Source organism: Flavobacterium sp. HSC-32F16, assembly GCF_024171645.1.
In the GTDB taxonomy this organism is placed as follows: Bacteria; Bacteroidota; Bacteroidia; order Flavobacteriales; family Flavobacteriaceae; genus Flavobacterium.
Window position 1 is genome coordinate 288,357 of sequence record NZ_JALKAC010000003.1, and the last position, 57,671, is coordinate 346,027.

The 57,671-nt window shown below is 34.1% G+C and carries 35 protein-coding genes (2 of these 35 cut by a window edge); 5 read left to right on the plus strand and 30 right to left on the minus strand.

Annotated elements, in window-relative coordinates; all coding sequences use genetic code 11:
* The 7 genes from L1276_RS12680 to L1276_RS12710 all read right to left on the minus strand — a co-directional run.
* Positions 1 to 726, minus strand: partial view of an ATP-binding protein gene (locus tag L1276_RS12680; protein ID WP_253788315.1) — the 5' portion only. Its footprint begins 150 nt before the window's first position; only the first 726 of its 876 coding nucleotides appear in the window; it begins with the start codon at positions 724 to 726; its stop codon lies off the left edge, out of view.
* 2 nt (positions 727 to 728) lie between these two features.
* On the minus strand, positions 729 to 1,214 hold the full coding sequence (locus tag L1276_RS12685) for a hypothetical protein (protein WP_253788317.1): 486 nt from the start codon (positions 1,212 to 1,214) through the stop codon (positions 729 to 731).
* Positions 1,215 to 1,228: 14 nt separating this feature from the next.
* Complete coding sequence (locus L1276_RS12690; protein WP_253788319.1) at positions 1,229 to 2,242, minus strand: CBASS oligonucleotide cyclase; 1,014 nt, start codon at positions 2,240 to 2,242, stop codon at positions 1,229 to 1,231.
* 79 nt (positions 2,243 to 2,321) lie between these two features.
* Positions 2,322 to 3,317: a YafY family protein gene (locus L1276_RS12695; RefSeq protein ID WP_253788321.1), complete on the minus strand. Its 996-nt coding sequence runs from the start codon at positions 3,315 to 3,317 to the stop codon at positions 2,322 to 2,324.
* Complete coding sequence (locus tag L1276_RS12700; protein WP_253788323.1) at positions 3,304 to 3,723, minus strand: hypothetical protein; 420 nt, start codon at positions 3,721 to 3,723, stop codon at positions 3,304 to 3,306. Before L1276_RS12700 ends, L1276_RS12695 begins: the two co-directional genes overlap by 14 nt.
* A gap of 430 nt (positions 3,724 to 4,153) precedes the next feature.
* A complete protein-coding gene (locus L1276_RS12705) occupies positions 4,154 to 4,459 on the minus strand; it encodes a hypothetical protein (protein ID WP_253788325.1) in 306 nt (101 codons plus the stop codon).
* 553 nt (positions 4,460 to 5,012) lie between these two features.
* Positions 5,013 to 5,840: a hypothetical protein gene (locus L1276_RS12710; RefSeq protein WP_253788326.1), complete on the minus strand. Its 828-nt coding sequence runs from the start codon at positions 5,838 to 5,840 to the stop codon at positions 5,013 to 5,015.
* A gap of 1,319 nt (positions 5,841 to 7,159) precedes the next feature.
* On the opposite strand from L1276_RS12710, the gene L1276_RS12715 reads away from it, so the two are divergent.
* The gene (locus tag L1276_RS12715; protein ID WP_253788328.1) at positions 7,160 to 7,996 is read left to right on the plus strand and encodes a T9SS sorting signal type C domain-containing protein; all 837 of its coding nucleotides are present in this window, start codon (positions 7,160 to 7,162) and stop codon (positions 7,994 to 7,996) included.
* 201 nt (positions 7,997 to 8,197) lie between these two features.
* Here L1276_RS12715 and L1276_RS12720 read toward each other — a convergent pair whose 3' ends face one another.
* From L1276_RS12720 to L1276_RS12815, 20 genes are all read right to left on the minus strand, one after another.
* On the minus strand, positions 8,198 to 10,132 hold the full coding sequence (locus L1276_RS12720; protein ID WP_253788330.1) for a family 43 glycosylhydrolase: 1,935 nt from the start codon (positions 10,130 to 10,132) through the stop codon (positions 8,198 to 8,200).
* On the minus strand, positions 10,133 to 11,506 hold the full coding sequence (locus L1276_RS12725; protein ID WP_253788331.1) for a glycoside hydrolase family 27 protein: 1,374 nt from the start codon (positions 11,504 to 11,506) through the stop codon (positions 10,133 to 10,135).
* A gap of 33 nt (positions 11,507 to 11,539) precedes the next feature.
* Positions 11,540 to 13,963, minus strand: coding sequence for a sugar-binding domain-containing protein (locus tag L1276_RS12730; RefSeq protein ID WP_253788332.1), 2,424 nt, complete (start codon positions 13,961 to 13,963; stop codon positions 11,540 to 11,542).
* 23 nt (positions 13,964 to 13,986) lie between these two features.
* Positions 13,987 to 16,458 (minus strand): glycoside hydrolase N-terminal domain-containing protein, encoded by a 2,472-nt coding sequence (locus L1276_RS12735; RefSeq protein ID WP_253788333.1) that lies wholly within the window; start codon positions 16,456 to 16,458, stop codon positions 13,987 to 13,989.
* Positions 16,459 to 16,545: 87 nt separating this feature from the next.
* Positions 16,546 to 18,522, minus strand: a complete 1,977-nt coding sequence (locus tag L1276_RS12740; protein WP_253788334.1) for an alpha-L-arabinofuranosidase C-terminal domain-containing protein — start codon at positions 18,520 to 18,522, stop codon at positions 16,546 to 16,548.
* A gap of 18 nt (positions 18,523 to 18,540) precedes the next feature.
* Entirely contained in the window at positions 18,541 to 19,980 is a 1,440-nt protein-coding gene (locus L1276_RS12745; protein WP_253788335.1) for a glycoside hydrolase family 28 protein, read from the minus strand.
* A gap of 232 nt (positions 19,981 to 20,212) precedes the next feature.
* The gene (locus L1276_RS12750) at positions 20,213 to 21,742 is read right to left on the minus strand and encodes a glycoside hydrolase family 28 protein (protein WP_253788336.1); all 1,530 of its coding nucleotides are present in this window, start codon (positions 21,740 to 21,742) and stop codon (positions 20,213 to 20,215) included.
* A gap of 203 nt (positions 21,743 to 21,945) precedes the next feature.
* Entirely contained in the window at positions 21,946 to 23,583 is a 1,638-nt protein-coding gene (locus L1276_RS12755) for a sodium/sugar symporter (RefSeq protein ID WP_253788337.1), read from the minus strand.
* Between the two features lie 57 nt (positions 23,584 to 23,640).
* Positions 23,641 to 24,783, minus strand: a complete 1,143-nt coding sequence (locus L1276_RS12760; RefSeq protein WP_253788339.1) for an acyltransferase family protein — start codon at positions 24,781 to 24,783, stop codon at positions 23,641 to 23,643.
* Positions 24,784 to 24,956: 173 nt separating this feature from the next.
* On the minus strand, positions 24,957 to 28,097 hold the full coding sequence (locus L1276_RS12765) for a glycoside hydrolase family 2 TIM barrel-domain containing protein (RefSeq protein WP_253788340.1): 3,141 nt from the start codon (positions 28,095 to 28,097) through the stop codon (positions 24,957 to 24,959).
* 43 nt (positions 28,098 to 28,140) lie between these two features.
* Positions 28,141 to 29,028, minus strand: a complete 888-nt coding sequence (locus L1276_RS12770; protein WP_253788343.1) for an inositol oxygenase — start codon at positions 29,026 to 29,028, stop codon at positions 28,141 to 28,143.
* Positions 29,029 to 29,439: 411 nt separating this feature from the next.
* Positions 29,440 to 33,474 carry a two-component regulator propeller domain-containing protein gene (locus L1276_RS12775; protein ID WP_253788345.1) on the minus strand — a complete coding sequence of 1,345 codons (4,035 nt, stop codon included), beginning with the start codon at positions 33,472 to 33,474 and terminating at the stop codon, positions 29,440 to 29,442.
* 52 nt (positions 33,475 to 33,526) lie between these two features.
* Entirely contained in the window at positions 33,527 to 35,356 is a 1,830-nt protein-coding gene (locus L1276_RS12780; RefSeq protein ID WP_253788346.1) for a metallophosphoesterase, read from the minus strand.
* Positions 35,357 to 35,370: 14 nt separating this feature from the next.
* Positions 35,371 to 36,222 carry a DUF4861 family protein gene (locus L1276_RS12785; RefSeq protein ID WP_253788348.1) on the minus strand — a complete coding sequence of 284 codons (852 nt, stop codon included), beginning with the start codon at positions 36,220 to 36,222 and terminating at the stop codon, positions 35,371 to 35,373.
* Between the two features lie 288 nt (positions 36,223 to 36,510).
* Positions 36,511 to 37,074: a hypothetical protein gene (locus L1276_RS12790; RefSeq protein WP_253788350.1), complete on the minus strand. Its 564-nt coding sequence runs from the start codon at positions 37,072 to 37,074 to the stop codon at positions 36,511 to 36,513.
* Positions 37,075 to 37,086: 12 nt separating this feature from the next.
* Complete coding sequence (locus L1276_RS12795) at positions 37,087 to 39,360, minus strand: GH92 family glycosyl hydrolase (RefSeq protein ID WP_253788352.1); 2,274 nt, start codon at positions 39,358 to 39,360, stop codon at positions 37,087 to 37,089.
* Positions 39,361 to 39,373: 13 nt separating this feature from the next.
* Complete coding sequence (locus L1276_RS12800; protein ID WP_253788353.1) at positions 39,374 to 41,680, minus strand: GH92 family glycosyl hydrolase; 2,307 nt, start codon at positions 41,678 to 41,680, stop codon at positions 39,374 to 39,376.
* 337 nt (positions 41,681 to 42,017) lie between these two features.
* Positions 42,018 to 43,631: a RagB/SusD family nutrient uptake outer membrane protein gene (locus L1276_RS12805; protein ID WP_253788355.1), complete on the minus strand. Its 1,614-nt coding sequence runs from the start codon at positions 43,629 to 43,631 to the stop codon at positions 42,018 to 42,020.
* 19 nt (positions 43,632 to 43,650) lie between these two features.
* Positions 43,651 to 46,662, minus strand: coding sequence for a TonB-dependent receptor (locus L1276_RS12810; protein WP_253788357.1), 3,012 nt, complete (start codon positions 46,660 to 46,662; stop codon positions 43,651 to 43,653).
* 277 nt (positions 46,663 to 46,939) lie between these two features.
* Positions 46,940 to 49,111 carry an alpha-N-acetylglucosaminidase gene (locus L1276_RS12815; RefSeq protein ID WP_253788359.1) on the minus strand — a complete coding sequence of 724 codons (2,172 nt, stop codon included), beginning with the start codon at positions 49,109 to 49,111 and terminating at the stop codon, positions 46,940 to 46,942.
* A 734-nt stretch (positions 49,112 to 49,845) separates the two neighbouring features.
* Here L1276_RS12815 and L1276_RS12820 point away from each other — a divergent pair.
* On the plus strand, positions 49,846 to 53,163 hold the full coding sequence (locus L1276_RS12820; RefSeq protein ID WP_253788361.1) for a carboxypeptidase-like regulatory domain-containing protein: 3,318 nt from the start codon (positions 49,846 to 49,848) through the stop codon (positions 53,161 to 53,163).
* A 178-nt stretch (positions 53,164 to 53,341) separates the two neighbouring features.
* On the opposite strand, the gene L1276_RS12825 is transcribed toward L1276_RS12820, so the two are convergent.
* The 3 genes from L1276_RS12825 to L1276_RS12835 all read right to left on the minus strand — a co-directional run bounded on the left by L1276_RS12825 (position 53,342) and on the right by L1276_RS12835 (position 56,534).
* Positions 53,342 to 55,144 (minus strand): glycoside hydrolase family 2 protein, encoded by a 1,803-nt coding sequence (locus L1276_RS12825; protein ID WP_253788363.1) that lies wholly within the window; start codon positions 55,142 to 55,144, stop codon positions 53,342 to 53,344.
* A 211-nt stretch (positions 55,145 to 55,355) separates the two neighbouring features.
* A complete protein-coding gene (locus L1276_RS12830) occupies positions 55,356 to 55,529 on the minus strand; it encodes a hypothetical protein (RefSeq protein ID WP_253788365.1) in 174 nt (57 codons plus the stop codon).
* Positions 55,530 to 55,850: 321 nt separating this feature from the next.
* The gene (locus L1276_RS12835; RefSeq protein ID WP_253788368.1) at positions 55,851 to 56,534 is read right to left on the minus strand and encodes a S24 family peptidase; all 684 of its coding nucleotides are present in this window, start codon (positions 56,532 to 56,534) and stop codon (positions 55,851 to 55,853) included.
* 305 nt (positions 56,535 to 56,839) lie between these two features.
* Here L1276_RS12835 and L1276_RS12840 point away from each other — a divergent pair, with 305 nt between their 5' ends.
* The 3 genes in view from L1276_RS12840 to L1276_RS12850 are tightly spaced (at most 29 nt apart) and all read left to right on the plus strand, a layout consistent with a single transcriptional unit that may run on beyond the window.
* The gene (locus L1276_RS12840) at positions 56,840 to 56,977 is read left to right on the plus strand and encodes a hypothetical protein (protein WP_253788371.1); all 138 of its coding nucleotides are present in this window, start codon (positions 56,840 to 56,842) and stop codon (positions 56,975 to 56,977) included.
* Positions 56,970 to 57,248, plus strand: a complete 279-nt coding sequence (locus L1276_RS12845) for a hypothetical protein (RefSeq protein ID WP_253788373.1) — start codon at positions 56,970 to 56,972, stop codon at positions 57,246 to 57,248. The genes L1276_RS12840 and L1276_RS12845 overlap by 8 nt, the downstream gene beginning before the upstream one ends.
* A 29-nt stretch (positions 57,249 to 57,277) precedes the next feature.
* Positions 57,278 to 57,671: the 5' portion of a DUF3164 family protein gene (locus tag L1276_RS12850; RefSeq protein WP_253788375.1), read on the plus strand. The gene runs 323 nt beyond the window's last position; the window shows 394 of its 717 coding nt (coding positions 1-394); the start codon lies at positions 57,278 to 57,280; the stop codon falls past the right edge of the window.

Here is a 57,671-nt window from a genome sequence, read left to right on the forward strand (position 1 = left end):
ACTACTGGCTTCAATAAGATCTGAATAATCTTTTTCAGATAGTTTTGAACCACTAAACATGCGCTGAAATACTAGCTTTCTTTCATTTTTATCTGGTCTATTAAACTCTATTATCTGTGATGCCCTTCTAATAACTGCAGGATCTAATACTTTCAATCTATTTGTAATCAAAATAACAGCTAAAGAAATATTTTCTCTACCGATTAGATCAATTTGCTTAATTAAAACATTAAGTCCAGCGCGATCTTCGTGATGCGCTTGATTTTGATCACGGTCAGTAGCCAGATCATCAGCCTCATCAATTATTAGAATTCCCATCTGGCCCGACTTAATTTTAGATTTGACCTGTTCAAAAGCATCCGTAATACGGTTTGAGATTTCTCCCACTCTACCTGCACCACGAATATTAGATGGGGTCTCAAAAACAACAACGCGTTTGTCAATTTGCTTTGCCAATGGCGTACCTATTGACTGAGCCAAGGCTGTTTTACCACATCCAACATCTCCTGATAAAATAATCAATGGTGTACCACCGACTAAATTTTGAAAAAAATCTAGACCTTCTGGATGATGTTTTTTCTGCCATTTTTCAACCTTCTCATTATTAAAAAATAGTTCCAATGTATTTAATAGAGTATTCTTTTGCTTATCAATAGCAATCAAATCTTTATAAGCAGCCTCGGCGATTTGATTTGGATGCTTGTTCTCCTGTATTTTAACTTCCATATTTATTTTGTTATAATAGACCGTTGTAGTCTTAAATTATTGCTTACATAGTTTCGGTCTTGTGTTTCGGTGCCTTGTAAAGCACTACCTGTTCCCCATCCTCGCTTTCGCAAATTATCATTTACTAGTGTCGCATTGGTTTTTGAAAAATCGAGATCAACATACAAGGTTGCACTACATCCATTAGGTATAGCGAAATAATTTATACCTCCTGAAGCTGTTCCTGTGGATAAATAGCCGTAATTGTCAACTGTATATTTATAACTCATAAATTTTGTTCCTGAGGCATTATTTATTTGAATTTCAAAGAATTTAACAACCTTTTGATTCAGAATATAAGTCAGATCTTCAATCCAGCTTTCCGCGTGGGCATAAGAAATAATCTGCCTATTTGCAAATCCTATAATATCCTCATATGTATTTTGCATTACTGCTTTGACATCTGATTCTGAATAGCTTTCAGTTCCGCTAAATGTATATGTACTCATATCTTTATTTTTAATTAATTGCAGTGAGAAGAAAAGATTTTACCAAATAATAATTGCATATGTGCCAGACTATCTGCGTCTCTACCTTGCAAATCTGCAACAATAGCTCTATTCATAATCTCAGATGCTTCCTGCAGCCAGTCGGCCAATTCATCAACTTGATAATTTGGCCAAGACTTTACAATATTATTATCATCCATAACAGGATCAAGCACGTTCCAAGGTTTGTAGATATCCGGTTTAGGATTCTTATAATAGTCAGTAAACGAAACTGTCTCTTTGTTTTTGACAATATAGGCAAGGTATGAGAACCAGTTAGCTAAAGTTTGTGGATATGTCGTGTCATCACCACAGTTATCAAATGCCTTAGCTCCTAAAAGATTTACTAAAAAACTTGGAAGACATAGATTTTCTTCTGTTTCGATTTCTTTTACCGTACGCCACCATTTAAAAAGTCTAATACAATCATTGAAGGTTACAATACCTTGTGTTTCTTTTGTTATTGCAGTGCGTTTTCGAATAAACTCACGGTGTTTTTCTATAGACGTAGTTATTATATCACCATTAGCCCTTATTAACACCTGATAATCAGTATTATCTGCTTCAAACATAGGTACAATATCGAAGGATAGTTTTTCCTTCTCAAAAACAATATTCACAGAACTTTTAGTTACCTCAATGATATCATCTGGATAACAAGTTTCTGCGTACTTTTTAAAACGATTTATTAGCGGACCAAATTCTGTTTCTTTGTCCTTTTTAACAACAAAAGGCAAATCAATATCCTGACCTTCAGTAGTTGTGTCGCCTCGCATATTACGTCTTAGACCTGTTCTAGTTGAAAAAGAACCTGAATACGGCATTTTCACAATTGTAAGCCCATCTTTTTCAGCTTCAGCTTTTATACATTTTCTTACTTCATCAGATTTTTTTTTGATATTATCACGTGTTTCAGAAGGTGGTGCAATCCAAGAAACAAAATTCTTTATTCTTAAATGCAACGTACTTTTTGTTTTATATGAACTCATAACTTATTAATTTTAAGCAAAGAAAAAGTTCCATCACGAAATGGAATTTCGCGATGGAACTTTTTTATTTTTTTACCTTTTATTTGTATCTATTTAATACTAACTGTAATTTTTTAGTAAATTCACTTACAATACAAGGAGGAGATAATATTTTAACGCTATCACCATATCCTAATATTTTTTCATAAAATTCCCATGAAGGTTTAACTTTTACCGAAATTTGAAATTCTTCAGCATTATCAAAAAGAATCTTCTGAGTTGGGTGTAAACTTAAAGTTTTAAGATAATTACCTTGTGTTGGGGTAAATGATAATATTACTTCAATTGGATCCTCATTAAGTACCGTAATTCCAAATGAATAACGAAAGTATTCTTCAAAATCTAAGTTATTAGGCGTAAACTTTTCATCAAGTTTGTCAATATCAAGAATTCTATCAAGTCCATAAGTTACAATACCCTTATCATTCATTCCTATAAGATACCAACGATGTCTATCCTCTTTCAATAAATAAGGATGAAGTTTAGTACTTTTAGGTTTAGCTGCTCCGAACTTTTGATAGTTAACTTCAACAGCAAAGCAATTGTCTATAGCTTCTACAATTAAAGGAATCCACTCGTTACCACTAGATGCTTGGTTATTATCTGTTAAAACAATTACTCTGTCATCATTTTTTTCTGATATACCTTTTCTAATATTTACTGCATCCAGAACTTTATCTATCGCGTTTGTAAAATCTTTAAAGATATGATAATCTTTATACTGGCTTATAGTCTTTGCATAAAACATTAAAACACTAATGTCTTCTTCACGCAATCCAAAAGCTCGAATGGTATAGTTTTGATCTGAATAATAATACGCTTTTCGAGAATTACAATATTCAATTGGAGCATTATAATTTAATACATTATCTTCCTTCATCGCTATAATGTCATCATTAATCATTCTTAAAGAGACATTGATTGATAAATCTCTTTCAATGATTCTTTTCAAATCTTTAGTCTTAACATAATCTTGTGATCTCATTTCTCTGTCTATGATTGCATAGCGCCCCAAAGGATGTTTACTTATAGCCATTTTCTACTTCTTTTTTTAAATGTTCATATAGCATAACCATTTCAAATGTATCAAGTTTACAATACTTTAATAATGCTGTACTTAACTCTGCATCGCTAATGTCCGTGTATTGTATTTTACCATAGGCAGTTAATGTTTCTCCACCATCTGCAAGTTCTTCGACTCCGCCGGAAACAACCTCATGAAGTTCTTCCGCTGTCAAATCTTCAAAAAGGTTAGGTAATTTTTTATGTGGATTATCATAATGCATTTGAACATACTCTTCAATTTGAAAACCTCCATCAGCTAATACTAGTAAAAATGGATCTTCTTGCTTTTTATTAGCATATTCCTTTTTTCCAGTATAGTATAATTTATTAGGGCACTCTAGTCCTAATTTAAATCTTGACTTAGCGAGAACTTTCATAAACTTCTAAATTAATTATTTGAAATTATGCTTACTAAAAATAAAATAGAGGAATTGTTTTAGATAAGTGAATGTATGGACTTACTTTATATAAAGTACAAGTAAAAATACGTGTTTTAAGATCTTTACTTCAAGTTGAGTCATATCAAAAGGTCTTTAAATTTGATTGATGTTTTTGGCATTTATTTGAGGACTACACAAATAATAAGCAGAAAAAAAATTAAGAAGGGCATCCTTAAATACTATAATAATCCAAGATAACCTGGTAGATAATTGAATGTTTCCCGCTACCACTTTAAAAAGTTTCAGATTTCTTTAAAGCTTTTTTATTTTTAATTATTTATGGATTTTCCTTCTGTTACCAGACCTTCTCATTAGCTAAGATGATGACCACTTTGACAAAACAAAATCAAAAAAGCAGCGCAGGTTTTTAATTTACATTATTCCAGTTTGTAATTATCCAATCTGCAATTTTGTTATGAGTTCTTATCTCCGAAGGGACTGAATAACGTATCATTCTTTCGATTTTATTGTATGTATAGGTATTCGCAGGTGTGTTTGTCCAATGTTTTTTACCAATATGATTTATAAAATAAAGAACCTCATAACCTTCAGTTCTATTTAATTGCGAATAATCAGTTCCTTTTGTGTAATAAGGATTGTCTTCATCCGCTTTTGCTGTCCATTTATAATGCTTGCCATCATCATAAAGCATTTGTGATTTTAAATAACTCATAGTTCGATTTAATTAAAATTATTAATAATAACTTTCCAACTAGAAAAGTACTAAAAGCAAATAACATTAATAAAAACAAAACTTTATTACGGAAAACCATAATATTAAATAAAAATATATAACACTATTAAGTATTGATACTCATATTAAAACCTCTTTCTTCTAGAGCAAGTGTCTTCTACATTCATTAGTCCCTGAAGTTTTGCTTTAATAGCGGGAAGTATTCAAATATAGAAACACATTATTGCAGATTACTATGGGATTTTTGCATGCGCATTTTAAATGTGCTATTTTGGAATTAAGATAAATTAAGTTGTTTATTTTCTATCAAGGTTTAGAAAAAATTGAAAAAGCCTTAGAATATATATTCTAAGGCTTTTTTTTGTATTTGGAAATTCCTGTCTAATTTTAGTTTTGAAAAGAACGTTCTGATACTACACGCAGTTTCTGAATAAATTAAGCTTAATTTTAGGATTTGCTAAATCTTTCAAATAAAAAACTTACTTATTAAGGCTAAAACCAAAATTATTTTAGCATGTTTTAGCTGTAGCCCTTATGGAGCATCGTAATTCTTAATGAAGTTTATTGATTTATGAACATCTTCGAGTAAGACTTTGAAATTTGAAAATAAAGATACTTCAATACAAGAATGGTCATCAACTTCATACTCATATCCGTAGCCTCCAACGTTTTTTGTTAACGTGTTTTCTGATATTTTATAATCTATCTCATACATTCCTTCAGGGTTATGAAATCTTAGTATAATTGAATTTATAATTTTATTTGTATCTTGAAAAACAAGAGTATCGAAATGTTTTTCAAAAAAAATTCTTGTAATAATCTCTTTAAATGCTACTACATCAAATTTAAATGTCAATGAAGGTGTTTCCATATAGTCGCAGTTCAACCATTTCGCATGTCTACTTCCAAAATTTTCAATTCCAAAATAATCAATACCCAAAGAAATAAATGTATCTCTGCTAGAGTTAAGTGCTGTCCAATCATATCCTAATTCTGAATCTGGATTAATAATCTTATAAATTGTAAAAGAACTTGCATCTTCGTTTAAAATTTCTGAATATGGTGAATCAGAAATATTTCTATCTTCAAAGTATTTATATAATTTTTCACGATAAACTTTTAATTCAGTAGGTTTTATTCCCTTTGATTGACTAGGTCTAGAGTCATATTCATCATGATGTTCAAAACATAGAAAAACTAAGTTATCAAATGCTGCGTTTTCATTATTCCGATCCACGTGAGCTATTTGACCTTTACGTACCTTATTGTTGTTTTCAAGAGCAAAGCATAAGGCACACCTTCTCCTAGATTTAACTAAGATTTCTGCTTCGTTTTTTGGATTTATGACCTTTCTTGGCATTTTTTTAAGCTACAGTTAAAGTTGTGGGACTATGGCGATTTTGGGACTAAATTAAGACCATTCTTCGGATTTGCCAAATCTTTCCAAATACAAGACAATTTTACCATTAAGCCAATTGACCAAATCCGTTGTAGTGTCTGTCGGCGGTAGTTTTTTTTATTTATTAACTCTAATTTCATTAAAAAAAGTTTTCCATTTCTATTTCAATAATTAATATTGGAAAATACTTTCAAAAATTCGTATTTTATTTTTGAATTCTAATGTATCAGCAAAAAAGGAGTCATTTTTTTTAGTCCTTAATAGAAATCAATGCAATAATTAGTTTCTGGACAACTCGATCCATGGCTTTAAATTTGTTTGAAATTTTTACAAAAACATATCATATCTAATTTTGAACAATCCGAATTTTATATCGAAAAACATTATTTTTATCTGTATATATTTTTCCTAAAACTAACATGTTTACTGTATTTCTATTTTGGAAGAAGTTTTAAAAGTAAACCTCCAGAATCAATGACAAAACATACATTTTTTCGCACGCTTTAAGAATCACATTCCCATTTTCTTGAAATTCCCCGCTTATTTCTCGATTTTTTTTCCTACATTTACAGAGGTTAATAAACCCAAGAATTTCAAGAGTGCCCTATTAGTGCCCTTCTTTTTTTGACATAACATGACACCCAGTGTTTGCTGGGGCTTACGATACAGGTGGCGGAGCCTCTTTCTCCGATATATAAAGTTCCAGAAAAAACTTTAAAAGTCAAAGCTGCCCCAATTTCTATAAATATTTTGGCAGCTTGAAACATTTTGTTTTACAAAACTCAACTGTATGAATTTTACCACTTTGTATTTTATATAAAACAAATTTAATTCTCTTAGCATAAAGACTCTTTAGGACTTTATTCTAATTCCTGCCTCTTGTTGGGCATTTCATTTCCCAAGCTGTGATAAAAAAGGCAATTAGATATTACTAAAACTATATTTTATTCTTTTTACTTATATTGTATTCCGTTCCAGACTCTTTAAAAAATAGCTTAAATCTTATATTTACATTATTAATGATCGGCTAAAGACTAAAAAAATCGATGTACAACATTTTTTTTAAATGTTTAATTTATAAATCATTTTGTTTTTTCTTTTTCAGATCAAATACTAATTGAAAACAGAAAGATTATCTCAATTAGGAATAAAAAACTACACATAAATTTATCTGTAATTTTAGTTTTAGGGTATTTATTCTATTGTATTTTCTTATTGATAATTTTTAAAAAACTAAGGTATCAGCGCATAGCTTTTATTAATATTTATATTATCGTATCATGAAAAAACTTTTCTTGTCATCTGTACTGCTTTTTCCTATACACTCGATTCTTTTTTCTACCCCTGTCTCTGTTCGATGCTTTGCTAATCTGGAAGCTCTATCCATTCAAAACTTTGGAGCTGACTTCCCTGCAAAATCGGTAAGTGTATTTGAAACCGAGAGACACAGGGTATGGATCAACTTAACAAATACACAGGGTCTTTTTAAACAAATTTTGATCGCCTATGCAACAGGAGCAACCAATGGATGGGATCAAAATTATGATGCTCCAACAATGGATGTCAATCCTTTTGCAGATTTTTACAGTATTAATGAAGATAAAAAGCTGGTTATTCAAGGACGCGCAGTTCCCTTTGACCCATCAGATATTGTGCCTTTGGGCTACAAATCCAACATTACAGGAGAGATGAATATATCCATAGATCATGTAGACGGCGAATTAGCCAATAGGAATATTTATTTATATGACAAAAAAAAAGGGATTGTTCATAATTTAAAAAGCGCAGGCTATACATTTTCTACTTTAACAGGTGTCTTTACAGATAGGTTTGTTATAAGTTACAGTGCAGATCAGAACTTAAGAGTAGATGATTTTGAAAATTCCCCACAGGATTTTATTATTACTTCGAAAAATAAAACTATAAAACTAAAATCTAATCAGACCGCTTTAAAACAGGTGTCTGTTTTTGATATTACGGGAAAACTGCTTTACTTGGTCCAGAAAATCGGAAAAACAGAATTAGAAATTTCCGGCATTGAGTCAGGATCTCAAGTTTTATTAGTTAAAACTATACTGAATGACGGGAGTACGATCAATAAGAAGGTAGTTTTCTAGTGTAATTAAAAGTTAAAAAAATGGCTGAGCGGATATTATAAAAATACCGTTTGCTTTTTTATATCATTAAAATATATGAAGAATATTATCCATACACTCTTATATCCTTTAATACTGGATAATGATACCTTTAACATTTCTAATATACTAGCTCGTTATTTTATTGATGTTAATTCTTTACAAAATAATAAAACAAAAATCTTACCTTAAGCTTTCAATTCCAGTATGAGTAGGAACTACTTCCTTTATTGATCCTTCTGGATTAAACTCTAATTTATCAATACAAACCTCTCGATGAAAACCACCTGCACGTCCCATTTTTATTCCTGTTGGGAATGAAAATCGGTGATAAACGATATACCATTCGTCTTTGCCGGGAATTTGTAAAACCGAATTATGTCCCGTTGCATAGATCCCAAGTTTTGGAATTGCCTGAATCACAACATTATTCTGAGGTATTTCAAGAGGTCCGGTTGGAGAATCTGAAATTCCGTATCTTACTTTATAATTCGGACTTCTGGTATCATCTTCGCTCCAAAAGAAATAATACTTTCCGTTTCTGTAAATCACATACGTTCCCTCACGAAAAGTTTTATCTACCGTAATTATTTTCATGGTTCCTTCTTTAAGCGAAATCATATCTGGATTTAATTCGGCGGCAGCCATATACATATTTCCCCAATACAAATAACTTTTACCCGTTTTTGGATCTGTAAATACATCTGGATCAATTTCTTGTCCCTCAGTTATACCTTCGGGTCTTGTTCCGACAATCGCTTTTCCGCTATCTTTAAATGGTCCTGTCGGAGAATCTGAAACGGCTGCTCCAATTTTCTGTGCTGCCGTAAAATAATAGAAATACTTATATTTTCCTTTTATCTTTTTCTCAATAATACAAGGCGCCCAAGCATTTCTATTTCCCCAAGAAACTTCTTTTTTAAGATCCAGAATAACACCTTCCTCTTTCCAGTCAACCAAATTATCAGATGAAAAAGTTTTAAAATAATAGCCCGACCAATCATTAAATCCGTCGGTTGTTGGATAGATATAATATTTTTTTGTTTTGTTAGAATACAGAATTTCAGGATCAGCATAATAACCTTCCAGAACTGGATTATTATTTATTTTAGAAAGCTGCGGCGGCATTCCCCATTTAGCCGTAATTCTTTTGAGTTCAGAACGCGTTATGGGTAGAATAGTTCCGTGACGCGGTTTAAAATCCATTGAAATATCTTGATCAATAACCGTGAAATTTTCTAAATCTTTCGTTTTTGTAAATTGATATTTTCCTTTCGAATATACATCATACATTAAAATATATTCATCTGAATTGTTAAGTTTAAAAATACTTGAGCCCTCAACTTTTTCTTTGGTCTGCTGCAGATAATTATCATTTTCTTTCCAGTTTCCAGAAGTCAAATCGTTTGTTACAGCCGTTTTTATTCCAGCAGTTTCTGATTCTGTTTTATAAAAAAGATGATAAACACCGTCTTTCTCAATGATATCTCCATCAATGCAAGCTCCTTTAGATTTTGGAACAAATAATAGTTTTGGAACACTTTCTAAAGCGGTGAAATCTTCATTCGCGTAGGCGTAATAAATTTTATCAGGATCTGTACCGTGCTGCATGCTAAAGTAAATCATGTATTTACCCGCTTTTGTATCGTAAATCGTCTGCGGTGCCCAAACTCTTTTTAAGTTTTTATTTCCAGAAAAAGCAGTCTGCATATTTACTACAGCACTTTTCCAGTTTACCAAATCGGTACTTTTAAGCAAAACCATCGCACGATTGCTGTCCCAGCCTTTTGAAGAAGTCATATCGGTCAAAACCATATAAAATGTTTTTCCGTCTTCTCCCCTCAATATATGCGGATCGCGAACACCTCCCGTAGAACTGATCGTTTTACTATCTAAAATTGGTTTGTTGTTATTCAGGCTGTAATAATGATATCCGTCTGCACTTACAGCATAATTTACTGCTTCTTCTTCGACTTTATTTCCAGTGAAATAAACGAACAAATAAGCCGTCAAATCTTTCTCTGCAACAGCTGGCGGACCATTTTTAACATTATTCTGAGCTTGAGAAAAATTAGAAGCAGCAAATAATGAGAACAGACTAAAAAATATACTTTTCATTTATTTTTTACTTTTTAATTGATATAGAACTGAACTATGCGGTTTAAGATCAGCTCCAATTTCTTTTCCTGTTATTTTTGATTTTTCGCCTGTCCAGACATTTAAAACCTCAACTGAATTTGAAATTTCCAAATCCGAAAGATTTACTGAAACTTTTTCAGAGGCAGTATCAGAAACATTAAATAAAGCCAGATAAACACTACCGTCTTTAGCATTTTTTGAAGTCACAGCAATTTTTCCATCTTTCTGAAAAAGTTGTTTGACATCTGTACTTTCGTTATGCATTTTTACAACTTCTTTATTTGTTAATAATGATAATGTGAAAGCGTCATTACTTGGCAAATCTCCACCGAAAAACAAGGGTGATTTGAAAATATTGAAAAATGTAATCAAAGTATATTGTTCGTCTTTTGTTAAACGCGTCATTCGGTCATTTCCACGTTCTCCCCTTATAGAAATACGTCCAAGCGGAATCATATCGCAATCTGGCCAAGTTCCCGGGGCAATGTGCGGATACCACTTTTGAGCCACATCCATTAAATGGGTGATATGCGGCCAGGTATCCCAAACATCATCTACCATACGCCACATATTGGCATGTGTGGTTACGTGCGGTGCTGCAGCAATTGGCGTTTCTCCTGGTGAAGTGCTTAATACGATTTTACGTCCGCACTTATCTATCGCATTTCTGATTAAGTTAATTTCGCCTTCATGATAGGGTCTGGACAAATCATCAATTTTAATAAAATCTACGCCCCATTGTGCGTACAATTCAAATATAGAATCGTAATACTCTTGTGCTCCAGATTTGTCTGCCAAAATGGTATAATTATCTTTTAACCATTCACATTGCAAAGCTGTTGTGTAAATTTGGTCTGCTGTAATTCCGTTTGTGCCTTTAATCGGCAATTTATCTTCTACAGCTTTTTTAGGAATTCCTCGCATAATATGGATTCCGAATTTTAGTCCTTTTTTATGAATATAATCGGCTAGTGGTTTAAAACCTTGTCCGTCTTTTGCTGAAGGAAATCGATTTACAGCTGGCAGATATCTTCCGTATTGATCCATTACATAACGAGGATCTTTCTGATTGTAACCTCCTGCTTTATCATTTTCAACAAACCATCTGATATCTACTACAATATATTCCCAGCCAAATTTCTTTAATTTTTCTGCCATATAATCGGCATTGGCTTTTACTTCATGTTCTTCGACAGTTGGTCCATAACAATCCCAGCTGTTCCATCCCATTGGAGGCGTCTGAGCCCATTGTTTAAATGCTTCTTTTTGGAAGGTTTTTGTTTGGGAATTCGAAGAAATCGAAACCAAAATAATGCTTAATATAATGAGTAATCTATTTTTGGAATTCATCATAATTTTATTTTTTTAATACAAAAACTGCATTTCTTACTTCACATTTATAATAACCTCAACAGGTTTTAACCATTGGCTAGTAAATTTTACTTTAATGGGTTCTGATGAATTTCCGTTGGATTGAATATAAGCTGCAATATGTCCATGAAAAACTCTTTGCACATTATCGGTGTAATCTGTCATGTCGCTGTTATTTCCTGCTTCAAGACCTAACAAAGTTCCTGGACCACTTATCGTACAAGTCACTTCATTATCAGAAAGCATTACTGGAAGCCCGTTTTGGTCTTTTACCTGAACCATAATTTTTGCAACGCCTTTGTCTTTACTAATTGTGGTGTTTTTGTTGTCAATCGTTAATTCAACTGGTTGCTGCGTGGTATTAATGGCATGACGGCTTACTTCTTTATCACTGGCATCTAAACCGATTACTTCTAATTTTCCTGATGAAAATGGAATGTCCCAATAAATAATTCCTGTTTTTTCATCATATAATTTCGTTTCGCCAACCACTTTTCCGTTCAATTCCAAACGTGCTTTTGATGCATTGGTATAACAAACGACACGTATTTTTTGTCCTTCTTCGTAATTCCAGATTGCCCAGGCATCTTTAGAAATATCCTTTTCATTTGTTAACGGATAAGTTCCTAAATATGCCATTGGCTTATCGGACCATAAAGACTGACGAAAATATCCTCTGGGTTTTATCACGCCGGCAAAATCAACTAATCCAGAATAAAATCCTCTAGAAGGCCATCTTCCCGATTCTCCCAAATAATCAATTCCTGTCCAGAGAAACTGACCGAAAATATGTTTGTTATTTTTTACTTCCAGCCAAGGCTTCATGTCATGTGTATTTTCACTTCCGTAAATCACTCGATTCGGATATTTTTCATGATCCGTTTGATATTTGCTTTCAGTATAATTGTATCCCGTAATATCTAAGGCACCAGGATACTCCGTTTCATTAGACATTGCCACCCCTGCCAAACCAGCAGTTGTCGGGCGAGATTTATCGTATTTTTTAACGGCCGCAACCAAACGTTTTGCAATAGCTCCAAGGCGCATTGCATCTGGCGCATCTTTTTTGTAACCGCCGTAAGCTGCCTGCCCAAAACCATCTTTCCCTTTATCTAAAACAGGATGAGAATACGGATCGTTTGGATAATCGACTTCATTTCCAATACTCCAAGCAAAAACGGAAAGATGATTTCTATCGCGTCTAACAAAGTCTTCCAAGTCTTTTTCTGCCCAATTCGCAAAAATATCGAATGAACCTTCGTAACCCGGCGTTCCGTAATTCCAGCCTTCCAGCCATTTACGTTTTGGGAATTCCCATTCGTCATAAGCTTCATTTAAAACCAGTAAACCTAATTCGTCACAAAGTTCATAGAATTCAGGCGCTTGTGGATTATGGCTTGTACGAACGGCATTTACTCCAATTTCTTTCAATGTTTCCAATCTGGTTTTCCAAACTTCTCTTGGAACTGCAGAACCCAAAACTCCAGCATCGTGATGCAGACAAACGCCTTTCATTTTCATCCATTTTCCGTTAAGGGCAAAACCATTATTGGGATCGAAAGTGAAAGTTCTAAAACCTGTTTGCGTTATTGTTTTATCAATTTCTTTTCCGTTCTGTAAAACGGTTGTTTTAAGCTGATACAAATTCGGATTTTCTAAATCCCATAATTGTGGATTTTTAACATTGATTTTTGCCGAAATTTTTCCATTTTGATTGGCAGGAATTTCTACTTTAGAAGATGCTTTGGCAATCGATTTTCCATCTTTTGAAATTAATTCATTTAAAACCGTCAAAGTAGTTTTTGCTGCAGAACCATTTTCTACCTCAACTTCAACATTTAAAATACCATTTCCTTTTTGTACTTCTGGATAAGCGTAAACGCCCCATTGTGCAATATGAACCGGATTTGCATACACAACCCAGACATCTCTGTAAATTCCAGAACCGCTGTACCATCTTGAATCGGCACTTTGACTGTGATCTACACGAACTGAAATCGTATTTTCTTTGCCATATTTTATAAAATCAGTAGCATCGTAAGCAAAAGAAATATATCCATTTGGACGTTTTCCTAATGAATGTCCGTTTATAAAAACTTCACTTCGATTGTAAACTCCTTCAAAATACAAATACACCTTTTCACCCGATTTGCTTTGCGGAATCGTAATTGATTTTCTATACCAAGCAATTCCACCCGGCAGATACCCCGTTGCACTTGCCAGAGTTGGACTCAATTGTCCTTTAACGCTCCAATCGTGCGGCACATTTACTGGTTTCCATTTGCTGTCGTCAAATGAAGCATTTTTGGCATCAGAAATATCTTGAAGATTAAATTTCCAGTTGTCATTTATTTTATTTGAATCTCCAAATGAAATTTGGCTAAATGCCGAAAAACATGAAAAGAGAAATACGGGCAATACTATTCTATTTGTAAACACTATCTTTCGTTTTATTTAATTTTTTATTTCAAAGGTGTAACCCTGTATGACATTCCTTTTTTAGTCTCGAAAACGGCAACATAACCTATAGACGATTTCTCGCTTTTGATATTCAGTTTTTCGATTATAAAAGGCTCTGAAGATCTTACAGCGCATTTTCCTCCAATATTAGATACAATTTTTGTCTGACTCATTTTTCCATTATTCCACTTTATGTCAACTGTAAAATTACCTTTTGCAGTAATTCCTTTTATTTCGCCATCTTTCCAAGCATCTGGCAATGCAGGAAGCAGATGAATTTCCTTGTTCTGGCTTTGCATCAACATTTCGATCACGCCAGCGGTTCCTGCAAAATTTCCATCGATCTGAAAAGGCGGATGTGCGTCAAAAAGATTCGGATAACAACCTCCTTGTCGTTTGTATTTAGGATCATTGTCTTTCGTCAGTCTCAATTGATTTTTAAATAATTGATAAGCATGATTGCCGTCCAAAAGTCTTGCCCACATGTTTACTTTCCACGCCAAGCTCCAGCCTGTTCCGTCGTCGCCTCGCAATTCTAATGTTTTCTTTGCTGCTGCAGCTAATTCTGGCGTTTTCAGTGGCGAAATTAAATTAGCAGGATGCAAAGCATACAAATGCGAAGTATGCCTGTGATGTGGATCTTCTTCTTCAAAATCTTTATACCATTCTAACAATTGTCCTTTGCTTCCAATTTGAAAAGGAAGTAATTGAGCTGAAGCTTTGTTTACTTTTTCGCTGAATTCTAAATCGGTATTCAAGACTTTAGAAGCTTTTACCGTATTTTCGAATAAATCTTTTATGATCCCAATATCCATTGTAGAAGCTGTCGTTACAGTTCCTTTCTTTTTCCCATCATAATAAAATATATTTTCCGGCGAAGTCGAAGGCATTGTCACTAAATGATTATTCTTGTCTTTCTGCAGCCAATCCAAACTAAATTCGGCCGCTCCTTTTATAATTGGATATACTCTTTTAAGATAGGCTAAATCCCCAGTATATTCATAATGTTCCCACAAATGTCTGCTTAACCAATTGGCCCCCATGTACCAGTTTGCCCACATTGGATCTCCTTTTCCGAAATCGCCCACCGGATTTGTCATTGCCCAGATATCTGAGTTATGATGTAAAACCCAGCCATTGGCATGATAATAACTTTTGGCGGTTTCTGCTCCCGTAACAGAAGCATTTTTAATGTATTCGTCAAGCGGAAAAAACAGTTCAGACAAACTTGCTGATTCTACCGGCCAGTAATTCATCTGTAAATTAATATTTGTGGTGTAATTACTGCTCCAAGGCGCACGAAGTTTGTTGTTCCAGATTCCCTGCAAATTAGCTGGCGCATTGTGTGTACGGGAAGAAGAAATCAGTAAATAACGTCCAAACTGAAAAAATAAAGCTTCTAATCCGGCATCTTGTTCACCTTTTGCATATTGCTCCAGTCTTATATCTGTTGCCAGATTGGATTTATTATTTTCTTTTTCATTTAATTTTAAAGAAACTCTATTAAAGAACTTTTGAAAATCAGCTACATGCTCTTTTAATAAACTATCGTATTTCTTCGCAACCGCTTTTTTAATCGGACTTTCAGCAAATTTGTGTTCGTCTTTTCCTTGGCTGCCAGGACATTTATCAAATCCGTTGAAACTTGTCGCTGCCGAAACGAAAAGCAAAATCTCACTGGCATTTTTAATCACTAATTTATTTCCTTCAGAAGTGATTTCTCCGTCTTTTATAATTGGTTTAACAATCAATTCAAAACGCATTCCTCTACAACCTGATAGATCTTCATAAACAACGGGCTCTTTGTTGTAATCAATGTAATTTGGATCTGAGTGAGAAGGCGCTTTTCCTCTTAAAACCAACGATTTATCTTTTATAGATTTCTCATTTTTCAAAAGACTTGAAGCATCAAGTGTCACAGAAAGTCTTTTTAATTGATCTGCCGAAAGTTTAATTACGATACATTGTGCAGGTGCCGAAGCAAATATTTCTCTTTTATAATTTACGCCGTCAACTTTAAAATTGGTTACGGCTAATCCTGTTTGAATATCAAGACTTCTATTGTACGATTCTATTTTCTGTCCGCCAAAATCTTGGTTTAAAATAAGATCTCCCAACGGCATAAAACTTTCGCTGTAAGGTCCCTGCATATTTTTAGTTAGAACATTGGCTTTTTCAAAATCTTCCTTTATAAGCGCTTCTCTAATTAAAGCCAGATTTTTAAAGGCATCTGGATTTACATTTTTCGCCACAGGTCCGCCGCTCCATAAAGTAGCTTCATTCAACTGAATTAATTCTGAATCAACTCTGCCAAAAACCATTGCTCCAAGTGTACCATTTCCAACAGGAAGTGCTTCTGTCCATTCAACAGCAGGCTGATTGTAATGCAATTTTAAATCCTGTTGTGCAAAAACAGAAAATCCTGTCAAGGTTAACAATAAAAAGAGGCTTTTTTGAAGAGAATGATACGGCATGTATTTTATTTTTAAATGATAATAATGAACAAAGTAGTCAATTATATTTTTAGAAACCTGAAAGGTTTATTCGTACGAGTATGATTTTTAAATCGTTTTCAATTTCAAAACAGTAACAGAATAAGCAGGAAGAATCAATTGCTGGCTTCCTTTTGTTACTTTATATTCACTTTGTTTTGGAGTGATTTTTTTAGGATCTGCAAACGTATTTTCATCTTGTAAATTTGCACTTGCTAAGCTGGTAATACTTCCTTTTGAACCTAATTTAGCTCCTTTTAAATCAATACTTACTTCTTGGTTTGTTGCGGCAGTATTAACCAGTTTCACAATTATTTCTTTAGAATTTACATCTTTTACAGCCGAAGCGTATAAATTGTTCTGTCCAATTAAAGCTTTGCCGTCCTGTGTAATACTTAACAAATCTGTTCCTTTATTGGTCGAAAATAATTGCTGCACATAATAATTCGCTGAACCATAAGATTGCAGATTATTGAACCAAATCATATCTGGTGTCCATTGCCAAGCGTCTTCGTGCGCCATCAAAGGTGCGTACGAAGTCAATTGAACTACTTCTGCATTTCTTTCTAATCCAGTCATAAAAGCCGCTTCAGAAAAAGCACATTCCCAATTATTTCTGTTATTTGGGTTTGCTCCCGAAACACTCTGCGCAGCATATTCGCCAGCAAATATTTTAGGTCCTTTTCGGTCATAATTATCGTAACGTCCTGCATTTTCTCTAAACCATTTTGGACTTTCATAATAATGTTCGTCAACCAATTCTGCGTTTAGTTTTTTAAGTTCTGCCATAGCAAAATCAAAATGCTCGCCAGCAGGAGAAGGACCGCTTCCAGATACAATTATGATATTGGGATATTTTGCTTTTATGGCTTTTTCAAAAACCTTAAATCGGTCAATATAATCTGGTCCCCATTGTTCGTTTCCAACTCCAATATATTTTAGGTTAAATGGCTTTGGATGTCCCATATCTGAGCGGATTTTTCCCCAATTTGTAGTCACAGCTCCATTTGCAAATTCAATTAAATCTAAAGCATCCTGCACATAAGGATCCAATTCGTTTAGCGGAGCTAATTCTCCAGTATTGTACTGACAAGCCATTCCGCAGCTTAAAATTGGCAAAGGTTCTGCGCCAATATCTTCTGAAAGCTGGAAATATTCAAAAAAACCTAATCCAAAACTTTGGAAATAATCGGGAGTTTGTTTGTGATTGAATTCAACATTCCAACGGTTCATTTTTGTTTCTCTGTCCTCTACATTTCCAACCGATTTTTTCCATTGGTAACGATCTGAAAGTGTTCTTCCTTCAACAATACAACCGCCGGGAAAACGTAAAAATCCTGGTTTCACATCATATAATAATTGCACCAAATCTTTACGAAGTCCATTTTTTCTACCTTTCCAAGTATCTTCAGGAAACAACGAAATCATATCTAAATCTATAGTTCCTGTTCCTTCAAACGTGATTTTTAGTTTTGCTTTTGCTTCAGTTTGAATGGCGGTAATTTGAGCGGTATACGTGGTCCATTGTTCTGATTTTGGAACAATGCTCGTTTCTCCAATTACTTTTTGGTCTTTATCAATTAATTGAAAAATGATTTTTTTGATGGCATTTTTTTCATTAGCTGCTTTTAAAGAAAGATTGTATTTTGCATCTTTCTTCACTCCCATTCCTCTGAAACCTTCGTTTATTAAAGCATAACCTTTGTCGCTATTAATTTCAACCCTGCAAAAAACAGTATTATTTGCCTCAATTTTGATTGGCGCGGCACTACCCGATTCTTTATTCATCGAAGACCTTTTCGTGTTTGGCTGTTCCCAACCCATTAATGGTTTATCAAATTCAAAAGATCTATTTTTAATCATTTCTGCGTATAATCCTCCATCTGCAGCAAAATTGATATCTTCAAAAAATAATCCGAACATCGTCGGCTGGATTTTGGTAATCGTTTTTGAAGCATCAACTTCTAATGTCGCTTTTTGAGCATTTAGATAGAAACCGCTCATTAATAGACCGTAAATAGTAAATTTTCTGATATTCTTTTTCATAGCTTTAAAATGAACTGATTATTTTTTTACTGCTTCTAATTTAGCTGGAAAAGCGGATTCCCCATCTAAATTAGTAATAATTAAAGTATCTACATTTTTACTTTCGACTGCATGTTTAAAATAATCAGGTTTATTTTTACCCCATCTTACGGTAGAATTCTGCACTTTGATGCTTTCCGCCGAATCGAAATAAAACCCTGAAGTGCTTCCTTTTACAAAACCTTCCACATTCGCTGGACGTCTGTCATATAATCCTCCTTGAAAAGAAGTCGTTTTGTCAATAAAAACACTTACATTATCAAAAACAATATTCTTGATTTTATCTTTTGATTCACCGCTTACAAACACGCCATTTTCTCCTGTACATTGAATATTAGAAAAATAAATATTTTTGATTTCCCCTACTTTTCCTTCGGTTGCGCCTTTTGGAAAACGCCAATTTGCATCTTTATGATTTCCTTTTGCCCTGCTGAAAGCGGTTATATAAATTGGTTCTGCTTTTCCCCACCAAGTGTCGGTGTTTAATTTTCCTTCAATAATAATATTAGAAAAAATAACATTGCTTACCGTTCCTTCATCGCGATTCTGAATTCCTAAAGCTCGGTTACTGTTTTTAATGATACAATTGTTGAAAACCACTTGTCTGATCGCGTCCATGTTTTCTGAACCAATTTTGATTGCACAACTGCTGCTGGTCATCGTACAATTCGTAACGGTAATATTTTCGCAGGCACCAAATTCTTCGAATTCTCTTCTGTTTTTCAAGCAGATACAATCGTCACCGCTTTCGATGTAACAATCGCTGATTCGAACATTTTTAGAATGATCCAAATCGATTCCGTCGCTGTTACGAACTTTTAAACTATTCAATAAAGTTATCCCACTGATTACAACATCGTTACAGCCAATTAAATGCACTGTCCAATACGCCGAATTTCCGATATGAACATCTTTAATTCTGATATTTTTCCCGCCAATAATAGTCAATACGTGAGGTCGTGGATCTAATACATTAAAGGGTTTTAGGATATAAGCGTCATCTTCTTCTGCTCCCATAAAAGAAATTCCGTTTCCGTCTATTTTGCCGCTTCCGCTAATGGTAAAATCCTCGATATTTTCTCCTCCAATCCAAATTGTTCCTTCTCCTGGATTCGTTCTGAAAGCACTTTTTGTATATAATTTTTCATCTGGACTTGCTAGTAATTTTGCTCCGGCTTCGATATGCAAATCTACTTTGGACTTTACATCAATTGGTCCCGCCAAAAAGGTAAACGGTGCCGGAATTAAAACTCTTCCACCTGTTTTAGTACAGGCATCTATTGCTTTCTGAATGGCTGCTGCATCGTTGGTTTTCCCGTCTCCTTTTGCGCCGTACTTTTTAACGTCGTAGATTTTCTGTGCAGAAACAGTTAAGGAAATACAGAAAATTAGGATCGCGATTATTGATTTTTTTTTCATTTCATTTATGTATTAAAAACTTTATCTGAGATATACTTCGCAAAGTTTTTGGTTTATTTTTTTAATCTCGCTAAGTTTTTTTTTCACGCAGATCTTGCAGATTTGGGCAGATTTTATTTGATTTCTTTAAAAAATCTGCTGAATCTGCTTAAATCTTTTTAAATCTGCGTGAAACAAAATTTTACAATCATTGGCAAAAAACTTTGTGTCTTTTGGACTTTGCGGCTAAATACTAATGCGCTGGCAATTCAAACTTATTTTGCTCTGGTTCGATTTTTCTTTTTAAAGATTCGCTGTCCAAATTGCTTGACAAAACATCTTTAAAAATAATTTGATTGATTTTGTCTGAAGGAACATCAATCGCTTTCATTGTGAGATTTTTTACATCATCAAAAACAAAAGCGGGACGAAAATCTTCTTTATCCAAAATCAGTTTTATATTCTTCATCTCGATTCCGTTTACGTGTCGTACGTAAAATCCCCAAGAAGGCAATTCTCCAAACATGGTAAATTCAGGATAACCATTGATGTTTTCTTTCACATCTTTTAATCGACTTAACGGATGATATGCCATTCCTTTTGAAGCTCTTCCGGGATAAATAATTTCAATGTTTTCTAAAGTCACATTTTCTATCAAATGTCCCGGAATTCCGGCAATTGAAGCTGGAAACGGATTATGAAAATAATCTACTTCTGGTCCGCGCATATCGTAATCAATATCCGGACGGCCAAACGGAACTTGCACTTTTACATTTTTAACCGATACATTTTTGATATAACCCGGTTTGTCTCCATTTCTGTGACCTAAACGAATCAATACGGCATTTCCTGTATTAACCGCTGTAATATCTGAAACTTTTATATTCTCAATTTCCCCTCCATCAACAGATTCAATAGCAACTGCCGATCTGAAAGTATCAAAAACCTTGATGTTTTCTATCGTTACATTTTTGAAACTTCCGTAAGAACCTGTACCAAATTTCACTGCATTGGCACTCGATCTAATGGTACAATTTCCGATATAAATATTATTATTGTGTAATCCCGGCACTTCCGATTTTAAGCAGATTCCATCATCGGCGGCATTTACATTGCAATTGGTTATTCGCACATTTTCACAACCGTTAACATCAATTCCGTCATTGTTCCAATAAGCTCTGCTATCAACTTTCATAAAATCAATGACAATATTTTTACATGCTGTAAAACACTGTACCCATCCTGGACTGTCTTTTAATGTAATTTGAGTCATTGTAATTGAATCAGACTTTACAAACGAAATCAGTTTTCCTCTATGGTCTTCAGGACGCATTCTTCTGTAATTGTATTTGGGATCAATTAGAACTCCTGTATGATGCAGAGAATCAATTGCTAAAGCCAATTCTCTCCCCTGTCCGTCTATAATTCCTTTTCCGTTTATAGCAATATTCTTGGATTCATAGGCAATTATAAAAGCCCTAATTCCTTCATATTTCGGATAATCTACTGGATTGGTGCTTCCTAATAAAATGGCTCCATCTTCAAAAAACAATTCCACATCATTTTTTAAAACAATACTTCCAGAGAGAAATGTACCTTTAGAAAAAACAACTTTTCCGCCTTTATTTTTGTTTGCTGCGTCAATTGCTTTTTGGATGGCTTTTGTATTTAAAGTTTTTCCATCTGCGACAGCGCCGTATTTTTTAACGTCAAATACCTTTTGCGCCGAAATAGTTACGGAAACACAAAAAACAAACAATACGATTATAAAATTTCTTTTCATTTCTATTTTTTTTATGCCACAAAGTCACTAAGTGAAAGTGAACCATATAAGTAATATAAGGTCAATTAAGACAAAACTTAAATTATCTTATATTACTCATATGGTAAAAAAAAACTTTGCGCTTTTGCATCTTTGCGAGCAATTTTCAATTTAATCTTTTTTAATAAACTTTGAGCCTTTGTGTCTTCGCGGCAAAACAAAATTTACCAGAAAACAGTATATAAAGCGACCAAAATTCCGCTGATAATAAAAGAACCAACAATAAATTCTGAAGACACTTTAAACATCGATTTATCAACTTCAATTTTATGTAGTTCTGACTCTTGTTCTGATACTGGTTTTGCCAAACTAATTCCTACCATTATCAATACAATGATAAAGAAAACAATAGTCATACGGTCTAAGAAAGGATAATCAGGAAAAGCACCTTCTGTCCACATTGGCAGGAATTTTAATATAGCGGCAAGCGGCACTGTTAATAATGCACCCGCAAGTCCCGCTGCTGGAGTTGTTTTTTTCCAAAACATTCCCAACAAGAAAATTGCTAAAACCCCCGGTGAAAAGAAACCTACATATTCTTGTATAAATTGATAGGCTTGATCCAAGGATTTCAATGCCGGAGCAACAAAAGCTGCTATAATCATACAAACCACAACACACCATCTTCCTGTACGAACCAGTTTTTTTTCTGATGCCTGAGAATTGAAATATTTTTTATAAATATCTAATGAAAAAATAGTCGAAATACTATTGGCTTTTCCTGCTAAAGAAGCCACAATTGCGGCTGTTAAAGCGGCTAATGCAACACCTTTTAATCCCGCAGGAAGTAAATTCATTAAAGTTGGATAGGCGTGATCTGGTTTTAAAACTCCTGCAGCATCGACCATTTCCTGCTGAAACATTCCGTTTTCATGCATTACAAACATGGCGATTCCCGGTAAAACGGCAATAATTGGCACTAATAATTTTAGGAAAGCGGCAAATAAAATTCCTTTGCGAGCTGTTTTTAAATCGGCACCTAAAGCTCTTTGAACAATATATTGATTGCATCCCCAATACGCCAGATTATTGATTAACATTCCGCCAACTAAAACCGACATTCCCGGCAGTTCATTATAATGCGGATTAGATTCGTCCAATATCATATGCAAATGTCCAGGCGCTTCATCTGCAATAATGGCCAATCCTTTTAGAATGTCTTTTCCAAAACCAAACTGATCTGAAAGTAAAGTCAATGCTAAGTAAGTGGTAACTAACCCTCCCAGAATTAATACAATTACTTGAAACATATCGGTATATCCTATTACTTTCATCCCGCCTAAAGTCACAATTACAGAGAATAAACTCAGCGCGATAACACAAAACTGAAAACTGACTGGCGCAATAGAAGAAATCGCTAAAGCTCCTAAGTAAATAATTGAAGTAAGATTGACAAATACATAAATCAAAAGCCAGATAATAGCCATAATCGTACTTACTGTTCCGCTGTATCTTTTGGCCAGAAACTGTGGCATTGTAAAGATTTTATTCTTCAAATAAATGGGAAGAATAAACATTGCCACAATAATTAAAGTGGCGGCAGACATCCATTCGTAAGAAGCAATCGCAAGTCCGATGGCAAATCCCGAACCGCTCATACCGATAAAATGTTCTGCTGAAATATTAGAAGCAATTAAAGAAGCTCCAATTGCCCACCAAGTAAGTGAACCTTCGGCTAAAAAATATTCGTTGGAACTGGTCGCTGCCGTTTTTTTGCTTCTGTAAATATACATTCCATAGCTGGTCACTATGATAAAGTAAATAAAGAAAACAATATAATCTGCGGTTTGTAATACATTCATAATAGTGTGGTTATTGTGTGGTTAGATAGTAAAATGTATTTTAAGGTTTGATTCCCATCAAATCTTGAGAAACCATTTTCTTTTGTACAAAAAGTACAGTAAAACAAGCTGTATTATCGTTACGGATAAAGCAGCAAAAAAAGGCTGCCAAACAATTGGCGTATATTGTATAAGTCCGCCAAAAACATAATCTGCTGTATGCTTAAAATCGACTAAACCTTCAGCTGCGATATAAATTAAAATAGAATTGGAACCGATTAATATTAATGGAAATGCCCATTTATGAAATCCAAACAAGTCGATTATTAAATAGAAAAAAACAAAAAACAAAATACTGAATCCGCCTACAAAACATACAAAAGAGCTCGTCCATAAATGTTTATTGATTGGAAAACTGATATCCCAAATCAAACCTGCAATAATCAAAACAATTCCCGTTAAAGCCATTAAAAGTACTTTTACATTTATTGAAAACGAGCACTTTACTTTTAAAAATGTTCCTATAAAAACGCCTAACAAAGCAGTTGAAATCGCAGGCAGTGTTGAAAATATTCCTTCTGGATCGTAAACGGTACTGTGCAGCCTTCCTGGTAAAAGCAAACGGTCAATGTAGCCTTCTAATGAACCTTCTTTGGTCAAAACTCCGGCACCAAACTCAGGAACTGGAATCCATTTCATGGCAACATAATAGCCAATCAAAATACCGAAAAACCAGATTAATTGTTTTTTAAAATCAAAATTCAGATAGATAATTCCAGCAAAAAACCAGGCCAATCCAATTCTTCCTAAAACACTTGCAAAACGAGTATGATCGAAACCGTCAAATCGCAGTAATCCATTTACAACAAATCCCAAAACCAGTAAAATACAAGTTCTCCTGAGCATTGACAAATAGATTTTACGCTTCTCGCTTGAAGGTAATTCCTGTGGCGTTTTTACTCCCGCCAAACTCATTTTCTTTTCAAAAGAATACGGCATCGAAACTCCTGCAACAAACAGGAAAACAGGAAAAATCATGTCATAAAAAGTAATTCCATTCCATTCTGCATGATGCAGTTGCGATGACATCCAGATAAAAACAGGAATTGGCGCTGCTTTGGCCAGAGCATGAATAATGTGTTCGCCGCTCATAATCCAAAACATAACAAATCCGCGCAAGGCATCTAAGGAAATTAATCTTCCATTTGTTGGGTTACTCATTTTTTTAGTATTCAGTGGTCAGTAGTTAGTTTATGTAAAGTGGTCAGTGGTCAGGTTTTTAGTGGTCAGCCTTATAAAAGTGGTCAGGTTTTTAGTACTCAGTATTAGTCTTTCACTATATACTTTTAATAAACTGAATACTAAAAATCTGAACACTAAAAAAAGGTTACTTTTTAAAAAATTGGTTTAATAACAAATCCGTAGCTGTATTCGCTTTGTGTTAATACATATTGTTCGTGGGGCGGTAATCCCCAGCTGTTGTCTCCTCCTAATCCGCGTTGGGTTAAATCAACACAAACTACTACTTCATTTCTCGGAGTAATATCGCTGGAGTGAATATTCTTTTTAGAAATTCCTCCGTCAAAATCACTTGGATAGTTATTCAAAGTACTCATAGCTAAAGTTTGCAGACCTTTTATTTCCAAGCCATTTCCTTTATTGCTTGACAATTTAAACCAGCGTATATCGGTCTTGTATCCATTTTCTTGTGGGCGTGTATAAGGCACATACTGGTCTGCAACTTTACTATTATAAATTCCTTTGAACGATGACGTTTTTCTATCCGGATAATTTTCTAACGGGCCTCTTCCGTAATAATCCAGATTCTCTAATGTATTTTTTAAAGTGAAAATCATTCCGAAACGAGGTAATTCAGGAACAGGATTTGCACCTTTTTTATAAGAAGCTTGAATCTCCAAAGCGCCGTCATTTCCTAATGCATATTTGATGGTATAATCTGATGCAATATCATTCAGTTTTAATTTTGCAACGATATATTTCTGACCGTTTTCTTCTGTCTGCTGAATACTTTCTAAAGAAGTATTTTTTCCTGCCGTTCTCCAAACATTCGTTCTAATCTGCATTTTATTCCCGATATCATTATCGGTTGGCGCTCTCCAGAAATTAGGTTCAGGATATTGTTTGAAATACTCTTCGCCTTTTACACTGTAATAAGAAATTAATCCAGTCGATTTGCTGATTTTAACCTCAACATTATCTGAAGTCAAAACAAACTGGTCTTTTTCATCCTGAATTTTAGCCGAGTTTTCTTTTTCCGATTTTTCGAAATACTTTCCGTCTTCGATTACAAATTGTTCTTTGGCAATTTCGAAGTTTTGAGGAAATAATTCAGAGCCTGTTTTCGTGTAAGCAAAAACATTCACTAAATATTCTGTTCCTTCTTTTGACTGTAATTTTGGCAAATCAATTTTAAATTGCTTTTTTGTTTTTGGATCTAAAGCAACATTCAGAGTTCCTTCTTTGATTACTTTTCCGTTTTCTAAAACCTCATATTTAAAGTTATATTTACTGAGGTTCGTAAATCCGAAATCATTATTAATTTCGATTATTCCGTTTTTGATATCAACAGCTTTAAACAAGATATTCTGATATACTTTTTTCACTTCAAAAGCTCCAGGATGCGGCGTTCTATCAGCATATACCAATCCGTTGTGACAGAAATTTTCATCGTTTAGATAATTCTGGCTTCCCATGTCACCGCCGTAAGCCCAATATTCTCGGCCTGCTTCATCTTTTCTTTTATACCCTTGATCTACCCAATCCCAGATAAAACCGCCCTGCATATTTTTGCTGCCGCGAATGATATCCCAGTATTCTTGAAAATTCCCGCTGCTGTTTCCCATCGCATGTGAATACTCACACATAATGTATGGACGTGAAACTTGTTTGCGTGCCGCATATTCCTTCATGTATTCGATTGTTGGATACATCGGACAAACAATATCTGTGTTTTCGTTTTCTTTTGCCTGCTCAAACTGAACCAATCTAGAATTGTCTCTTTTTTTGATCCATTTATAGGCTTTATGAAAAACAGGTCCGTTGGCACTTTCATTTCCTAATGACCAAATAATTACCGATGGCATATTTTTATCTCTTTCAACCAAACTGTAAATTCGGTCTAAATGTGCTTCTCTCCATTCCGGAAGAAAGCCCGGATTCGTTTTTGGATTCATCCATTTTAAAGGCTGTCCCTCTACTCCCATTCCATGACTTTCAATATTGGCTTCATCCACCAAAAACAAACCGTATTTGTTACATAGTTTTACCCATAAAATATTGTTGGGATAATGACTGCAGCGAACGGAATTAATATTCAGCTGTTTCATCATTTTGATGTCTTTCATCATCGTCGCTTCATCCTGATAATGTCCTGTTTCTGGATTGTGTTCGTGAATATTTACACCATGAACCATCAATCGAACTCCGTTTACCAATAATTGGCCGCCTTTTAATTCAACTTTTCTAAATCCGATTTGTGTTCCAACCGTTTCTACAATTTCTCCTTTTGCATTTTTTAAAGTCAAAACCAAGGTGTACAAATTGGGTGTTTCACTGCTCCATAATTTCGGGCTCGACACATTCTGAGCAAAATTGATAGTTTGAACTTTCGATGCTTCAAAATTGATATTGATTTCTTTAGTGAATACATTTTTCCCTGAAGCATCTACTAATTTAGCAACCAATTTTTGACTGTTAACAGCAGTTGCAGTCAGATTTTTTAAACTCACATCAACACTTAAACTTCCGTTTTTGTACTTCGCATCTAAATCTGGTTTCGCAAAAAAGTCTGAAATTCGAACATTATCAGTGCTGTATAAATACACATTTCTGTCAATTCCAGAAAGTCTCCACATATCCTGATCTTCCAGATACGAACCATCGCTCCATCTGTAAACTTCTATTGCCAAATCATTTTTTCCAGGTTTTAAATATTTAGAAATATCAAATTCTGCTGGACTTTTGGTGTTTTCTGTGTAACCTACTTTTTCACCGTTTACCCAAATATACATAGCTGCTGTTCCTGCTTCAAAATGAAGAAAAACATGTCTGTTTTTCCAGTTTTCAGGCAGTACAAAATCTTTTTTATAAGAACCCACAGGATTGTCCCAATGATTGATAAATGGCGGATTTTTTTCGAAAGGATAGGTCATGTTAGTATAAATAGGCACACCATAACCGTGCAATTCCCAATTCGACGGCACTTGAAGTTCTTTCCAATTTAAAGTACTGAAATCCGTTTTGTAAAAATCTTTCGGACGCTCATCTGGTGTCGGCGACCAAGAAAATTTCCATTGACCGTTTAAAGAAAAATACCAAGGCGAATTTTCATATTTATCCATTATTGCAGAAGTTTCATCTGCATAAGGAAGAAAAGCAGCACGAGCCGGTTCTCTGTTAATTTGAAATACTTCTGGATTCTCCCAATCGTTACGTCCTTTTTCTTGCGCTAAAACAACTGTACCGCAAAGTACAAATAGGCTTAATAAAAGTATTTTGGTTTTGATATTCTGCATTATTTTGGTTTTAGATAGCTTTCAACTGAAATTCTTGATATTTCTAGAAGTTCAATTTTTCAGGCAAATATTTAGCAACTAATTCTTTATAATAAGGAAGTAATGCTTTTACATCTGGTTTAACGGGAGCTTTAGTATATAAATCATACGGATTGAACTTTCTAACCCAGTCAAACATTTCAATGTCTTTTTCATTCATTAAATGTGCGTAAGCATTTTCTTTATGCTGAGAATAAAAAGAGTGATAACGAATCATGTACAAAGCTGGATCTGGAAGATAATCTTTCATAATCTGGTACAAATATTCGTCGTGTCCCCAGCTCATTTTTACATTATCAAGTCCACAGTTTTGGGTGTAGATTCCTAATTTGGTATTGAATCTCTCATCTGTATAATCTGGATTTTCTTTGAAAAATTCTGAATACACAATTTTATCCGAATACGCACATCCCACCGGAAAGGTATCGCCAACCACAGCCCATTGCGGTTCGCCGAACAAACATAAAACTTTACCTAAATCGTGAATAAAACCTGTCAGTACAAACCAATCCGGATGACCATCGGCACGAATGGCTTCTGAAGTCTGTAAAAGGTGCTGTGTTTGGTCTAAGTCAATATCTGGGTCACTGTCGTCTACAAGTGTGTTTAAAAACTCAACAGCTTCCCAGATTGACATTTCTTTTCTATTAAATTGCAGAAATTCCTGTTCTTTACTGCATACGAAGTCATAAGTTTGATAGGTATGGTTTATTCTGTAAAACTCCTTAACGGTTTCTACTCTTTCCGAATCAACATAATTCCTGAATTCTTCTTTCTGCTTTTCTTTTACATCTTCATTTTCTTCAGAAGGATCAGGATATCGCATTAACAAATCATCTTCCCACTCATCTAAATTTTTCAACGGATTGTCTGTGTCTATATGCTTTTTCATAATGGTTAATAGTTAAAAGTTAATAACACAAAAATAGAATTACATACTCTTTTCAAAATGGATTAATACATCAAAAACATGGATAAATTTGATTATTGTAGGATTTTTACATATTATAACGGATGATTTTTTAATCACAGCATATCAAACATAGCCCGTAGTTTCAACCATGGGAACATCACGAGAAAATTTGAATTTCAAATATAGCCTGTCGTTTCAACCACAGGGGCATTGCGAGAAAAATTAGATTATGGATATGCATCTTAGATATACGTTGCGTCCCCGTGATTGAAACCACGGGCTATGTTTGAAATAATACAAAAAAATCTTTGTCAAAGTTTTAAACTTTGACAAAGATTAATCTCATATAAATTCTTAAAAATTAGTGCAATACGCAGCAAAAGAAAAAACCTAATTAATCAATTTACTTGGAGGAAAACCAAACTGCTTTTTAAAACAACGGCTGAAATATAACGGATCATTAAAACCAACTAAGTTCGTTACTTCAGAAACATTATACTTTTTACTTTTTAGCAGTTCAGCCGATTTTTTCAAACGAATGGTTCTAATAAATTCATTAGGAGCCAAATCTGTTAATTCCTTAATTTTTCGGTATAATTTTGAAGAACTTACGCCTAATTTATCACATAGGAAATCTGTAGAAAGATCCACTTCACTTAAATTATCATTAATCAGATTAGTCACTTTTTCCATAAATTCTTCATCAATTGGAGAATGTGTCAGCATGCTGACTTTACTTTCTACCTCACCAGAAAATTTCTGTTTCAATTCTAATCTTGATTTAACCATATTTTCTATCACTGTTTTCAGTAATAAAGGTTCAAAAGGTTTTACTAAATAACCATCAGCGCCTGTATCGTAACCTTTTACTTTATCCATATTTTCAGAAAGCGCAGTCAGCATTATAACTGGAATATGGCTGATGAATTCGTCATTTTTAAGTTCACGGCAGAATTCTAGTCCATCCATAACAGGCATCATGACATCAGTAACACATAGAATAGGTTTTATTTGTCGGCAGATTTTTAAACCTTCCAATCCGTTTTCTGCCTCATAAACCTTGTAATAATCAGACAAATAATCCACCAGATATTTTCTAAGTTCGTTATTATCTTCGATTACTACTATTTTTTCTTTTAAATCGGTATTTTGAATAATTTTCTTAGCTGCTTTTTCTGGAATCAGCATACTCAAATTGTCATTTTTAAGTGCATATTCAAACACTTCTTTATGCTCGTAAGAATCGCGGTCAATTGGAATTTCGACTCTAAATGTACTTCCTTTTCCTGGTGTGCTTTCTACCGAAATGCTTCCTTTATGAATTGCTACTAAAGATTTTACCAGAGACAAACCAATTCCAGATCCTGTATTATTGGCTTTACTATTGGTTGCCTGATAAAAACGTTTGAAAATCTTTTCCTGACTTTTTAATGGAATTCCAATTCCATCATCGGTAACTTCAATTACCAGAATATCTTCAACGGTATCTTTCAGTCTGACATATAAATCTATGTTTCCATTTTTGTTGGTAAACTTTAAGGCATTCGACAAAAGATTGTACAGAATCTTATCATATTTATCATTGTCCAGCCAGCCGTTTATTTCATCATCTTCGGTAATAAAGTTGAGCTTAATCTTTTTATTATAAGCCATTTCCTTAAAGGAATCAAAGATATTTTTAGAATATGATAAAATATCGGTTTTAGTTACTTTCAGTTTTAACTCTCCCGATTGTGCTTTTCTAAAATCCAAAACCTGATTTACCAGATTTAATAATCTGCTGGCATTTTGATAAATCAGATTGTAACGGCTTTTTTCATAATCGGTTGCATTACTGCTTTCATCCAAAAGCTGTTTGGCCGGTCCTAAAATTAACGTTAACGGCGTTCTCAATTCATGCGAAATATTCGTAAAAAAACGTAATTTCTCGTTGTTCAATTTTATATCATGTTCCCTGTTTACTTTTTCGGTAAGCAGTTCTTGTTTTAGGCGGATTCGGTTTTTTATTTCTTTTCTAATAAAATAAAAGACTCCAAATAAAAGCGCAAAGAACATTAAAAAAGATGTCGGCGTTAACCAAAATGGAGGCAGTATTTTAATTTTATAAGAAATCGTTTTACTCCAATATCCGTCGCTGTTACTCGATCTGATTTTAAAAGTATAATTTCCTGGGTAAAGGTTGGTATATTGAACTATTCTCGAAGTACTATTTGCCGTAATCCAATGTTTATCAAAACCTTCCAGCATATACTGAAATTTATTCAGCTTTTCGTTGGCAAAAGACGGTGCCGAAAACTGAATCGAAAAGTTTCGGTTTTTATGACTTAATTCTATTTCGTTGCCATAATTCAGATCTTTTGAAAGCGGTACTTCGCCATTAATTTCCATTTCTGGAAAAACTTCCTCGTTTTGAATTTTAAATTCGGAAATAACAGGTAATGGTGACCATTTATTTCTTTTCATGGCTGGAGGTGAAAAAGAAATAATTCCGTTTTTTCCACCTAAAAATATATTCGAATTATTGAAAAGAAAAAAGCCGCTTGAACTAAAAACATCTAATCTGTTTCCACTATTTACATGATAAATACTGATTTCTTTTAAATTTGATTTAACAAAAGCAATATTATTATTGTTGATATTCAGCCAAAGATTTCCATTGGCATCCGATAAAATATCTGTAATCCATTTACCAGAAAGTTCTTTTAGATTTTTTACGGGTTCAAATTCATTTAATTTTGGATTAAACAAACACAATCCAAAACGTGTTGATGCCCAAATTTTGCCTTTGGCATCGACCAAAACATCGCTTACATTTTCGTCATGAGGAACACCATTTTCCTTGATAAAAAGTGACGAATACGTTTCTATTTTTCCTGAATTACTATTGTATTTTACAACGCCGGTTTCAGTCGCAAACCAGACATTATTTTTAGCATCTCTTTCGATCGCATTGATCTGAAAATCCGGCAGCAGCTTACTGGAAGTCTGAACTTCTAAAGTTTTAGTATTCAAAATTACAGCTCCTTCGCCAAAAGAACCAACGATCATCGAATCGTCACTAATTTTACTAAAGGCAAAAACAGGCGATTTTTCGAATCCTGCTTTTATTTCTCTCGAAGAATTGGTGAGGTAATTATAAACCAGAATATTTCCGTCCCACAAACCGCAATAAAAAATCTTTCCGTCATCAGAATAAATGCTGGCGATATCTTTTCCTGTATTATGTAACGGAGTTGAGCCTTTTGTGTTCGAAATAAAAAGTCCGTTATGGTATGTGGCTACAATCACTTTTTCGTCATAGGTTTTGGCAAAACCTCTTATACGAGGCGCTTGATTGCCAATAGAACGCGAAATATCTTTATTTAAAGTAAACTGATTTTCATAAGGATCGTATTTGTCCAATCCGTCTTCGGTTCCAATCCATAAGACTCCCGAAGCATCAAAATAAAGTGCCGAAATTAAATTATCAATAAGCGAAGTATCATCGGATAAAATCGAATAATACCATTTGTAATTTCCTGTCTGAATGTCTTCTAACTGATTGCAAACCAATAATCCGCCAAGAGTTCCAACCCAATATTTACCATCTGGCGCTCGTGCAACCGACAAAAAATAAGGACCTAAAGCGCCTCTAACCTGCTTATTTTCAATATACAAATTAACAAACTTATCGGTTGCTTTATCTAGTTTATACAAACCTTCGCGCGTGCCCACAAAAATATCTGATTTGGCATCTTCGTAGATAAAATTGATATATGGATTTTTGATATTTGAATTGGGTACCGAAAGGTTGTAATAATTAATTCTGACGATAGCACCTTTTGCATCCATTGTTATTTTTGCGACACCGCTTTTTTCATAACTTCCAACCCATACATTGCCTTTTTTATCTTCGAAAATTTCTTTAACGTAATCAAATCCCTTGATAGTAATTTTCTCAAATCTATTTTGTTTCAAAGAGAACAAGTACATTCCTTTTGTTTTGGTTCCGACCCAGACTCTTTTAAATTTATCGACGTAAACCGATCTTACCTCATCATCTGGAAGACTATTTGGATCGTCTTTTTTATTGAAAAAAGTGGTAAAAACATGCGTATCCATTTTGAAGAGTGTCAGTCCTTTTCGGGTTCCAATCCATAGATGATTAGAGTCTTCGTCGAGTTCTAAAGCAGTAATATCATCATTGTATAATTTATTTTTTCCAGGAGTAGAACTCATGTAATTTTTGAACTGATATCCATCAAAACGGTTTAGTCCCGAGAAAGTTCCAAACCACATAAACCCTTTTTTGTCCTGCACAATATGGCGCACCGAATTATGAGACAATCCGTTATTGTCGTTATAATGCGCAAATTTTATATTCTGTGAATACGAATAATAAAAAAAGACCGATAACAAGAATATAAAAAAGGATTTTTGACTCATCGCAATAAATTATAAATGCAATTTAATCTTTTTGATTCAATTAATATCAAAATTATTTAACAGATAAATTATGAATCCTGTTATTTTTGAGATCAATATTAAAATGATCGGAAGGATCGCCATTCATGGTTTTCCAAAAAATCGCTGCCCACAAAATCAGTTTTGGATCATTTGATTTTTTTAACTGTCTGCATATCAATTCGTACTGTTTTAATCTCTTGTTTCCAATTTCAGAAAAAGCTAATTCATCAGCACTTTTTAATCGAAAAAAATCGAAAATCATATCAAAGCCTGTCCAAGTTTCAAAATCAGAAAGTGCTAGCGAATTCTCTTTCAAATCTTTACCAACTTCTTCTGCATTTTTATTTTTTTCTAATAAATCTTTACCAGAAAGTTTCTCGATCGATTTTAAGAAATCGGCAGGAAAATCTTCAGGCAAGAATCGTAAACGCACTAACTCTTTTAAATGCCAATTGGTAAATGCCGCATAATCTTTTGCTTTCAGGATTTCTTTATTCCAAATGTTTGTGCTTTTAATTTTCTCTAAATGAGCATATTCTTCTTCATAAAAAGGAAATAAACTATTGAATTTATCTATTTTTCCAACGATGATCGTTTCTACTTCTAATTCAGAATTAGAATGAATCGTCAATATTTTATAAGCCGGCATATAGGCGGCAAGCGAAGGTGTTTGAATATTAAAAAGCGTATTTCCTTTTGCAGAAGTTCTCACGCCTGTATCGTTGATGTGCATGTGACCTCCAAAATGAATCTGAATACCGGCATCTGCAAATTGCTCTGCGACTTCTTCATTGGGAACTCTTTGTAATTGCATTTTGTTTGCACCAAAAAGCTGTTTTAATTCAGGCGAAGCATCATCATTAAAGTCAACCATCGGATAATGACTGAAAGCAATGAGTATCTTCCCTTTTTGTTTCGCTTCCGCAGAAACTTTTTTCACCCAATTTAAAAGGTGATTTTTATAAATAAGAACGTTATTATAACCTGTATTCGCTCCCGAAAAATCATGCGGATCATTTGGTTTTCCTGATAATTTTTCACTCGGAACATACGCATTCGCATCAATCGCCAAAAGCCAGATTCCTTTAATGGGTTCAACCAAATAACTGGCATCGGGCAGATACAAATTGGTGTTTTTTATTAGATACGTTCTTTTTTCTAAAACGGATTCTTTTTGAGCTTCTTCAAAATTATAATTATCATACTTGTAATTCGAAAAAGGAGTTTCCCAATATATATCACTCTTCTTTGGAAAGAAACCAAAATCATGCATTTCGTGAATCGTTTCCTGGTAACCCCAATTTTTTATATCGGCTGTAATAATGGGTTCGAGTTCGGTTTTATTTTTATTAAAATTATCTGAAGAACTGCTGATAATCTGTTCTTTTCCGTCTTTACCCAAGAAATCAGTTTTAACAGCATCCTGCGAAAACGGTCTTACCACATCGTGATTTCCTGTAGTGACATAAAAAGAGATCCCGTATTTTTGAGTATAATCATTGAGTATTTTTCGCAGTCCGCGAACGTGAACAGGTTGTCCATCGTCGCTGAAATCGCCTGGAAGTACGACTTGTTTAATACCTCTTTTAACGATATCATTTAAGGCTTGTAAAAAAGCAAAATAATTTTCGTTGAAAATTCTCGTAGAATGCAACTGAGAATTCATGGTTCTAATATTGGCAAATTCGCCTGTTACCGGATTTGGAATTCCCTGATAATTGCTGTCTTCGAATTTGGCAAAAATATCCTGTAAATGAGCATCGGCTATAAAAGCAATTTGAACCTCTTTTTTAGTGTTCTGCTGTGATTTGCAGGAATATAAAAAGAATAATATTACTAATATAGCCGATATTCTAAACATGTATTTTGTTTGCTTTATTTTTTAATATACGCTTCCAATTTATCTAAAGTGTTTAATTCTGTTTCTCTTGCACATGAAGATAAAATGGTTGTCTCTAAGTTTTTTGCTGGTTTTGAAATCAGCAAATACTGTGTTCCATCATCTGTATTTTTCTCAAAATCTTTTGGGTTGTACTTAATTGCGCCTCCAACCTCAACAATTTCAGCAGCAACGTCTTCTGGATGTTTTCCCCAAACTGCGATGTAATTTGCACCTTTTTTTGTTGCAGAATCTTTAAAGTAATTCACTCCTGTTGCAAATTGTACTTTTTCTCCAGTTAAAGAAACAGCTTCTACTTTTGCTTCTCTTTTACCAGAAAATACGGTGACACGAACTAAAATATCTACTTTTTTTCCTTTGTACGGAACGCCTCTTGAAATCATTTCCATCCAAGAAGTGGTATCTGTTTTCCCCACTCTTGCCAAACGATTGGTTACCGGATTTAAAGGCACAACTTTCTCTCCGTCCCAAAGTTTTACTCCTCCTAAACCTACAGTAGAAGCCACTTTATAATAATCGGCTCCCCATCCTTGTTTTTGCTGTTCTGGTGTTGGATACCAATTTGCTTTTCTTAATTCTAAGCCTGGTTTGGCTTTAGAATAAACGTCAATTGCTACTTTATCACTGAAATAAATTCGCAATGCCATCCATTCGTTTTCAACTGCCGGACCGTGATGTCCGATTGTTTTATATAAATCTCCTGATTCTGAGCCGATATCTGTTAGATACGTAATTTTATCCGACTTCATGTACAAACTGTTGTCTGTATTATTCTGTCCAAAACAAACACAGCAAAAAAGTAAAGAGGTTACGATAGATAGTTTCATAATTTAAAAATATTATAGTTTAAGTGTAATTCCTGTAAATTTAAAAAACAAGTTTCAACAATCTACCAAGAATTCTATCTATTGTTTGGAAATTATCAATTTATATCGAAAATGTGAAAAATCTTAAACTATAAAATTTCATTTTTACTTTTCTAATTCTATTTTTTTGCCACAGATTAACAAGAGTAGCACAGATTAAATTAGTTTCGTTTAAAAATCCTTCTAATCCTTTTAATCTGTGGCTTTAAAAAAATTAATAAGCTACATGGCGGTCATCTTTTAATTTTATTAATCCACTACTTTTACTAATGTTGGATTAATTCCTAATGGGTTCTTAATTACTTTACAGATCAAAGGAAACTCCGGATTTTTTATAATCCACATTTCGGTTTCGTCTATCTGTGCTTTTACATGCAAGGCATCGACTGCTTTTCCATCAATTGAAACCTCACTTTTGTCTTCGCTTTTATCCAAAACATAAGTTGTGTTATTGTACACAAATGAATTGTTTTTTACTAAATCCTGATAAGCCGACTGCGAAATCATAAAGAATGTTTCGGTTGGTTTTAAGTTCAGAACCGGCGCATATTCTCCCTGATTATAACTTAATTCAGTTCCACTTTTTAGGGCTTCAGGAAGCATTACTATTTTACTTTTTACTCCTCTTGTTTCTAGTTTAAAAGCTAATCCATTATTTGATGTTTCTGCTGTAAGCTGTAAAGTTCTGGTTTGTCCGTGCAGTTTACAGACGTAATGCAGCTGTGTATTATTTTTTATTGTTGGAATGTAATTCTGTGCCGTTCCTTTCTGATAAACAATACAGAAAAGAATCATTAAAAATATATTTTTCATCTTGTTCATCATTTATTTTGCTGGTGGTAAAATTGTTGTTCCCCAAGCTGAAGGTTTCGAATCCATTTCTAAAACTAATTCTCCGCCATTATTAATATCCTCATGTAAAATCCATGCTTTGTTGTATGGTTTTCCGTTTAACAATGCCGTTTTGATGTATTTGTTTTTATCACTCATTTTTTTAGTGGTGATTTTAAAACTTTTACCGTTTTCCAATTTTACAACCGTTTCTTTTATCAAAGGCGTATTAATCAAATAATAAGGCTGTCCTGCATTTGGATATAATCCCATCATGTGGAAAGCCAGCCAAGAAGACATCGCTCCAGAATCGTCATTTCCGGGAAGTCCTTCTCTTGAAGTATTGAAATTATCCTTGATAATGGTTCTGATTCTATCGCTGCTTAAATAGGGTTTTCCAATCCAATGATACAAACAAGGTGTAAGAAATGAAGGTTCATTGGCAACATTGAATAAATTATTATCGAAGAAAATATCCAATCGTTTTTCAAATGCTTTTTCTCCGCCTGATTTTTTTACCAATTCCGGAATATCGTGCGGCAAACTAAACGAATATTCCCAAGAAGTTCCTTCGTAGAAAAACACGCACCAATGGCAGACATACCAAGGCGATTCGATAATTACAGGTGTATATTTAAAAGTTGGTTTTTGGATTTTTGATTCTCCGAAAATAACATCATCCAGCCAATTTCCGTCTTTGTCTTTTGGCATAATAAAACCTTTTGCACCGTTATTTTCATAATCTGCACGCCATAAATTCTGCCAGCTTTCGGCTTGTTTCATGTATTGATTATACAATTCTGTTTTGCCTAAACCTTTTGCTACCGTTGCAATATTATAATCGTTGTACGAATAATCGATTGTTCTGTTTCCTGCGCGGTCTGTGCCGTAAGGAACGTAACCTAATTTAAGATAATCTAAAAGTCCGCCTCGTCCTTCTTTTTCTTCATTTCCTCCCGGAGGCACTGTCGCGTCTTTGATCATGGCCTGTAAAGCCAGTTCATAATCTATTCCTTTTAGGTTTTTCACAAAAGCGTCTGCAATTACAACCTCAGTGTTAGAACCTCCCTGAGTTCTTCCATTATAGTTGCCGCTTCTTCCTTCGGGCATATAACCTTCGCGTTTGTAAATATTCAGCATGGCGTTGATAATTTCTACTTTACGTTTAGAATCAATTAATGTAATTAACGGACTTGAAGTTCTAAACGTGTCCCAAATTGTATAAAAATCATCGTAATACGGTTCGTCGTTTGTCCATAACGGATTTTCTCCTGTTCTGTCAACGGGCATAATCATCGTATGATACAAACCAGTGTAGAACATTTTTCTATATTCGACAGAAGTATCTTCAGATAATTGAATTCGGCTTAATAAATCTTCCCATTTATTTTCTAAAGCGGTTAAAACGGTATTGAAATTCCAATGCGGAATTTCGGTTTCTATATTATTTTTGGCTTTTAATTCACTTAAAAAAGAAATTCCGATTTTGACATTTAATTCTTCTTTTCCTGAATTTCCAAAAGAAAGTAAAGCTCCTGTTTTCTTTCCAGAATCAAACTGCGCTTTTTGATTGCTGTAAAATTTACCGTCTTTAAAAGTGACATATTTTGCGATTGGCTGATCGAAAACGGCCCAGAAATAAACTGTATAAGCGCGTCCGTTGTTCCACCCGCCTCTTATTCTGCTGTACCCTCTTACTTCTGTATCTGAAACTATTTCGATCTGAGAGCCTACAAACTGCTGTGCTTCTCTGGCATCTGGAATCTTTTCTTCTCCAAGGAAAAATCCAGGGTCAATTTTTAATTCCTTTGATTTATTTTTTGGATAGGTTATTCTATAAAATGAAACTTTTTCTCCAGTTGTAATTTCTGTTTTAATGTTATTCTCTTTGAAAACCGTTTCATAATAACCCAGTTTTACATTTTCTTCGGCTCTGTAGGAAGTCTGATCCATTTTGTCTAAAGCTCCAGAAAACGGCATAATTAAGATGTTCCCATATTTTGGACCTCCGCCAGTTCCGCTCACGTGAACCTGACTGAAACCTGTTACTTCTTTCGGCATTGGAAGCCAGCCGCTGTTTGGACTTGAGGTACAGTCTGGGCTTGGTTTTACCATTCCGTACGGACAGGAAGGTCCAATAAAAACCCTGCCCACTCCTTCAGAACCGATCATTGGGTCGACGTATTGATGGACTGTTTTTTGGGAATAAGAAGTTATCGCAAACAAAAGTGATATTCCTAAAAGTATATTTCTATTGTATATTTTCATTGCTTCTTTATTTTTACTTTCTTCCTGACATCTGCAGGATCAGCTCTCCTCCGTTTGTAATCTCTTTATGAGTTAATGTAAAATCTTTTACGTACTTATTATTGTATTTTAGGTCTTGTATGTAAACGTTTTCATTACTATTATTTTCTGCTTTTATGACAAATGTTTTACCTGAATAATATTTCGGATTTAATGTTATAGTGATTTTATTGAAGATCGGACTGCCGATTTGATAAACAGCATCTTGGTCTGTTCCTCCGTTCATTTGAAATAAACCTAATTTCAACAGAACATTAAGGCTTCCCATTAACCCCTGATCTTCGTCTCCGTTATAACCCGTTGCAGGCGATAATCCGCTGAAAGTTTCCTTTACAACATTTCTAGTCCAATACTGCGATAAATCGGGTCTTCCTAAAACGGTAAATATATTCGAAGTCTGCATAGACGGCTGATTTCCAAAATTTACTGGAATTCTGCTAAACTCTGGATGTAATTCTGCATCGTGCGATGTACCAGAAGTATACTTTTGCTTTTTAGCCGTTTCAAATTGCGCATTTAATTTTGCTGCTGCTTTTTCTTTTCCGCCCATTAAATCAGCCAAACCTAAAATATCATGCGGTACAAACCAAGTCGATTGTGCTCCGTTTGATTCTATAAATCCGTTTTCATATTGATATGGATCGTAATTTTCGCGCCATTTTCCATCTGCATTTTTCGGACGCATCCAGCCTATTTTAGCATCAAAAACATTTTTATAGTTTTCGGCTCTTTTCATGAAATATTGATAATCTTCTTCGTGATTTAACTTTTTTGCCAATTGAGCCAAAGTCCAATCTTGATAGGCATATTCTAAAGTCTGGCTTGCTCCGTCTTCGTGGCTTCCAAAATTTCCGTCTGGAAGCGGATACGGCACATATCCTTTTTCTAAATAATATTTTAAACCTCCGCCAATATTGGTATTGTGTTCATACCCTGCTTTTTCCATAATACCGCCAGGCATATGATTTTTTTTAAGGGCGATATAAATTTCCTCTAAATTTTCTTTTACAATTCCTTTTTGAATGGCGCTCACAATAAATGGCGTTGCAGACGCTCCGGTCATTACGTAAGTGTCATTTCCTCCCGAAGGCCCGCGCGGAATTATGCCGCCGTCTTTGTAATACTGCATTAATGAATAGACAAATTCTTCCATGATTTCTGGATAAACCAATCCCCAAAGGTTGTTTATTGTCCATTGTGCCCCCCAAAAAGCATCTGAATTATAGTGGTTGAATTTTGGTTTTCCATCAGTATTTAATGGCAAATGCCCTATCCTGAATTTGTCTCCTGTATTATCAGGATAGGCTCCATTTGCATCACTAATCATTTTTCTCCCTTGCAGGGCATGCCATAAATCAGTGTAAAATCTTCTTTGGTCGGTTTCAGTTCCACCTTCTACTTTTATTCTTCCTAATAAATTGCTCCACTCTTTTCTGGAATCGCCAACGGTTTTATTGAAATCCCAATGTGGTAATTCGATTGCAATATTGTTATTGGCATTTTCAATTGATGTATAAGAAATGCCGACTTTCATCAATACTTGTTCTTTGGTTTTACCAAAATGTATCAAATAATTTCCAGTTGCATTATCTCTTTCAACAGAAGAAATTGGCTCATTTGTTTTAACTTTAAAAAATACAGTTAACGGTTTCGGACGTCTAAAATTGGTACTTAAAACCAAAGATCCGGAAAGCTCGAAATCATTGTTTTTTTCTAATTTTCCGTTTGTGTTTTCGCAAGGTCCTAAAATGGTATTCAAATTAAAAAGAACTGCTTTTTGTGCTTTTTCGGGAAATCTATATTTATGAAAACCAACTCTAGGTGTGCTGGTTAATTCTGCAGTTATTTGATATCTATCCAGTTTTAATGAATGATATCCCGGTGTTATTATTTCTTTATCATGATTGAATTTGGAGTAAAAATCTTTAAAAACAGTCTTTTTATTTTCCTCCGAAATGGTCACCGGCATGACGGATACACCCGACATCTGCCATTCGTGTACGTGGCTGAAACCTTTGACTGTATCTGTCGTATATTTGTAACCGCCTCCCCAATCTCCTTTAATTTCTGTATCGGGATTTAAGTTTACCATACCAAAAGGACGGCTTGCTGATGAAAAGTAAAACCATCTTGAATTTTCGGTGTCCAGCAACGGATAAACCATATCTGAAATTTGTTTCTTTTGCAAAGAAAGTTTTTTCTGGGCGCTGCATGACACTAAAAAAATAAGTGTTAGACTTATTGCAATATGTCCTATTCTATAGATTTTTTTAAATTCCATTTATTCTTATATTGATTGGGCAATAGTGATTTTGAGCAGGATTGTTTGTTTTGATTTTTTTGAATCGAAAATCTAAGGCAAAGGATTCCTTGTGAGAATTACAATAAATTCTCAAAACAGTAACTTAAAGAATGTTACAAAGCTTAATCTTTCAATTATTTTTCCGAAACGACATTCAACTAAGCTTTGTGTTCATTCAAACAAACAAAAACCGAACTGATTTTCATGAGCAACTACGAAATCAGCTTACTCTTAGTAAAAAAGGAGAAGAGTTTTGCTCTCCTCTCCTTTTAAAATTAAAATGCTAACAAGGTGCGTACTTAACTAAATTCTTATCTTAATATCCGTCGTTCTGAGTTAGAGCCGGATTTAAAACCATTGCATTTGTTGGAATTGGGAAAACTCGTCGATATGTATCTGTATTGGTTTTGTAACCCCATTGTCCTTCGTATTTTCCAAAACGGATCATGTCGTTTCTATGCCAGGCTTCCCAAGCAAATTCTCTACTTCTTTCTCTGTAAAGATCTTCCAGTGATACACCGCTTAAGGCTGCAGAAGTAGTACGATTAGAACGAACCATGTTTACTAATGCGTCTGCACTTTGTCCTAAAGTCGCCGCTCCGCCGCGTAAGATTGATTCCGCTTTCATTAAAAGAACATCTGAATAACGCAAGAAAGGAACATCATTTTTTTGGTTACGGTTTGTTGACGTTGCATCTGGATAGAATTTGACATTTCTATATCCCATATTCCAAGCGATTTCATCGTTTCCAAGGTCAAATAAAGGTACACTTTGGCGAGGTATAATATCTGGTGTTAAATTTACCTGATACGTAAAAGCCGCCCCACCATCAGATCCAGTGTAAAATTGATCGTATCCTTTTTTGGTTGTAGTCACCATTACCGGCGTTACACCGTCATTCATAAATTGAAGTCCTGTAAGCCATTGTCTGTTACGAATATCATTTGCATCATTAAAGTAGGCATAGAATTCTGGCAGCGTACTTCTAGGTGCACTTGGTGTGTAAGGAAGTCCAAACTTAGCTCTTTCTGAACGTGGCACATCATAACGTGCATGGTACATTTGTCCGTTATAACCAACTGTAACTGCTGCTGGATCGTAAGGAACTGCAAAAATGAATTCTTTCATCAACGGTCCGTTAGTTGGGTAAAACATTTGAAGGTATGAAGCTCTTGGCTCAACAACATACAAACCTGAATTAATTACCTCATCGCAGGCCGCAATACACTCTGTATAACGTGCTGTTCCTGTATAAACATTTGCATTCAAATACAACTTTGCTAACATTGCATTAGCAGTTTGTTTATTTGGTCTTCCGTAAGTGGTAACACCAGCTGCAGGATTTAAATTAGAAACAGAACTTTTTAGTTCTTTCTCAATAAAATTGAAAACTTGTGCTCTAGGCGTTTTAGCGTGAGATGTAAAATCTCCGTATAAAGTATCCAATGGAACATCTCCGTAACTATCCATTAACATGAAATAAGAAATGGCACGCATTGTTTTCAACTCAGAAATCAACGTTTTTTTCTCTGCTCCTTCAGGCATTGTCTGTCTTAAAATAGAAATTGCCTGATTGCTTGTCCCGATCACCTTAGATGACCAATCCCAAAGACTTCCTACAATTCCATTATCTGCATTCCAGTCGTGGTAATGCATTGCAATGTAGTTTCTGTTATCAAACCAGTTTCCTCCTCTTGCCGGCAGAATAGCTTCGTCTGTAGATAAAGATTGCGACCACCACCATGCAAATGAAAACTCACCGCGGAAAGCTGCATAAACCGGCCCTGTTGTTTGAATATATTGTGTTGAGTTTTGTGGAAATACTTCAGGTGTCAACTGTGTTGTAATAGGCACCTCTAGATCATCACAAGACCATACTAAACCAGCCATAAGTACTGGAAGTCCTAAATATTTTAATATCTTTTTCATAATTTTTAGCATTTAATTTTTAGAAGATCACATTTACACCGAACATATATGTTCTGGTTTTTGGATAGAAGTTATTTGAATCTACACCTGGAGCGGTTCCTCCTTGTTCTACCTCTGGATCAATTCCTGTGTATTTAGTAATAACAAATACGTTGTTTACAGTTTGGTAAATACGTACACTGCTGATGTATCTTCCTACTTTACCAAAATTATATCCTAAAGTCATGTTGTCTAATCTTAAGTAACTTCCGTCTTCTATAAAACGATCTGAATACTTATAAGCGTTCAAGTCATTTGGTGATTCGTTTCCTGCATCAACTAAAATATTGCTTGTCATTGCAGTGCTCGGTCTAAATAAATCGGCACGTGTTGCATTGAAAATTTTGTTACCAAATACTCCTCTGAAGAAAATACTTAAATCAAATTTTTTGTATTGAAAATTATTGGCCCATCCTAATAATAATTTTGGCTGTGCGCTTCCTGCATAATGATAATCTACTCCAATTTGAGGCGTAGTTGTTAAATCACCGTTTTTAGCGTAATACTGAGAAACTCCGTCAGCATTTTTTCCTGCGTATTTAAGCGTAAAGAACTGTCCTAATGGTTTTCCTTCTTTAAAAATCTGTAACGTACTTCCGGTTTGTCCGCCTCCGTCCGGCTGTACACGACGGATAGAATCTCCTCCAACAAAGAATGGACTAGTTAATTTTACGATCTCATTCTTGTTATGTGCCAAATTCAAATTAGTTGTCCAGCTGAAATTTGCTGTTTTAACTGGAGTTGTACTTAAACTAACCTCAATACCTTTATTAGACATTGTTCCACCATTTGCTACAATTGTTCCTACAGGTACTAATACTGGATTAACATTGTAGTTAAAAATCATGTCTGTTGTTTTCTTGTCATACACATCAACAGAACCTGTAACTTTTCCTTTCAAGATTGAGAAATCAAGACCAATATTTGCAGTAGCTGTTTTTTCCCATTTCAAATCAGGATTTGCTGCTTGGTTTGGTCCGTACGCACCAATCTGCTGTCCGTTGTAATAGAAAGTACCTAAACTTCCTGAAATAATCTGCGCTGTGTAAGCATTAAATCCAGAAGAGTTACCTGTAACCCCCCAGCTTCCACGGATTTTCAAATCACTGAAGAAACCTTGATTCTGCATGAAACTTTCTTTGTCTACTCTCCAAGCTCCACCTACAGAAGGGAAATACCCCCATTGATTATTTTCTCCAAACATAGATCCACCATCTCTTCTAATTGATCCTTGCAAAAGATATTTGTCTTTATAATTATAGTTTAAACGCCCAAAGTATGCAATTAAACGTGTTTTTTGATATGCTTTACTATCTCCAAAATTTACTACATAACCATTAACAGAAGTATAATTACTTAAAGCTAAGTTGTTATAACCTACATTGTCTACAGGAAAGTTTGTAGTTGTAGCTTGAAAACCATCTCCTAAAGTATTTTCCTGCCATGAGTAACCAGCAACAGCTTTTATTTTATGCTCGCCAAATGTTTTATCCCAAGTAAAGAAACTCTCAATAATATTGTTTCTAGTTTCATAAGAATTTCTCAAAGCAGAGCCATTTATACCAAAATTCACTAAAGTTTTTGTCAAAGGCGGATCTGGATTGTTGTAAAAGTTGGCACTATTGTATTGTGAATAATAACTGTCGTAGAATTCTCCGTGAGTTGCAGTTAATCTTTGGTGTGCTAAATTTAAATTATAAGTAATTCCGAATGGAAGTTTTACTTCTGCAGTTAAATTCCCTACAAGGTTATCTGTTTTTGTTTCATCGGTTCCGTGAGCAATTAAAGCTACTGGGTTGAAATATCCTGGACTTACAAAATTTTCAAAATAACTTCCGTCAGCATTTTTTACAGGAGAAACCGGAAGATAGTTTGCTGCTTGTAAAAGAACCGTATTACGCTGTGGTACATTTTGATATTTAGTACTAGAGTTAGTAACATTTAAACCAAATTTAACCTTATCATCAAAAGCAAACTGCTCCACAGATAAACGGGCAATGATACGAGAAAAATCACTTTTCTGCAGTACCCCTTCTTTATTAAGAGAAGTAATACTTGCTGTATAGTTTCCGTGATCTCCACCGCCGCTCATAGATAAGTTATGGCTGCTTGATGCTGCGCGTCCTGGTCTTAAAATCTCTTTCTGCCAGTTCGTGTTAGCACCTTTATCATTTTCTGGAGTAAAATTCAAATTGTTTTTAGTTGTAAAAGCTCTCAGCTGATCTGCATTCATCATATCCAGCTGATTCGAAACTTCTTCCCAGCCAACATAACCGTTGTATGCAATTTGAGTTCTGCCTTTACTTCCTTTTTTAGTTGTTACCATGATAACACCATTTGCTGCACGGTTACCATAGATCGCTGTTGCAGCGGCATCTTTTAAAACGTCAATCGTAGCAATATCATCTGGAGAAATTACGGAGATATCTACTCCCGGAATACCATCTATTACATAAAATGGGCCTTGAGAACTATTTAACGTCGATGCTCCACGCAAAACTACAGAAGCCGTTTTTGTAGGGTCACCGCTAGATGAAATATTCAAACCAGAAACTTTACCCTGCAAAAGCTGTCCAACGTCGCTGATTGCTCCTCGGTTTAAATCTTCGGCTTTAACAGAAGTTACAGAAGTCGTCAAGTTTTTACGAGATCCTTTTCCGTAACCTACAACGACTACCTGCTCTAAGTTTGTTGTTGTTGACTGTAATCTTATTGAATAATTTGTTTTTGTTCCATCTAATTTTACTGGCTGATCTTCAAATCCAATAAAAGAGAATATAAGTGTGGCATTTTTGTTTGAAGCCGAAATTTTAAATTTCCCGTCAAAATCTGTAGTTACCGTATTCGTTGTACCTTTTTCAAGTACGTTGGCTGCTGGCAGTGGAATGCCTTTGTCATCTAAAACTACACCTGACACTTCTGTTTTTTGTGCCCATGTATTCATTGAGAAGCCAAAGCAAAAGGCTAATAATAAAAGTTTAAGTTTTTCCATTGTGATATTGGTTAATTGGTTAAATAGTACTGACGAAATTAGTGCTAATGAAATGTTAACAAATGGACAAGTTATTCATAAACATGGATAATTTCTATAAAGTCAGTGATAGCAAGGTTTCGCAAGTTTATTTTTCTAAAATTATATAGTTAAAAACTTACTAATAAATCGTTTTCGTAGAGATTTTGTTTTTTTATTTTTCATTGTTTAGGTTTAGGTTATAAAGAATTAGTTAATTTTTTGTTTATATACGTATTAATAGTAATTAAGTATTTATTTAATTATTTTCGGTCCATTTTATTTCCCAATTTTTAATCGATTCTCTTTCTTTCGATTCGTCAAAATGAGTATTATCTGCAGCTGATTTTCTTAAAGCTTCTAAAAACATTTTCCATCTCGGCCAGTAAAATCCTTTGTACATTCCGTGCCATGATCTTGAAGCATAATCATTCAGATGACCTTCTCCACCCCAAAGCGTAATTAATGCTTTTGCATTTTTTGCATATAATTTAGATACTTCTGGCGTGTCTCCATATTCTGAAGCCGATTTTACCCATTGATCCAAACTATTCAAAGGCTGTCCAGACATGATCTTATCGGTTTCTAAAACTTGTTTTTCTATTTGTTTAAACAATTGATCTCCTTTTGAAATGTCTTTCTTTTGATACGCTTTTACGCATTCAATCAATTCTTCATCGATAGATAGAGAATTATAATGTCTTGAAACATCAATTAAATCGTATTGAATCAAATTCTTTTTATTGTACTTTTTAGCTTCTTTACTTAAAATATCCAAAGCTTCTTTCAACTTGGTTTTGTCTCCAGGATTTCCTTTAAATTCTGTAATGGTTACTGTTGGACGTTTAAATAACAAATATGCTCCTGCCCAATCGTTCCACCAGCGCGTTTCCCAATATTTGACATTGTAAACGGATTCTAATAATAGTTTCCAAGCTTCAAAAACAGGTTTTGAAGTCGTCTGTCCGTATCTTGCATTCAGATATTTTGTCAGCCAATCGTTTACAGGCTGTTCGCCCTTTGTCCACGGAAGATCATAAATGTATTCGTAAACAATCGAATTATTATTTAATCCTTCCGGCATTGCACCATAGCCAACAACATTCCCTTTATTTGGATTTTTTAATAAACTGGTCAATTCATCTTTATAAAAATTCAAATCTCCATAAACAGGATTCGATCCGCCGTAATTATGAACGTATCCGTAAGTCCATTGTTTGCCATAAAAAGCTTCTTGATTTTCCCAAACTTTATATCTGTCGTTTGCGTAATCCTGAACCATAACTTTCTCATTTGGAACTTTGCTCAAAAAAGCACTCGTTGCTTCTTTTGTCCAAAATTCTTTGTTATCTCCAAAAAGCCATCCCTGCATGACCCAAACTGCGCCTGGAGCCGCTTCATTTATTGTTTCATAAACAGCGCTTCCGTAGTTAGAAAGTTCTTCGTATTTATTATGTTCTGTTACAGGCGGTTCAATTTCATTAAAAGAATCGGCTAAATAGAAATTAGACTTCCCGTACATGTTAGTGTAGATTTCAATAAAGCGTTTTCCAATTTGTTTGAATAAAGGATCTTTGGAATCTAATAAAAAAGTACTTGCAAAACCGCCTCCTGACCAAGATTTTAGTTCGGTGATTTTAGCTTCAGGATGTTTTTCGGCGAAAGCCTTTGGCACATAACCGCTAAAAGCTGGCACAACAGGATGCATGTCTAAAGCTCTCATTCTTTCTAAGATTTTCTTTTGGAGTGCTTCTTTTTTAACGAACCATTCCTGCGGTAAAGGACCTTCCAGACTATTGATATTTCCCATACGCTGCCAAGGCAGATAAGCTGGTCCTGCAAAATGCGATTCTAACTGCGAATTAGTCAAACCATATTGTTTCCATAATTCCTGCCAAACGGCTTCCTGACCTTCCATTGCGGTTGGAAGATTGATTCCGTGCAAGGCCATCCAATCGATTTCCTGTTCCCATCGTTTCCAATCCCACCACGGCGTTGTGTAGCCAAAAGTACAGGCATTTAAATATTCTCTATATTCAAATGGCGTGTCTGCTTTTTTAGCATATTTCGGCCAAGATTTAGGCAGTTCAATTCTGTTACCTTCCCAGCTGACTAAAACGGCGCCAATATCTCTTAAAAAATGATACGCTGCATAACAGAGTGCTGTATTATTGGATGCCTTTATTTTTACTTTATTATTATCCGTTTCAATCTCAAACCAATCCGATTTATTGCTCTTTTTTTCTTCAATAATTAATTGAAACTCGCTGGCACGTTTGCCTACAAGTCTTTCTATTACGCCAAAAGCACTTTTCGTTTCATCGCCTTTTTGGGAATAGCCCTTAACCGATCCAAAAAACAAGAGCACAAAAGCCATTATCGCTGCTTTTAAGGAATCGCTTTTTTTAATTTTAAAATTTTCTTTTTTCATATAAATTGAATATCATTAATATCTCAAATCATCTTATCATAAAAACAAAAAACTACTGCTAATAAATTAATAAGGTTATTCAATAAAATTTAGTATGGAATAATAATAGGATCTGAACTGAAAAATAAATTTATATATAATGTGATTCTATAAGATGGATTTATCAATCAAAAGCATAGACATTTTATACAGTTTCTTTTCATAATACAAAGCAAAAATGAAAATACAAACTTTTGAGAGAATACTTATTATATTGATTACTAAACCAATCCATTTTTGAAACAGGAAATTGATATGGGAACAAAAAAATGATAATGGAAGAAATAAATTAATTGGTATATAAATCGATAATATGAAGATTTTTGGGTGTGATTAGAGTATTTTAAAAGTGCGCCTGAAGCAAAACTCATATCCAGTTAATCGTCATATTTATAATATTTACAATTGTGTCCGCATTGCAGACACAATTGAACGAAGTACTATTTAATTTTAAACCTTTTTATTTTTTATTAATTTTCATCTTAGATTAGCATATTTAAGTTTTAAAATTTCAACTTAAATTGAGAATTTCATTCTCCAAATCCACAATTATATTGTGCAATCGTTATAGAATCTTAAAATTCTAAAACTTAACCTTAGAGACAATCTCGACTTTTTTCTTTAACACTTGCTTAACACTAACGCTTTTATATGTTATAGTTTTGCCAAAAACTTAAACTAAATAAATGCAAAGAATGAGAAAAATTATTTTTATTTTGATTATTTTTCTATCGGCCTTAGGTCATGCTCAGGTTACGAGCTCAGCCATGTCAGGGACTGTTAGATCAAACAAAGGAGAAGCTCTTCCTGGTGCAACTGTAGAAATTGTTCACAAACCAACTGGAACAAAGTACTTCTCTACTTCAGATTTTGATGGTGGATATGCTGTACAAGGATTAAGACCTGGAGGCCCATATACGGTAAAAGTAACTTACGTAGGTTTTAAAACAACTGAAATCACTGATATTAATGTGGGTTTAGGTAACAATCTTACTGTAAATGTTAAAATCGATGAAGAACCAAATGCTCTGCAGGAAGTTGTAGTTTCAACTAAATCAAGCGGAAATTTTAACAAAGGAAGAACCGGTGCTTCACAGCAGTTTACAAATAGAGAAATTACAGCTGTTCCAGTATTAGGATCTCGTTCAATAAATTCTGTTACGAAATACAACGCAAATGCGGGGGCTAACGGAACTTTTGGAGGTCAGGATTCAAGATTAAATAACTTTACTATTGACGGATCTGTTTTTAACAACGGATTTGGTTTAGGTTCAGAATCTCAAGCGGGTGGCAGAACGGGGTCTACTGCGATTTCTCTTGATGCAATCGAACAACTTCAAGTAAACATTGCTCCTTATGATATTCGCCAGTCTGGATTTTTAGGTTCTGGAATTAATGCCGTAACAAGAAGTGGAACAAACGAAATTGAAGGTTCTGTTTATAACTCTTTTAGAAGTAACAAATCGAGCTTTATAGGAACGCATCCTGGTAAAGATGTTACTATAAAACCTGGAAAATTTGACGAAAAAATATGGGGAGCACGTATTGGGGCGCCTATTATTAAAGACAAATTATTTTTCTTTGGTAACTTTGAAACTATTGAAAATACAAGCCCGGCTACAACATGGACTTCAACTGGATCTCCACAAGCAGGTGCTCAAATTTCTGAACCAACTTATCAGGAAATGCAAACGCTTTCTAACTATATGCAAGAGAAATTTGGTTATGTAACTGGTCCTTGGGAAAATTATGATGCTGCAAAAACATCTAAAAAATTCTTAACCAGAATTGACTGGAATATTAACGACAACCACAAACTTACAGCTCGTTATGTACATCACAATTCATCTTCAGATGAGTTAACTTCAAATTCAGCCTCTTTAGGTATAGGAAGCAGAAGAACAAGTAGTTTAGCAATGTCTTTTAAAAACAGTGGTTATACAATATTAGATAATACCAGATCTATAGTAGTGGAATTAAATAGTAAATTTGGTAACTCTTGGTACAACAATTTTATTGCAGGTTACGACAAGCAAATTGAAGACAGAGGATTGCAAGGCGGTGGATTGTTTCCAACTATTGATATTAAAAAAGGTTCTGCAAATTACATCTCTGTTGGTTTAGACCCGTTTACACAAGGAAACAAACTTAGTTACTCAACATTACACTTTACGAATAACTTAACTAAAACTATCGGAAAACATTCTATTGTACTGGGAGCTAATTTCGAATATTTTAAATCAAGTAATTTATTCTTCTCCGGTTCAAATGGAGTTTATGTTTTCAACTCTTTAGCTGATTTTTACGCAGCAGCAGATCAATCAGCAGCTAATGGCGGTGCTCCATCAAATGTAGCTGTTTCTCCTCCTTTCACTTTTCAATATAAATATTCAGCTTTACCTGGAGGTGAAGAACCAATGCAGATCTTAAAAAGTAATAAATTAGATTTATATGCTCAGGACGAAATAAAACTAAGCGATAGATTTAAATTATCAATAGGTCTTAGAGCATCTAGAGTTTGGTTTGCTGATACTGCATTAGAAAACCCAGCAGTAACGGCTATGACTTTTGTTAATGGCGAAAAATTCAATACTGGTGATATGCCGGATGCGCAATATTTATTTGAACCTAGAGTAGGCTTCAATTTAGATTTCAACGGAGACGCTTCAACAATTTTACGTGGAGGTTCTGGTATCTTTACTGGTAGAGCGCCATCTGTATATTTATCAAATCAAATTGGAAACAATGGAGTTCTTACTGGTTTCATTGATAGATCTGGACCTGATGTAATTTCTGGAGGATATGGTTTTACGCCAAGACCTGCTCAGTACTTTACTCCTGAAACCCCAACATTACCTACTAGTTTTGACTTAGCTTTTACAGATAAGAAATTCAAATATCCTCAAGTATGGAAAACAACTATGGCCGTTGATCAAAAACTTCCATTTGGATTTGTAGGTACATTTGAAGGTATAATTCAAAAAAACATCAATGCAATTGACTATTACAATGCCAACTTCGATGCTCCTGTTGGAACCTTTGCGGGTACTGATAATAGACCAAGATATTCTCGTAGTGATGCTGGAACAAGAATAAATGATAACGTTTCTAACGGAATTGTTTTAACTAATTCTGACAAAGGATACTTCTACTCTACTACTTTCAAATTAGAATATCCATACCAAAATGGTCTTTGGGGATCATTCGCATATACACATTCTGAAGCTGCTGATTTAATTTCTCCGGGATCAATTGCTTCTGGATCATGGACAAGTGCAAGATCTGTAAACGGAAACAATGATTTAGATGTTTCTTTATCAAACAACAACACACCACATCGTTTAGTTGGGGTTCTAGGGTACAGAATTGAGTACGGAAAAGGCTTGGGCGGTGCAACATCTATTAACTTAGGATATATTGGAGAAATAGCAAATCCATTTACTTATGCTTACAGCGGTGATATGAATGGAGACAGAGTAAACGGAAATGACTTACTTTATGTACCAAACAGTGCATCTGAACTTCGTTTTGCACCTCTTCGTGTATCTAGTACTGTAAATAATGTTACAACAACCAGAACTTATACTGAAGACGAACAAAGAACTGCATTTGACGCTTACATTAACCAAGACAAATATCTTCGTACAAGAAGAGGTCAGTATGCTGAAAGAAATGCGGCTATTTTACCAATGTTACACAGATTAGATTTATCTATCTCACAAGACATTAATATCAAAATTGCTGGTAAAAAGAATACATTCCAATTTAGAGCTGACATCCTGAACTTTACCAATATGATTAATAAAGATTGGGGAATTACACAAAGAGCAACTAATGCTAACGTTTTAGCTTATTCTTCAACTGCTGCTGGTAACGTTCCTGTTTATACTTTAGCAACACAAACAGATCCTGACGGAAATAGATATTTAATTAAAGATACGTTCCAGAAAAATGCTTCAACATTTGATGTTTGGCAGGCACAATTTACAATTAGATACATTTTTGGAAAATAATTTGATTTTTAAAGCATAATCAAAATTGAAAAACGGCATTGACTTTTAGTTAATGCCGTTTTTATTTTTACCTGATGTTATCTGAGAAGAAACACAATCAGATCTCAAAATCCTGAAAACAAAACCTCCAAAATCACTTCTAACTTTGAAGGTTTCTCACTTTATCTATAAACTCCTTTTATTTATATTCCTTTTCTTTCTGCTCATACCAATCTTTCATGACATAAAAAGCTTTCTTTTTGATTCCTTGATCAGAGATTAATCCTTTACGATTAAAGAAATCCTGAATATTAGGCAATTGTCTTCTTGGTGATCTAAAGTCAACTAAAATCCACGGTGAAACTCCAGCTAAACCTTCAATTCTATTGAACATCTGCGTATTTTGAGTATACAATTCTTCTTGATATTCTTCGTTCCAACGCTCTTTTTTATCTCCATGTAAACCTTGTAAAGCTTCTCCTCCAAACTCGCTGATGATAACGGGTTTATTATACGGAATTATCCACTGCATATCTTTACAAGATTCGTTCGTACCTCTGTACCAGCCTAAATATTGGTTAAAGCTCACAATATCTACATATTCATTCATATTGTCATGAAGCGTATTAACATTGTTAGGACTTTTAGTTACTTCCATTGCCATACTTATCAAACGGGAATTATCCTGTGTACGGGCATATTTAGCTAGTTTACTCAAGAAAATATCTCTGTCATCGCCATGCGGAGTTTCATTAGCAATAGACCAGATTACAATTCCGCATCGATTTTTATCTCTGTAAATCATATCGTGTAACTGGCGTTCCGCATTAGCGTAGGTATCAGGATTTGTCCATGAAATGGTCCAATATACCGGAACTTCAGACCAAATCATTAATCCCATTTTTTCAGCCTCTTTTACCATATTTTCGTTATGTGGATAATGCGCCAGACGAACATAATTACAGCCTAATTCTTTTGCCCAGGTTAATAGTGTAACTGCGTCTTCCTGAGACCAGGCTCTTCCTGATCTAAAAGGTGCTTCTTCGTGAATACTTATGCCGCGTAAAAAGACTTTTTTTCCGTTTAGCAGAATTTCTTTTCCTTTGGCTTCAATAGTTCTAAAACCAATTTTATCGGTTATATTTTCATCGTGTTTGCTTATCGTTACCTCGTACAATTTTGGTTTTTCCGGAGTCCATAAAACCGGATTTGCTTTTATTTCAAAATAGGCAAAACCTTTAGCATCGGTTGTAATGCTTTTTTTTATTTTCAATTCAGGAATGGAAACCAAAAGTGATTGATTTGCTGTTTCACTATTCAGCTTAATCCAGCCGGAAATTTTTCCTTTTTCTTTTTTGTCCAATTGAACCAGATAATCTTCAACATACGTATTTGGAACCTCAGCTAAAGTAACATCCCTTGTGATTCCGCCGTAATTCCACCAATCCATATTTACAGTTGGCACATTGTCTTTATGACGTTTGTTGTCAACTTTTACCACAACAAAATTATTTCCGTCTACTAATAAATTGGTTACATCAAAGTTAAAAGGTGTATAACCGCCAACGTGAGTTCCAGCCAGCTTTCCGTTTACATAGACTTTTGCATCATAATTAACTGCTCCAAAGTGTAGAATACCTTTGGTTTTAGCATCTTTTTTATAATTAAAGTCTTTCTGAAACCAAACCGTTCCTTCGTAAAAAAACAATCTTTCCTCTTTTGAATTCCAATCAGACGGAATATCCATCGTGCTAGAAGTTGCAAAATTATATTCGGTTAGATCTGTGGTATTGAATTTTTTATTTTCGAAAAATCCGTTGTTTTTAAAAGGCATTAAACGATAATCGTAATATCCATTTTCAAGCGGATCGACGATATAACTCCATTTTCCATTTAAAGTAATATTGTTTCGGGATGCAATATTAGATAATAACGGGATTTCCTGTGCCAATGCTTTTCCCATCAGCAAAAAAGTATAACACAGCATTACAATTTTTTTCATAATTTTTGTTTTTAATTATATAGCTCATTCATTTAAACACATAGAAACATAGATTTTCTTTGTGTATAAAAAACATTTTACTTGTTTAAATACTCATAGTTAGATTGTATCTGCTGATCTGCTAAATCTTCAGTCTAAAATTTCTCACGCAGATTTGCCTGATTGAGCAGATTTATTTTTAACAACCAGAATTAAAAAAAATATTCCTCTCTTAATTTTTATTTTTTCCATCATCAAAATAACGTGTCAATTCAAACGCGTTATCATTGATTATTTTCATCTCTTTTAATAAAAGCATATAAGGTTCAAATGCACTATTTACAATACCTTTATTTGAATCTCTGTTTGAATAATCGGTACTTAAATCTTCGGGATCGCTGTCCATATATTTAAACCAATGCCATATCATTGACCCAATTTGCTGATAAGTTGTTTTTATTATTTGTATTAAGCCGGTAAAGCGATTTGTGTTTTCATAATCAATAAACCAATGAAAGAAAATCGTTTTGAAAGCTCTGCAAAATAAATCTAATGTAAAAAAAAAAAGAGGGAGTTGTTTTTTCTTTTTAAGGGGTGGATTTGTACTTTAATTTCAGAAAATATTAGCGTTAAGCATAATTTTAAAAAAGAACAGAAGCCTTTAAATATAAAATTTAAAGGCTTCTGTTTTTATTTTCAAAAAAAAAAAAGTCTTATTTTCAAATAATTACATCATTGTATTGATACGAATACTGGCCTTTATAAGAGCTAATGCTGAAATTTTCGAAATATGAATGTCTTTTGGCTGGTGATGTGAGTTCTGACTGACCAATTTTACAAAATCTGATCCCTGATCTGATTTCTGAACGTATTTTACTGTAATATATTCTTCCCATTCATTTAATTTGACACTTAAAAGATACATTTCACCAAAAAAGATATTCTCAAATTCTGTTTCCTTATATAAAATTATATCTCCGGATTTTAATAACGGATACATACTATCTCCTGTTACAGAAATGGCACCGTCACATTTCGGCAGATTTGGAATTTTTATAGTATCCAGAACTCTTTGTGGTTTTCCACTGCTAAATAATTCTCGTAAACCCGCCACAGCTTCTAAATCATATAATGGTATTTCCTGGCTCATATGCAGTGAATCGATTGTCTTTCGGTCATTATTCATAATTACAATATTAGTATTATCTTCTTTTATCATGGATCCGTTTCCGGTTAAAAGCCACTCGGAATTGATTTCCGGATAGTAGTGTAAAATTTTACATGCCTTATCTGTTCCCATGTTACTGCTGTTATCTAAAAACTTATTAGAAAAGCCTAAATCATTACAGAACTTATATTTAGTAATCCCTTTATAATCAAGGTATTCTCTTATTCTTTCAGTCGACCCCATAAAAAGATGTATTTTTTTACGTTAAAAATTTGTTTTAATGTATTATTTTACATTATATTTGCAAAGTAAAGAAAAATAAATATCAAAAACAAGACAAACACATACAAATTTATGCAAGACAGAAATTATAACAGAAACAAAACACACAAACAAGTTCTTGATTTTAAAATAATTACAACACATTTAAGTCGTTAAAAATAAAAAAAACCAACACTACACTAAATCAGAATAAAACTACGAATGACTAGTAATATTAATCATTAAAATTAAAAAAAATTATCATTACTACTTAAAATCATCTAAAAATGGAAACAAATCAAATCAAGGAAAAAATTCAGGAACTGGAAAATTGGCTGATTGAAAATCCAAACAATCCCGAAAGAAACTTAATAGAATCTGACATTAAAAAATTACGAACCTTATTAAATAAAAACCATGAGTAGAAATCAAATCGAAGCAAGAATTGCACAATTGTATCTGGCACTTCAATATTGTTCTGAAAGATCGAAATCTTTTACGCCCGGAGAAAGAATCTGCATTAATCAGGAACGTTTTCAATGGATGCATATTCTGGAAGATGAAACCGCATCACCACGTCCGGTTTCGCAAACAATTGAAAACAAATTAAAAGAAGTCTGGAGACTTGCGGATCACTATAATTTTAAACCTTATTATGGCGATCCTTTTAAAGAAGAAATTGTATTACATATCTAAAATTATCATAATCTAAAAGCCAAAATACTATGAACAATGCCTTAACAAACCCAATCAAACCCTCTATGGATTTATCTCAATTTTCTGCACAGCAATTAAAGGAAGCTTTAAACCGAATTGAAAATAAAAAAAATGAAGAAAGAGATGCTTATAAGAAACTGGTAGCCGAAACTATTCCGAAAGCACTATCAAGATTGCATGAAACTTCTGAAATGATGCGAAATGCTAAAACAGAAACTTTTCAGTTGTTTGAAACTATTCTGGATTTAAAAAATCAGGTTTATGGTTTTAAAGAAAAACAAATGTCGCATACTTTTTCTAATGATAAAGATGAAATTACGATTGGCTATCGTATTAATGAAGGCTGGGACGATACGGTAACAATTGGTATTGAAAAGGTGCAGAATTACATTTCGTCGCTTT

What these genes read in the sequence shown, in the direction of transcription:
- L1276_RS12710 (WP_253788326.1), bottom strand. Translation starts at nt 5,840, where the DNA reads ATGCCAAGAAAGGTCATAAATCCAAAAAACGAAGCAGAAATCTTAGTT.
- L1276_RS12770 (WP_253788343.1), bottom strand. Translation starts at nt 29,028, where the DNA reads ATGAAAAAGCATATAGACACAGACAATCCGTTGAAAAATTTAGATGAG.
- L1276_RS12835 (WP_253788368.1), bottom strand. Translation starts at nt 56,534, where the DNA reads ATGGGGTCGACTGAAAGAATAAGAGAATACCTTGATTATAAAGGGATT.
- L1276_RS12715 (WP_253788328.1), top strand. Translation starts at nt 7,160, where the DNA reads ATGAAAAAACTTTTCTTGTCATCTGTACTGCTTTTTCCTATACACTCG.
- L1276_RS12775 (WP_253788345.1), bottom strand. Translation starts at nt 33,474, where the DNA reads ATGAGTCAAAAATCCTTTTTTATATTCTTGTTATCGGTCTTTTTTTAT.
- L1276_RS12685 (WP_253788317.1), bottom strand. Translation starts at nt 1,214, where the DNA reads ATGAGTACATATACATTTAGCGGAACTGAAAGCTATTCAGAATCAGAT.
- L1276_RS12720 (WP_253788330.1), bottom strand. Translation starts at nt 10,132, where the DNA reads ATGAAAAGTATATTTTTTAGTCTGTTCTCATTATTTGCTGCTTCTAAT.
- L1276_RS12760 (WP_253788339.1), bottom strand. Translation starts at nt 24,783, where the DNA reads ATGAGTAACCCAACAAATGGAAGATTAATTTCCTTAGATGCCTTGCGC.
- L1276_RS12750 (WP_253788336.1), bottom strand. Translation starts at nt 21,742, where the DNA reads ATGAAAAGAAATTTTATAATCGTATTGTTTGTTTTTTGTGTTTCCGTA.
- L1276_RS12690 (WP_253788319.1), bottom strand. Translation starts at nt 2,242, where the DNA reads ATGAGTTCATATAAAACAAAAAGTACGTTGCATTTAAGAATAAAGAAT.
- L1276_RS12695 (WP_253788321.1), bottom strand. Translation starts at nt 3,317, where the DNA reads ATGGCTATAAGTAAACATCCTTTGGGGCGCTATGCAATCATAGACAGA.
- L1276_RS12745 (WP_253788335.1), bottom strand. Translation starts at nt 19,980, where the DNA reads ATGAAAAAAAAATCAATAATCGCGATCCTAATTTTCTGTATTTCCTTA.
- L1276_RS12785 (WP_253788348.1), bottom strand. Translation starts at nt 36,222, where the DNA reads ATGAAACTATCTATCGTAACCTCTTTACTTTTTTGCTGTGTTTGTTTT.
- L1276_RS12805 (WP_253788355.1), bottom strand. Translation starts at nt 43,631, where the DNA reads ATGAAAAAGATATTAAAATATTTAGGACTTCCAGTACTTATGGCTGGT.
- L1276_RS12790 (WP_253788350.1), bottom strand. Translation starts at nt 37,074, where the DNA reads ATGAAAAATATATTTTTAATGATTCTTTTCTGTATTGTTTATCAGAAA.
- L1276_RS12780 (WP_253788346.1), bottom strand. Translation starts at nt 35,356, where the DNA reads ATGTTTAGAATATCGGCTATATTAGTAATATTATTCTTTTTATATTCC.
- L1276_RS12705 (WP_253788325.1), bottom strand. Translation starts at nt 4,459, where the DNA reads ATGAGTTATTTAAAATCACAAATGCTTTATGATGATGGCAAGCATTAT.
- L1276_RS12755 (WP_253788337.1), bottom strand. Translation starts at nt 23,583, where the DNA reads ATGAATGTATTACAAACCGCAGATTATATTGTTTTCTTTATTTACTTT.
- L1276_RS12795 (WP_253788352.1), bottom strand. Translation starts at nt 39,360, where the DNA reads ATGAAAATATACAATAGAAATATACTTTTAGGAATATCACTTTTGTTT.
- L1276_RS12815 (WP_253788359.1), bottom strand. Translation starts at nt 49,111, where the DNA reads ATGAAAAAAGAAAATTTTAAAATTAAAAAAAGCGATTCCTTAAAAGCA.
- L1276_RS12810 (WP_253788357.1), bottom strand. Translation starts at nt 46,662, where the DNA reads ATGGAAAAACTTAAACTTTTATTATTAGCCTTTTGCTTTGGCTTCTCA.
- L1276_RS12840 (WP_253788371.1), top strand. Translation starts at nt 56,840, where the DNA reads ATGGAAACAAATCAAATCAAGGAAAAAATTCAGGAACTGGAAAATTGG.
- L1276_RS12725 (WP_253788331.1), bottom strand. Translation starts at nt 11,506, where the DNA reads ATGATGAATTCCAAAAATAGATTACTCATTATATTAAGCATTATTTTG.
- L1276_RS12735 (WP_253788333.1), bottom strand. Translation starts at nt 16,458, where the DNA reads ATGCCGTATCATTCTCTTCAAAAAAGCCTCTTTTTATTGTTAACCTTG.
- L1276_RS12800 (WP_253788353.1), bottom strand. Translation starts at nt 41,680, where the DNA reads ATGGAATTTAAAAAAATCTATAGAATAGGACATATTGCAATAAGTCTA.
- L1276_RS12700 (WP_253788323.1), bottom strand. Translation starts at nt 3,723, where the DNA reads ATGAAAGTTCTCGCTAAGTCAAGATTTAAATTAGGACTAGAGTGCCCT.
- L1276_RS12765 (WP_253788340.1), bottom strand. Translation starts at nt 28,097, where the DNA reads ATGCAGAATATCAAAACCAAAATACTTTTATTAAGCCTATTTGTACTT.
- L1276_RS12830 (WP_253788365.1), bottom strand. Translation starts at nt 55,529, where the DNA reads ATGGACAGCGATCCCGAAGATTTAAGTACCGATTATTCAAACAGAGAT.
- L1276_RS12820 (WP_253788361.1), top strand. Translation starts at nt 49,846, where the DNA reads ATGAGAAAAATTATTTTTATTTTGATTATTTTTCTATCGGCCTTAGGT.
- L1276_RS12740 (WP_253788334.1), bottom strand. Translation starts at nt 18,522, where the DNA reads ATGAAAAAGAATATCAGAAAATTTACTATTTACGGTCTATTAATGAGC.
- L1276_RS12845 (WP_253788373.1), top strand. Translation starts at nt 56,970, where the DNA reads ATGAGTAGAAATCAAATCGAAGCAAGAATTGCACAATTGTATCTGGCA.
- L1276_RS12825 (WP_253788363.1), bottom strand. Translation starts at nt 55,144, where the DNA reads ATGAAAAAAATTGTAATGCTGTGTTATACTTTTTTGCTGATGGGAAAA.